Source organism: Mucilaginibacter sp. (genome assembly GCF_039207105.1).
GTDB lineage: Bacteria > Bacteroidota > Bacteroidia > Sphingobacteriales > Sphingobacteriaceae > Mucilaginibacter.
On record NZ_JBCECK010000030.1, the window covers coordinates 1 to 46,235 of the forward strand.

Below are 46,235 nucleotides of genomic sequence, written 5' to 3' on the forward strand. Positions count from 1 at the left end.
GCATAATGTATTGTCTTATTCCGGAGCTTCAGGTGGTACCATAGGCTTTGCATTGCTTTGTAATGCCCGTTATCAGAACCGTAAAAGCGTTGCTGCCGATACCGTTTTTTACCCGGTTAATTCTCTTGCTGTATACCGTAATGATTACCTTACCACCGTCCTGGTGGCATTATTGGGCAGGGATATGCTGGCCTCAGCATTGGGTATAGCTCCCTGGGCTGACAGGGCTAAATTAATGGAAGAAGATTGGGAAAGGCATACGAAAACCCATAACATGAATATGGGGGTTACGATGAGCAAAATGTGGAAGGCAAGTAATTACGAAGTGCCGCTGCTATTTGCCAACACCTTTGATATAGATAGTGGCAAAAAAGGAATAGTAGCACCGGTATTGTTGGATAGTCTTGATTTTCCGTCGACAGTGTTTGTGGAACAGGAAATTGAAGATCCGGGAGATTTGCGCCTGAGTACCGCTACTTTTTTGAGTTCCAGGTTTCCCTACGTAAGCCCAACAGCTAAATTAAACGGAAAACACCACTTTACCGATGGCGGTACGTGGGACAATTCTGGCGCCGAAACTTCATTACAGGTATTAACCGTATTTGAGCGGGTACGCGCTAAGCTGATCAAACAAGATTCTATATTTAATCATATTCAGCCACAGTTTCTTTCGCTGCCTAATGCGGCATTAAGTACGGAGCCTGCCGGTAAACCAGAAAATTTATTTGAACCACTGGCCCCCCCAATGGGCATATTAAATAGCCGGGTTGGGTATATGAAAAAATCAGACGACTGGAATTACTCTTTTTCACGCATAAAGCATTATGGATATTACCTTTTCAGGCCAACCGCAGAGCAGATACCTAACGTTAACATATGGCCTGTATTACCACTCGGCTGGCAAATTTCAGATTATGCCATGACCCGTATGCGTGTAAGCGTACTCAGAGATAGTGCCATCATTAATAAAGTAATGAACGGATTTGGCATACCTCAAAAAGAGATAAAACTATATAGTCAGAAATAATATGATTCAATTTTATCTTTAAATACTCCTTAATAGCTGTTTAAGCAGTGAATAAAAATAGCTCTTCAAAAAAATCGTGAAATATGATGCAATAAATTGAAAAACCATATGTCTTTTATTGCGATCTGTCCGTTATTAGTTACATTTTGATATAATTACAATTAATTAACTCATATAAAACCTATACTTAACAACTATGTTAAAAGAAGAAAGGCAAAATTTTATCATGAAGCAGATAAATCTGCATAACAAGGTGTTATCATCAGACCTATGCGTTAAGTTGAACGTATCTGAAGATACCATTAGGCGTGATCTGCACGAATTGGCGAGTAATTCAAAAATTAAAAAAGTGTACGGTGGGGCTATGTCGAAGTCTTTTTCGCATACCACCGGAATTAAGGAAACCTATGCCCAGGAAGCAAAAAGGCAAATTGCCAAAAAAGCTTTAACGCTTATTAATGACGGGATGACCGTGCTTTTAGGCGGGGGAACCACCATTATGGAGATGGCCCGTTTAATACCCAGGGGCAGGCGTTGCACTTTTTTTACGGTAAGCCCTGTGGTAGCTATGGAATTGATTGAGTATTCAGATTGCGAGGTGATACTGCTGGGTGGTAGCTTGCTGCACGATTCATACATTGTTACCGGTTCTATGGTGATCAACCAGCTTAACGATATAAAAGTTGATCTGTGCTTTTTAGGTACCAACACAATTTCTTTAGAAGATGGTATTACCGATTCGGTTTGGGAGGTTGTGCAGGTTAAAAAAGCCATGATCAAATCGGCCAATAAAACAGCTATTGTAAGTATAGCCGAAAAACTGAACAGTGAAGGAAAGATGAAAGTATGCAACGTAAACGCTGTAGATTATTTAATAACAGATATTGATCCGGCGGAAAAGATGTTATCCTCTTATGTTGACGTTATCAATGTACTTTAAGTTTACATTGATGAACGGGTGTTTCATCAGATTAAACACGTTAACAACAATGTTACAATAGTTATTTTTTTGAAAATATAGCCGACAGTGGCTTTTTTTATGAATAGAAATGCGGTTTTATGCGTTATTAAATAAAATAACGCATAAAGTTGGCATTTTAATTTGGTTATTAATTATATTTGGGTGCGAACATTAAGAAATTGTTGCGTGTTTGTGCGTTATTGTGTGGATTTGTTATTCTTAACCCCCAAATATTGATTATGCGTTTATTCACAATACTCCTCGTGTTCATGCTTTCGGCAGGAATTTCATTTGCACAAACAGATTCATTGACCTTTAAAAGGGTAGAATGGGAAACCAAACGCTTAGCTCCGGGAGTACATTTAAGGCAAGCCTGGTTCAGGGGTAAATCGCTATTTAAATCTAATCAATTCATATCTGTTCTGGAAATTAAGCCCAGACGTAAAAATAAGATCAGCATAGCTTATGAAGCTAAAGTAAAAAGGATAACCAGCGATTTTGGCACCCGTAACGAGGCGCTTGCAGCCATTAACGGAACATTCTTCGATGTTAAAAATGGTGGTTCTGTTGATTTTATAAAAGCTAACGGGCGGGTGATCAATCAAAACCGGCTCGAAAAAAATAATACCCGGGCAAGGCACCAGCAAGCGGCATTAGTGATAAAAGATGGTATCCTACGCATAGATGAGTGGGATGGCAGCCCCGAATGGGAGCAAAAGTTAGATGGTCAGGATGTAATGCTAACTGGCCCACTGCTGTGGCATAATGATAAGCAATCCACACTTGATTCAAATAGTTTTAATGTAACCCGGCATCCAAGATCGGCAATGGCTATAACCGATAATAACAGGGTATTAATGATTGCTGTGGATGGCCGGGATGCTAATTCGGCGGGCATGAGTTTGTTTGAACTCCGCAAAATCCTGCACTGGTTACATTGCCGGGATGGGGTAAATCTGGATGGGGGCGGCTCAACAACCTTATGGGCGAAAGGTGAGGGGGTGATAAATTACCCATCTGATAATGGGAAATGGGATCATAAGGGACAGCGCAAAGTAGCAAACGTAGTACTGGTTAAGAGAAGCTAAGTTATACTCACTTTATCATAATGAAAACAGCGATACCTGCTTTATTGATGTTGATGATCACCGGATGGGGAAAAATTCAACATCAGTATTATCGTACACCTGAATTATCTCCAATATCAAAAAAGGAACTAATCACCGGGGCCGATCAAACTGAAAAATATCTGCCTTATTTAAACGGGAAAAAAATTGGTATGGTTGTTAACCCCTCATCGCAAATTGGTGATAAGCCGAGTGTTGACAGTCTGAAATCATTAGGGGTAAATATCGTGAAGATATTTGGCCCCGAGCATGGTTTCAGGGGAGATGCCAGTAACGGCGCTCATGTTGATGATAGCGTTGATCCCAAAACCGGTATACAGGTGGTTTCTTTATATGGAAAGACCGGCAAACCAAGTCCAAAAGATCTTGCTGATGTTGACCTGATGGTATATGATCTGCAGGATGTTGGCGCAAGATATTATACCTACCTGGCAACATTGCACCGTGTTATGGAAGCCTGCGCTGAAAATGATAAGGAATTACTGATTTTAGATAGGCCAAACCCGAACGGTTATATGGTTGATGGCCCTGTACTGGATATGAAACTTAAATCGGGTATAGGTTTTCACCCTGTACCTATAGCCCACGGAATGACGGTAGGCGAGTACGCCCAAATGATCAATGGCGAAGGTTGGCTTGCCGGAGGGATAAAGTGCAAGCTTAAAATTATTACGGTAGCTAATTATAAGCACAGCATGCCTTACACGCTGCCTGTGCACCCATCGCCAAATTTAAATACGCAGCAATCTATTTTATTATATCCTTCATTATGCCTGTTTGAGGGTACTATTATAAGCCAGGGGCGCGGAACTTATTTTCCATTTACTGTATTAGGTAACCCTGATTTAAAGGATAAATATGAGTTTTCATTTACACCGCTAGGTATAAAAGGGATGAGCGAAACGCCGCTGTTTGAAAATGTCGCTTGCTACGGTCTTGATCTCAGAAATTACGATACCCGGAAACTTATCAAAAGTAAACGAATTAACCTCAGCTGGCTTATTGAAATGTACAAAGCCTATCCTTACAAAGAGCGTTTTTTTGATTTTAAACAAAGTAAGCAAATCGGAAATTTCGATAAGCTGGCCGGAACCACGGATCTGAAAGAGCAGATCATAGCGGGCAAAACCGAAAAGGAAATACGAGCCAGCTGGGAGCCTAAACTTAGCCAATTTAAAAAAATGCGCAAGCAATACCTGCTCTATCCCTGATCATATCAGCAAACTACTAAACTATTCATATCTCATCACAAGGTTCAAAACAGAACACTTAATCAACAATTCATGGAAAAAAAGCTACTCAGACTGCTCCTGGTCATGCTGTTTTTGTCTGTACAGGCTATAGCCCAGCAAAAAACAATTACAGGAAAAGTAACTTCTGCAGATGATGGAAATGCGCTGCCCGGAGTTTCAATTAAAATTAAAGGTACCCCTGATGGTACGGTTACCGACATTAATGGTTTGTACTCCATCAAAGCTAAAGACGGGCAGGTGCTGGTGTTCAGCTTTGTAAGCTTTGCAACACAGGAAATCCCTGTTAAAAACAATGGCACTATTAACGTTAAGCTTGGAGCCGATACCAAATCACTAAATGAGGTGGTTGTGGTTGGTTACGGTACACAAAAACGTGCAAATTTAACTGGCGCGGTGGCTACCGTTGATACAAAAGTTTTACAGTCGCGCCCAATTACCGATGTGGCCCGCGGCCTTCAAGGGGCTGTTCCCGGTATAACTATTACTACCGCCACAGGTGATCTGGGTACCGATCCTAAAATAAGATTACGTGGTTTAACGGGCTCACTTAATACAGGACCTAATGGTGCCGCACCTTTGATACTGGTAGATAACGTGGAGATTCCCAGCTTACAATTAATCAATCCTGATGATATAGAATCCATATCTGTATTAAAAGACGCTGCATCATCTTCTATATATGGTACAAGGGCGGCCTTTGGTGTAATATTAATTACAACTAAATCGGGTAAACGTAATGGTGCAAACCGCATCACTTACTCTAACAACTTTGCCTGGGCATCTCCAACAAGTCAGATAAAATTGGCTTCAGCGGCAGATAACTCAGAGGCATCATTATCTGCATTGCAGCGTTTTGATCCTAACACAACCAGTTTTGGCATCATTGGTTATTCTGTTGATGCCGCAGCCATACAAAAGATGCGTGACTGGGAAAAGCAGTATGGTAATCAAAACTTAGGCCCTGAAATGGTGAAAGGCCGCGATTTTGACATCATAGGGGGTAAATTATATTTTTATCGCTCATGGGATGCAGGCAAAATGTATTTGAAAGACTGGACACCGCAACAAAGCCATAATATAGGCATCAGCGGCGGCAGCGAAAAAATAAATTACAACATAGGATTAGGTTATCTCAACCAAGACGGTGTATTAAAAGTAAATCCAGATAAGTTTGATCGGTATAATTTCTCATTAGGGGTAGGCGCAAGCCCAACTAAATGGTTGGATGCACGTGCTAAAATTATATTCTCTAATACGGTAAAATCAACTCCTTTTGTGTTTTCTGATGCGCAATACGGCCCTTATTATTATTTGTATCGCTGGCCGGCCAACTACCCGTATGGTACTTACAACGGTTTGCCATTCCGCAGTGCAGTAACTGAGGTTCAACAGGCAAAAACAGATCAGGATAAAAATAATTTGTCAAGAATTTCAATAGGTGGTACCATAAAAATAATCCCGGGTTTAACCCTTGATGCTGATTATACTTATTCAGGTACTAATGAGCACTTGCATCAGACCGGTGGTAATACGATGGCTTATGATTTTTGGTCATTTAACGGAACCGCATTAAACTATACAGGTTATCAAAGTGCTTCATTTAATAAAGCAAGATATTACTCTTACTGGGCAACAGTAAATACTGGTAAATTATTTGCCACCTATAATAAAAACATAGGAGACCATGCACTTAAATTTATTTTAGGCGGTGATATAGAGCTTAATCAATACACGAGCCAGTCAACAGAGCGAAGAAATTTGCTTGACCCGGATTTTGGCGAGATAAAATTAGCAACAGGAGATCAGTTTGCTGATGGAACCGATGGACACTATTCTACATTAGGCTATTTTGGTCGTATCAATTATGCCTATAAAGATAAGTATCTGTTAGAGTTGAATGGCCGCGTAGATGGTTCATCACGTTTTCCAGCTAATAATTTATATGGTTTCTTTCCGTCAGCTTCTGCCGGTTATGTTTTAACGAAAGATTCATATATGGATTGGAGTAAAAAATTTCTATCTTTTCTGAAAGTAAGGGTGTCATACGGTTCTATCGGTAACCAGGCCGTAACAAGCAGTACTGATCTGGGACAGAGCAAATTTCTTATAGAATACCCTCCTTATAATACAGGATGGTTATTACCAAGCGGTAATACAGTTTCTATATCAACCCCTGGTTCTCTTTCGCCAATACTTACCTGGGAAACAGTAAAAACTGCCGATCTTGGTTTAGACGCCCGTTTCCTGAATGATGAGTTGGGGTTATCATTTGATGTTTTTAACAGGACTACCAGTAACATGATCACCAATGGTGCAACCCTGCCAAGCTCATTTGGTACAGACCCGCCATTGCGTAACTATGGTGAGTTAAAAGGAAAAGGCTGGGAAATAGCTATTGATTATAATCATACGTTTAGTGGAGGTTTTCATTTTAGCGCAACAGCAACGCTATCTGATGCCCAGGAAACCATTTCTAAGTATGCCAATGCCACCCAGAGTTTACCTGACCCAATAGCTGCTATGAATACCAAATATTATCAGGGTATGAAACTGGGTGAAATATGGGGTTATGAAACTGACCGTTTATTTACGGCAAGTGACTTTGCAGGTAAAGACGCAGCGGGGCATTATGTATATGCCAAAGGAGTTCCTTCACAAAGTCAAATGGAGAGCGGCTCGTTTTACTTTGGCCCCGGTGATGTTAAGTATAAAGACCTGAATGGGGACGGTATTGTTTATCAGGGTGCCAATACCGTTGATGATCATGGGGATAAAAAGATCATTGGTAACTCAACTCCGCGTTATCAATACGGGTTAAGATTAGGTGCGGACTGGAAAGGGTTTGATTTAAATGTGTTTTTCCAGGGAGTAGGCAAACGCGACCTGTGGGCAAGCGGGCCGGTATTTATCCCTGGTTTCAGAGGAGCCGAAGGCTGGTATGCTAACCAGATGGATTACTGGACAGAAACCAATCCTAATGCCTTTTATCCAAGGCCGACCAATTATGGTGCTGTTGCCGATAAATGGGATTTTCAGCCTCAAACAAGGTATTTATTGAATATGGCTTACCTGCGATTAAAAAATGTGAACCTGGGTTATTCATTCTCTAAAGGAGTTACCCGTAGGCTTGGCATCGAAAGATTGCGGGTTTTCTTCAGCGGTGAGAATATATTAACATTTGATCATTTAGGAGGCATTGAGATTGATCCGGAAACTGATTTTTCTCAAACACAGATTGATAAAGACCGTGCTGGTTTCGGACGTGTTTATCCTTACAGAAAAACATATTCTGCAGGGTTACAGGTAACATTTTAATTCTATTAAATAAGATATTATGAAAACGCTAAAATATTTAATTTTCGGTTTTATCCTCATAGTATGCGGATGTAAAAAGGCCGATGAGTTTTTAACCAAGTTACCGCTTGATAAACTAACAGACGATACATACTGGACAAGTGAAGGAAACGTGCGCACATTTGCTTTTGGATTTTACCCGACTTATTTTCCGGGTTATGCCTCAGGTTTTGACCTGAGCTGGGGCGGATATTTTTCAGGAGAAAGTTTAAATGATGATTTTGCGCCTTTAACCCCAACAACGTTTGTCAAAAACGTGCCTGCAACGGATGGAGGAGCCACTGCTTGGTCATTTGCCAATATCCGCAGGGCTAATCTTTTTATTGATCGGATCAAAAAAGTACCGATGTCTGATGAAGCCATTAAGCATTGGACAGGGGTTGCCCGCTTTTTCCGCGCATTGGAATTTGCCGGTAAAGTGAAAAAATACGGCGATTTTCCTTGGTATGGTAAAGTTTTGGAAGAAACTGATGTAAAAGAACTTTACCGTCCGCGTGATCCGCGCACAATGGTAATGGATAGTGTTTTAGCCGATTTTAATTACGCTGCGGCCAACGTTCGTACTGCTGATGCTGGTACTGGTCCGCAAGGGCTTGTTGTGAACAGATATGTGGTACTGGCGTTTATGTCAAGGGTGTTTTTGTTTGAAGGTAATTGGGAAAAGTACCAGGCCAATAATGCTGCAAAAGCCACAGAGTATTTGACAGCAGCAAAAAACGCGGCCAATGAGGTGATCACCAAAGGTGGTTATTCGGTAGGGCCAGATTACCGCAAACTGTTTAACTCACTTGACCTGACCGGTAATCCCGAGATAATTTTATACAGGAAATATCAAACAGGCCTGCTTACGCATAGTTTAAATAGCTATGTGAACAAAGAGGTACAAACCGGCGCTTCAAAAAACGCTATAGAATCGTACCTATGTAAAGATGGTTTGCCTATAGGTGTATCACCACTTTATAAAGGCGATAAAACCATTACGAATGTGATGACCGATCGTGACCCTCGTATTGCTGCTACTTTTGTACCAGCGATCAGGTTAAATGGTGTAGTTTCCAATTATTCATCATCTGGTTATGCGGTGCTGAAGTTTTTTAATGAAGATATTAAAGACCTTACCAATGGTAACAGTAGCTTAAATGATACTCAGGCGCCTGTAATACGTTACGGCGAAATACTGATAAACTACGCTGAAGCATGTGCAGAGTTAGGTACGTTAACCCAGAATGATTTGGATATATCCATCAATAAATTAAGGAGCCGTACCGGCATCAAAATGCCTGCCTTACAGGTTATGGGAGGTCTGCCTGCCGTAAACGGTAACGTTTATGACGACCCTAAGCGCGATCCTACAGTAACGTCACTGTTATGGGAAATACGCCGTGAACGCCGTACCGAGCTTATGATGGAAGGCTTCAGGAATGATGACCTCAGAAAATGGAAAAAGTATCAATACCTGGATACGCAAGGCAATCCTGATATTAACTTAGGTGCCTGGATAAACAGGGCCGATTATCCTAAAACGCTATCCGTAGCTACACAAAATAACGCAGCCGAGGGTTACGTTGTTCCGGCTACTAAAGCCGAAACGCAGCGTATATTTAATGACCCCAAGGTTTATTTAGCACCACTGCCTTTAGATCAGATCAAATTGTATAAAGATCAGGGGGTAGATCTGAAACAAAACCCCGGCTGGTAATAAAGAAATAATATTAAAATTAAACCCTTCCTGTATTTTCGGAAGGGTTTTTAAATTATACTAAAGCTTAATTATATGAAGTGTAAAAGGTTAAGTACACTATTGTTGCTGGTTCTGCTAACTACAAGCATCACCCGGGCGCAAAGTTTCAAATTCGCTTTTGTTTCTGATACTCATGTTAATATCGGAAACCCTACTGCAGCGGAAGACCTGCGCAGAACTGTAAAGGATATCAATAATAATCCCGACCTGAAGTTCGTGGTAATTACAGGTGATATAACCGAATTTGGGGCCGATGAGGAGTTGAAACTGGCCAAGCAAATTCTGGATAGTTTAAACAAAAAGTGGTATATCATTCCGGGTAATCACGATTCAAACTGGTCAGAAAGCGGGAGCAATTCCTTCCGCAAGGTTTTTGGTTCAGAAACCTTTGCCTTTAACTATGGTGGGTATCAATTTGCAGGTACCAGCTGCGGGCCAAATATGCGCATGGGGCCTGGTCAGGTGCCACGTGAGAATATTGTTTGGCTCGATTCTGTGCTGAACCATACAAAGCCCGAAACTCCTCTGATCTATCTGAATCATTACCCGCAGGATTCATCCCAAAATAATTGGTACACAGTTATCAACAAACTGAAAACTAAAAATATCCAGATGATATTATGTGGTCATGGGCACAGTAATCACGTGTTAAATTTTGAAGGTATACCAAGTATTATGGGCCGGTCTAACCTAAGAGCTAAAGATAGTATCGGTGGGTATAACATCGTGACCATTCAAAACGGGAAGGCCACGTTTGAAGAGCGTACACCCGTTATTGAAAAATCAAGAAAATGGGCCGAGGCAGAACTTTTTGACCATCACTTCGGTAAAGATACAGCTCATTATTATCGCCCTTCATACGCGATGAATAAGGAGGGCAAAGTAAAGGTTTTATGGGATTACCAGGATCAAAGTGATATTGGCGCGGGAATGGCTGTTGCCAATAACAAAGTCATACTGACCGATACTAAGGGATTAATTTATGCCCTTGACCGTAAAACAGGAAAGCGGATCTGGGCATACGCTACCGCGGGGAAGATGTATTCTACACCATGCGTATCAGGTAATTATGTAGTAGCGGGTTCGTCGGATAAATACATTTATTGTATTTCAGCAGTTACAGGTAAGCTAATCTGGAAAAGCGCCGCAGAAAAAGCGGTTGTGGCATCCCCTGTAATTGAAAACAAAACTGTTTACATTGGAGCATCTGACGGACATTTCCGTGCATTTGATTTAGTCACCGGCAAGTTGGTGTGGGATTTTGATCAGGTAAAAGGATTTGTGGTAGACAAGCCTTTAATATATCAGGGTAAAATATATTTTGGATGCTGGGCCAATGATTTTTACGCGTTGGATATGGCCACCGGTAAATTGGTATGGAAATGGAATAATGGCATGTCTAATCGTATGTTTTCGCCCGCTGCATGTTATCCTGTAGCTGCCAATAACAGGATATTTATAGTTGCTCCGGATCAGTATATGACCTCTTTGGATGCCTCAAGCGGGAAAGTATTATGGCGCGAAAAGGTACGTGGCACCAGGTTCCGTGAGTCGATGGGATTATCAACAGATAGTTCATTGGTTTACGTGAAAATTATGGATGGTAAGTTGTTAGGTATCTCAACACAGGCTGATTCAATGCAAATTGCCTGGAAATCGTCTTTACAACTGCCTTATGAACTTTGCCCTTCTGCCATAGTTGAACATAAAGGGGTAATTTATGTTCCAACCCATTCGGGTATCGCGTACGCTGTTGATCGTAAAAGCGGCGATGTGTTATGGAAATACAAGGTGTCAAATTGTTTAGTAAACCCTATATTACCTACCGATCAGGCAATTTATATAAGCACAATGGATGGTAAAGTAAGTAGTCTGCAAAGCATAAAGACCAAATAAAATAAGGTTGCTTTTTACTAAACAGGGCTGCATGGTATTACCATGCAGCCCTGTTTGTTTTTAACCAACGCAATAAAACATAATAACATTTGAGTTGCTATGCTATATATGTGCTTTGGTAAAAATTTATATTTTTACCAATAAGCATGTTTGCAATACTTGCTGTTCATATATAAACCCTAACAATTACGAAAGAGCACCTGTAATGATCAATAAAAAACTATCTATAAAGGATATTGCCAAACTTACCAATACATCAATTACAACGGTATCTTTTGTTTTAAATGGCAAAGGGCGTATTAGCAAAGAGATCTCAAAAAAAATACTGGATGTAGCCGCTAAAAATGGTTACGAACCCAATCGGATGGCCGTGGGGCTGCGCACAGGGGTTTCTAAAGTAATAGGCTTAGTGGTTGAAACTATTGGCGGGGTGTTTTTTGGGGAAATGGCCAAGGTAATAGAAGAAGAAGCAGAGAAGGAAGGTTACCGGATAATTTATTGCAGTACCAACAATAATATTCAAAAAGGGAAAGATGTAATTAAAATGCTTTCGCAACAATTGGTTGATGGATATATAGTTACTCCAATGAAAGGGTTAGAGAAAGATATCCAGAACCTGATCGCGAATGAAAAACCGGTAGTGTTAATTGATGGCTATTTTCCGGGGCTTGATATTCCGTACGTATTGGTTGATAATTATAACAGTGCGTTCAATGCTGTTGACCATCTTTTACATGCCGGGTATAAAAACGTTGGCCTTGTAACAGCCGATCTTGACCTGGTTCAATTGCAGGATAGAGCTCAAGGGTATAAGGACGCTTTAAAGGCTCATCATATTAAGGAAGATAAAAAACTGGTATTCAAACTACCTTTTCAGGCAGGTAAAGAGGAGTCAATAAAAGCGATAAAAGCATTTATAGAACAGCATAAGCAAATGGATGCGCTGTTTTTTACTACCAATTATCTCGGTACAATGGGTTTGGAGTGTATTCAGGAATTACAATTAAGCATCCCAAATGATTTGGCTGTAGTTAGTTTTGACGATAATGAAGTGTTTAGTTTATACCCGCCGGGCATTACTACCGTGCGTCAGCCTACTTATGAGATAGCAAAATCGGCAATTGACTTGTTATTATCCCAAATGAATGGCGATAAGGATGATATATCAAAAGTTAAATTGCGAATACCCTCTCAATTGATACAGCGCGGATCAACCATACTTAAAAATTAGAAGGATTTTTTGCTTGAAGGATCAATAAATAAGCGATAATTTATTTAAGTTTGATAAAACGTTTTACTTAATGATAAATAAGTAAAATTACACTACAATCTAACGCTTACATAATCAATGAAAAAAGTATTTCTCTTAGGTGCGCTTATCGCACTTGTTTTTGCGCAAAAAAGCAAAGCCCAATCTACCGAAGTTTTTAATAAAAAAGGGTACAAGCTAACCTTTGAAAATCAGGATGCTACATTTAGTCCCGAACTGAAAACTAAATTGATTGAAACCTTTTATGAGGTTTATCCTAAACTGGCAAAAACTTACAATAAAAAAACTGCCAAAAGTGTAACTTTTGTTATTGATACCGCTTATGATGGTGTAGCCGCTACAGATAATGGCCGGGTTGTTTTCAGCTCAAAATACATGACTAAACATCCGCATGATATTGATGTGGTTACTCACGAAGTAATGCATATAGTGCAGGATTATGGCCACAATAACAATGGCCCGGGTTGGTTAACCGAAGGGATTGCAGATTATGCCCGCTTTAAATTTGGTGTGGATAATGAAGGCGCTAAATGGACATTACCTGCTTTTAAACCTACCCAAAAATACGAGAACAGCTACCGCATTACCGCCCGTTTCCTGGTTTGGATTGAAAAAGGGATAAAACCAGATTTGGTAAAAGATTTGGATAAACAGTTACGCGAGCATACTTTTACTGATGATAGCTGGAAAAAAGAAACCGGCAAAACATTAGATGAACTTTGGACAGCTTATGCTGCTAACCCATCTATCTAAGTACGCCAATTCAATAAGACTCTATATGATGAAACTTACAGGTGGTAAAAGTATCTGGATAGCACTGCTTTGTGTGCTTCCTTTTATATCAAATGCACAAAGCAATAAACCGGTAAAGCCCCTTGCGCAATTGCAGCAGGAGTTTGTTGATCTGCGTTTTGGTATGTTCATCCATTTTAATATACCAACCTATATGGATCAGGACTGGGCAGATCCGGAAGCATCGCCGTCTATTTTTAATCCAACCAAACTTAATTGCGATCAGTGGGCTAAGGCAGCCAAATCGGCGCATATGAGCTATGGTTGCATTACCACCAAACATCATAGCGGTTTTTGTATCTGGGATACCAAAACAACAGATTATAACGTGATGAACAGTCCTTTAAAAAGGGACGTAGTAAAGGAATATGCCGATGCATTCAGGGCTAATGGTTTAAAGGTGTTTTTATACTATTCTATATTGGATACGCATCACCGTTTGCGCCCTAATGCTATAACGCACAAGCATATTGACATGATCAAGGCGCAAATTACCGAACTGCTTACCAAGTATGGCGATATCGGCGCATTGATTATCGATGGCTGGGATGCACCCTGGTCGAGAATATCTTATGATGATGTACCTTTTGAGGAGATATACCGCCTGGTAAAATCACTACAACCCAACTGCCTGGTGATGGATCTTAATGGTGCTAAATATCCGGCGGAGGGTATGTATTACACCGATATAAAAACCTACGAGCAGGGTGCTGGTCAGCATATATCCAAAGAAAACAATAACATGCCGGCACTTTCCTGCTATCCTTTGCAAAAGCATTGGTTCTGGAATTTGTCTGACCCGAAAGATGAAGTGAAAGACCCTGTAAAGCTGGTGAATGATAACATAATCCCTTTTAACAATGTTGATTGCAATTTTATCCTCAACGTAGCACCTAACCGCGATGGTTTAATTGATGACAACGCTTTGGCTGCCCTTAAAAAAATAGGGGAGATGTGGAAAAATGAAGGTCCGGTTGCTAAATTACCAAAGCTGGATGCACCTATCATTTCATCAAATCTGGCTAAAAATCAGTTCTCTAATTCAAGCTGGAGCGATGATTCTGAAATTATGGATTTCGCTAATGACGATAACTTCAAAACATCATGGGTATCAAATCCAACGGTGAAAAATCCGTGGTATGAGATCACATTTGATAAAGATCAAGGATTTAATACGATTGCTATTGCCGAAACGAAACCGAACATCACCAAGCTTTGCCTGCAATATTGCGAAAACGGCGTTTGGAAACCCATATTTTCTGGCGAGAACAAAAACAAGATCAAGATATTCCGTTTTGATCGGGTTTGGGGCAGTAAAGTACGAGTATTGGTAGATGCTGCTGATCATCAGGTTTCTATTGCCGAGGTTGGTGTTTATAATGAAAGAAGATAACTATTTAAGACTATCGCAAGACAAAGATTTTCCATTCCCTGGTTAAGGGAAACTAATTACATAAAATGAAACATTTATTTACTGCATTTTTATTAGGCACTGCCGCGATGGCCGGTGCGCAAACACACCCGGCAGAAAAACTGGTACAATACGTTAACCCCATTATTGGTACGCAGCGTATGGGCCACACGTATCCGGGTGCTACTGTACCATTTGGTATGGTGCAGCTAAGTCCGGAAACAGATACAGCAGGGTATGAACTCAATGGTCGTTATAACCCTGATGTTTATAAGTATTGCGCCGGTTATCAGTATGACGATAAAACCATAGTTGGTTTTAGCCACACCCATTTTAGCGGTACAGGCCATTCTGATCTGGGCGACTTTCTGATCATGCCAACAGTGGGTGCTTTAAAGTTAAATCCGGGCACAGCCGATAAACCTGGCAGTGGTTACCGCTCGGCATTTTCGCATCAGAATGAGGTCACCCAAGCCAACTACTACAAAGTAAAGCTGGATGAAAGCAACATCATTGCCGAAATGACCACTACTACACGCGTGGGCTTTCACCAGTACACTTTCCCTAAGTCAGATCAATCGCATATTATATTGGATCTGATGGCTGGGATTTATAACTATCCGGATAAAAATGTTTGGACCTATGTAAGGGTATTAAATGATTCAACCGTGATAGGTTACCGCCAAACCAATGGCTGGGCACGTACACGTTCCCTTTATTTTGCCATGAGTTTCTCTAAACCATTTTTGCAGCATGGCTACAAAAAATATGATAAAGGCGAAGTGTATAAAGGTTTCTGGGGCAAATTCAATCAAACCAAAAACTTCCCAGAAATAGCCGGTAAACAGATCAGGACCTATTTCGACTTTAAAACAGAAGAGGGAGAAAAGATCAAGATCAAATTTGCTATTTCGCCGGTAAGTATGGATGGCGCATTAAATAACATGCGTACCGAAATACCTGGCTGGGACTTTGACAAGGTGAAGAACGATGGTCAGCAGCAATGGGAAAACGAACTGCACAAAATAGTGATACAAGGCAGCAAGGAAACAAAAGAGAACTTTTATACTTCCATGTACCATGCCATGATCAACCCAACCATTTATATGGATGCCGATGGCCAGTATAAGGGGCTTGATCAGAATGTACACAAAGCTGATGGCTTTACTAATTATACCACCTTTTCTATGTGGGATACTTACCGTGCTCTGCACCCGCTGTTCAATATTATTGATCCTAAGCGTAATGCCGATATGGTACAATCCATGATGGTTCATTTTGATCAGAGCCCTGAGAAAATGCTTCCTATATGGTCAAACTCGGGTAACGAGAATTGGTGCATGAGCGGTTACCATAGTGTAGTGGTACTGGCAGATGCCGTTGTAAAAGGCAATGCCCCGTTTGATGCTAATAAAGCTTTGGAAGCCTGTGTAGCCACCGCCCGCCACCGCGATTATGAAGGTATTGGTTCTTATATTGATTTGGGTTATATACCTGATGAAAAAAGTGGTGTATCTGTATCATCGACATTAGAATATGCTTTTGACGATTGGGCTATAGCACAAATGGCTAAAAAACTAAACCGTAACGATATTTATGAGGAGTTCATTAAACGCTCTCAAAGCTATAAAAACGTATATGATGCCAAAGCCGGTTTTATGCGCCCTAAGCTAGCCAACGGAACATTCCGTCAGAAGTTTGACCCATTAAGCACCATTAACGAAGGCTTTATTGAAGGTAACTCCTGGAACTACACCCTGTTTGCTCCACAGGATCCAGAGGGTCTTATCAAGTTGATGGGCGGTAACAAGCGTTTTGTAGGTTATCTTGATTCATTATTCACCATGAACCTGCCGGATAAGTATTTTGCCGAAACTGAGGATATAACCCGCGATGGTATCATCGGTAACTATGTACACGGGAACGAGCCATCGCACCACGTGGCTTACTTGTATAACTGGACAGACAAACCGTGGAAAACCCAAGAACGCATTCGCATGATATTACCACGCATGTACAAACCCACACCAGACGGTTTAGGCGGCAATGATGATACCGGACAAATGAGTGCCTGGTACATATTCAGCTCTTTAGGTTTTTACCCGGTTGCTCCAGGCTCTGACCAATACTCAACCGGCAGCCCGGCTGTTAACGGAGCGGTGATCAACCTGGATAACGGAAAAACGTTTACGATTAACGTTAAAAATCAAGGCCCTAAAAACGTTTATGTACAAAAGATGGTGCTGAACGGAAAAACACTTGATGGGTTAACCATAAGCCATGCCGATATTATGAATGGCGGCGAGATCACTTTTTACATGGGATCAAAACATAAATAGATTTATTGGAAAAGTAAAAGCAAAGGGCCCGGATCATTACAATCCGGGCCCTTTTAATTATAATTAACAATCCATGCGTCATTGCTTGGTACCTTAATGACACGTGGATGTAATGAACAAATAAGAGAAGATTTACGAAGTTTTCAAAACTTCGTAAATCTGTATAATCTCCTGACTTAGAATTTAGAGTTTAGGATTTAGAATTTATCTATTGCTCAACCCTAACACTGATTACTCCTTTAGCAGGAATAGTAAAATGTTCATTTAAGCTCTTAAGCTTATCCTCCATCAGGTTACTTTCCCAGATCTTAATAACAGCACCATTGGTTGGGGTAAGACTTACTTCTGTATCGGTATTACCTGCGTTCACCAGTTGTGCGATAACACCTTTCCCGTCATCGGCGGGTTTTATGGCTTCTACATAAACCTGGTTACTGTTGATCTTGAAGAACAGGCCTTTTTCAGCTTCACTGGTGGCAGCAGCTGCAATTAAAGGTTGATGGTCGTTGAGGCCGGTTTGATTGGCTTTAAAGCTATCATAGCCGCCATCATGAGCCTGTATAAAATAATGGAAGGTAGCAGGTCCTTCCTGGTCAGCCCTGAAGTTGGTATGCCACAGGTTATTCATCACCCACGAATAAATATTTGATGATTGCGGAGTGAATGAAAGCCATTGCGGAGCATGATGAAGACCACCCAGTAAATTAGCTGTAGTGATATTACCGATTTCAAATAAAGGTGCGTCAGGGCTTGTCCAGGTGATGCCATATGATGCATTCGAAACATCAACCCAGCGCTGCATCGTAAACCAATTGTGGTTAGCATAAGGCAGCTGGTCGGCCTCGGCGCGGGCACTACCCCAGGGAATGCTGTAACGCACCTGTGCTTCCGGAACGTTGAAAGGGAAAGCAAAATGCACACTTTCTTTACGCCTGATAGCAGTTTTATCAATAGTGTTGATCAGTTCAACTTTATCTATGCCGTTAACCAATCTTACCTCGCGTGTAAGGCCTTTTGTACCCGGAGCATCTGATTTGATCAGTAAACTTACAACTAAGGGGCCTTTTTCCTTAATGTTGATGTTCGCGTCTGCACTGCTAACCAGATTTTTGAGCGAATCACCGGGCATATATAGGTATTGGTTGAGCCCGGCCGAATCTGCTGTTACATAATTACGTGTAGGTGATGCGGTTTTGGTTAACTTAACGATGTTTCCTGTTTTGGTATCAACAGTCAGATTATAAATGCCATTAGTTAACGTATTTGCTGTTGCCTTTGCTGATGTTTTACCAGAGAATGCTTTACCTGTATTAATGCTATAGGTGCTTTTACCTAAGGCTGGTACGGCATCGGCTACAAAAATAAGCTCACCGGTAGTTAGGCGTTGAGATGCTATTTTTTTTCCGGAAGCGTCTTTAACCAGATCGCCGACTTTACTTAACGCTGCAGATACATAAACCACATCAGTACGAGGCCAGGCAGTAGTATTATAAATATCAATAGCATTGGTTTTGGCAGATGCGGGTTTTAAAGCCGCTGCCATTAAGGAATCAACCTGTTTTTCTGCTTGTAGTACATAACCTTGTTTTACAGCCCATTCGCTTTTTACCTTTTCATCATCGGGTTTGCTCACACTGTTGTATGCTCCCCAGGTATGTTCATTGTATAGTAGCAAATTTTTCCAGGTATCATCAAAATCAGTTACAGGGTAGGTCGGTTTGTTACGAATAGCCCAAATAGCTCCGGTTTGTTTCAACCTGTCAGATGTGCTGCGGCTTAAGGCGGTTTCTTTTGCTGCCGATGATACGCCATCTGTCCAGTATTCGGTGTAATCGCCGTTAAAGGATGGGATATCGTTTTTGTATTTGCTTTCCAGATCCGTAAAGAATTGTTTTACCGAGGTGATAATGAGCTTTGGCGAATCATAATGTTCGTTCCAGGCCTTAACAGCATCAGGTAACTCCGGATCAATGGGAGCGTTATCACTCATGGCCCAGGTCAGGATAGACATGCTGTAAGGAAAGTTGTTTTGTTCCAGATCGCCCAGGTATTGAAACAAGTACGGGTTCAGGAAGTTCTCTGTTGGTTTACCGGTATAATAAGGTTTAGGTTCATCAATAGTGAAAAAGTTGGGGATCTTGCTGCCCTTAAGCTTGTAAGCGATAGAGTAGGGCTGGCACTGCCAGAATAATAATTTTTGCTTGCCCGATGGCGACAACCAATAAAAAGGTTTGTCCTGCCATTTGGCAAGATTGCCAATACGGTCAGACGCGTTTGGCCCCGACAAAAAATATTTAATACCGGTTTGTTCGGTCTGGGCTGCAAGTCCCCATGAGGCTCCCGGAACATCGCCCTGAAACATGGTATGTATCTCAATACCCTGCTCCTTAGCCAGTTTTTGCGATTTGGCGAACATCTGCATCAGCTGGCGCGAATCGGTCATGCTGGTATTGATGTTGCCATAAGCGCCGTCAAGGTTTATCCAACCCTTTTTAACAGCATTCCAAAAACGTGCTTTCTTTTCCGGGCTGGCCAGCTTAAGGTAATTATCAACTACCCATATGGCTTCGGTGGTCCATTTATAACGCGCTTCAGCAGGGTAATTTTGTGTTTTTTCTGCCAGGTCAATAGACTCATCAATATTGTCCATGTGCAGTTTCAACACTTTAGCCTGGGTGTTAGTATAGCCAATATCAACATGTGAGTGCGGCAGCAAATATACACTCCAATTATTACGGGCAGGTTCAACAATACAACGGGCTACATAGATTTGCTTATTAGCAGTTAAAGTTATGGTAGCTTGTGTAGCAATTTTTATGGGAGGGCCGGCTAGAGCTACTTCAAAAACATCCAGGCCATCGGCACTGGCGGGGATAGTTATATTTTCGGTTTGGTTATTAAAGGTAACTACAGCAGTAGCTGCATTGTAGCTTTTACCGTTTTTAAACAACAGCCTGGCTATACGTCTGCTTTCGCCATTGTATTTCATATATGCCACCGTGGGTTGGAGGGTAATTGAGGTAAAGGTCTGTTTTACCTTTTGAGCATATGCGCTTATAGCGGACATGCCGATAAAAAATAGAATAGCAGCAAAGCGGAGAGCCTGCCTGTTGTACAACTTTTTCATTCTTTACGATTTAAATAAGTTAGGGCTGCAGATTTTATATGTTAGTATGTACAAACATATGTTTTTAAGGTGTATTATTCAAGTATAGGTATTTAAATTATCGGGTATTATAATAGCTTTAAAATAGCAGTTCATTTTTCTTAATAATTAAGGCTATAAATGTGCTGATTTTTAACGTATAGGCACTTTTATTAATAAAAATGTTATAATGACAATTATTGAAACCATTATAAACCAGCATTGTAGTTAATTAAGAGTTAATTATCTACCTAAAACTAAACATTATGATAGTCTTATTGATCGCATTATTAGGGAGTTCGGCTTTTGGTTATTTCATCGCGGATAATACCAGTGAAGACGAATGTTAAGCTATTCCTGTTTAGGGAAGTTTGTTAAAGTGAGAGAGGAGGAGTTAATCTGTTTAGATTAACTCCTTTTAATCGCATTAATTATTAGTAAAACAAAGCCCATTATAATTTATAACGGGCTTTGTATCGAAGGGAATTTTTTAGTTAAATAACGTTGCTGGGTCAATCTCTTTTTTACCAACAGCTCCGGGAGCGCTGATAAAAACACGTAATGGCGTTTGCCTTATACGGTACTGGCCAGGTATAGGTGCCGGTACGTTATATATGTATTTAACTTTAATTTTATGAAAGCCTTTAGCCAATGGTAAAGCGGGTTCGGCCTCAGTTATTTTTTCGCCATCAATTTGTACTTCGGTATCGGTGTATGATGCCTGCGAAAAATTGTAAGCCCCATCTGCCGGAATGCTGATGTATCCATTGAAGACCATTCCGAAGTTAGGGTTATCTTTTTTCAATGCTTCCGCACTAAGCTTATCGGCCACTACTGAGTCTTTTACAGCTATGGCAGCATAGTCAAGCTGATCTGGTGTTGTAAATTTGCTCTTGATCAATTTGCAGGTCAGTCCGACTTTGTTGGCTGAATAATCTGTTGACGGCATGAGTCCTTTATTAACCATCAGGATGCGGGTAGCTATACTACGGCGACCGGTAGGGGTGATCACCCGGGTTTTAAATTCCCGTTTTTCATTTGGCGGAACAATAATGGTAACCGGCGATGAATACTCCCAATCGGTATCCAGCGGATCGCGACCATTATAGGTGATATAAATTTTAGCTCCGGGAACTACAGATTTTGGAGCAAAAGTGAATTTGCTGCCAAAAACCATTGTATCAATAACGGTGAGAGCAGTAGGCACTCGATAGTTGTAATGAAGATTTTCCAGTCTGGCAAAATGTTTGGCCAACCTTACTTCAGAAAAATTGGTATAGTCCTTATTTTCGGGCTTACTCCAGGCCACTTCCGATAAAGCAAACAGGCGCGGCATGATCTGGTATTGTAGTTTGGCAACGGTGGGTACATACTCCGTCCATAAGTTACCCTGGGTGCCTATTACATATTTTTGCTCTTCGGGTGTCAGTTCTTTTGAAACCGGATCGTAGTTATAGGTTTCGTCTAAGGCCGCATACCTGCCAAATGACACCGGTTCCTGTGGCGAGCCGCTTTGATAGTGGTCAAAGTAATTACCGGTTGTTTGCGGCGTCATGATCACGTTATGTTTTTGACGTGCGGCTGCAATACCACCTTCTTCACCTGTCCAGCTCATTACGGTTGCATTTGGCGCCAGGCCACCTTCCAGTATCTCGTCCCAGCCAATAATGCTGCGGCCTTTGGAGTTCAGAAATTTTTCTATGGTTTGAATGAAATAGCTTTGCAATTCATGCTCATCCTTCAGGCCTTTTTCCTTGATTAAATTCTGACAAAATACCGATGCTTTCCAGGGCTCTTTATTGGCTTCATCGCCACCAATATGAATGTATTTACTCGGGAAAAGCTCCATTACCTCGGTCAGTACATTCTCCAGAAAAGTAAATGTTTCGGGAGTAGGGCAATAGATATTATTTACCTCCCTTGCCGGTACCTTGCTGTCAGCAGGAAGTTCGCACTTTAATTCCGGGTAAGCCCTTAATGCGGCTTCAGAGTGGGCCGGCATTTCAATTTCGGGAACCACGTTAATATAGCGGGCAGCGGCAAATTTCACTACATCCCTGATCTCATCCTGGGTATAATAACCGCCGTAAGATAGGGAGTCGGGCCAGTCGCGGTTGGTACCATACATGGTTTGCATCCGGTAACCACCAACCTGGGTTAGCTTAGGATATTTTTTGATCTCGATGCGCCAGCCCTGCCCATCAACCAGGTGCCAGTGAAAATTGTTGAGTTTATAAGCGGCCATCAGCTCAATAACTTTTTTAACCTGTGGTACGGTAAAAAAATGGCGGGATACATCCAGCATCATACCACGGTAACCAAAGCGTGGGCTATCTTCAATGGTGATGCAAGGCAGTTTTTCCGTACCTGAAGTTTCAACCGGGAATAGCTGCATCAGACTTTGAATACCATAAAACAAGCCGGCATCTTTACCTACAAGGGTTATTCTGCGTGGTGTTATGGTTAGTTTATATCCTTCTTTAGGTAAGGTAGCAGCTCCTTTGGATGTAATTATTAAAGTAGTGCCTTTGCTTGATTTTATTTTTGGATTATATTTTGATAGTTTGTTGTTGAAATGGCGGTTATTTAAAAGAAAATCTTTCAGAAACAGAACGTTTCTGTCTTTAACATTATCTGCCTTGATCTGTGTTAGCTGACTAAATACAAAGGTACCCTGGCCTGTTGTTATAGAGGCAGGAGCGGGGATAATACCATAATGTGGATCATCAACGGTGGTTTGTGCTTTTGAGCCAAAGGTAAATAATAGCAGGGCGCATAAAGTAGTTAACAGGGTTTTGGTTTGCAGAGAATAATGTTTATTCATGATCAAGGATAAATGGATAAGTAAACCGGATTGCTTTACGCTAAAATACTTTATAATAATTTAACGTACAGGATATTGGTTTATGTAACAAATAATTGACAAAGAGGTAGGGTTATTGGAGAGTGAACAGGTTATTAAAATGGTGGAAATGTTAATCTAAATTTAAAATGTATTGTTATGATATTGAACAATTTATCAATAACTTTAATATAAGCAATAACCATAAAATTCCCAGTTATGAACACGCAGGATGTAGCCAATAAATTGATACAGCTTTGCCGGGAAGGCAAAAATGTTGATGCAGTAGATGAGCTTTATGCCAATGATATTGTAAGCTATGAACCAAAAGGCTCGGATATGGAAATAACGGAAGGTAAAGCCGCTGTAATAAATAAAAACAAGCTTTGGTTTGATATGGTAGAGGAAATACATGGTGTTACCATATCAGAACCTATTGTGAGCGGTAATTTTTTTGCCTGTGCTATGGATATTGACGTTACTTACAAAGGAATGGGCCGCGACACGATGAATGAGATCTGCGTTTATGAAGTTGAAGACGGCAAAATAATTTCTGAAAGATTTCATTACAGCATGCAGCAAGCATAGCATTAAGATACTCCAATTGTAAACTTCAGATCCCCGCAACGCCTGTTGCCGGGGATTTTTATTTTATTATGTATTGCTAAATTTATAGCATTGAAATTTAACTGAACAATTTGAACAGAACTAATGCGAATATTGATAGTTAATTATTATAGATCATTCAGATTTCGTTAACTATCAAAATTTCGGTTCGTCAAAATTTGAAATTTATGCCCCGCTCTCAGCGGGGCTTTTTTTATAAATTATTTTGTACCCCATTGTTTATTGGGTTTTGGACCAAGCCATAAAGCCAGTTCACCACCTTTTGCAAAATCGGTATGCCTGAACCAGAAGTGAGTGAGCGGTTTTCCGTTTAAGGTAGCTTTCTGAATGTACATGTTTTGGGCTGAATTGTTGTAAGTTTTGATCTTAAAATGTTTACCTGAGTAATACCTGGAATCAAGCTTAATAGTTACCTCATCAAAAACAGGACTGGTAATATCATAAACCGGGTCTTTACTTACATTACCCTGTAAATTAAACAAACCAATCATCATCAAAGAACTTACGCCACCCATTTGTCCCTGATCTTCATCGGAGCCACCATAGCCTAAATCGGGTGATACACCACCATAGGCCTGTTCCTGAACCTTCCGTACCCAGTATTGTGTAAGCCAGGGTTGGCCCGCGTAGTTAAATACATGCGCATCTGAACAGCCTGGCTGGTTGGCATAACTGATATATCCTTTACCATAATCGAAAACAAAATCGCTTTCACGTGATTGCTCAAAGGCATAGTTAAGCTTATCGCAAAGTACATTGTTCCCGCCCATTAATTTAGCTAAACCTGCAATGTCCTGCGAAACACCCCAGGTAGCCTGCCATGCGTTGGCTTCAATCCAGCCTTCGCCGCTCAAGGCATCGGTATGTATAAATTGTCCTTCCTTGTTTTTGGGGAATAGCAGCTTTTGTTTAGGTTCAAATAAGTTTTTCCAGCCCGAAGCACGTTTCATGAAAAAATTATAATCGGCCGTTCGGTTTAGTTTGGCTGCCATTTGCGCTGCGGCATAATCCTGAAAGGCGGCCTCAATGGTGATACCGGCATTATTTGGCCAATAACCCTTTTCGGTATAAAATTCAATCTCCTCCTTACTACCCAGTACACCGCCCGGCAGCTGGTTACGTTTAATAACATCAAAAGCATTACCTGCATCAATTTTTGTAAGTAAACCTTTCTGAAATGTACTTACAATAAGGTTGGTGGCCGGGCAACTTGTCATAATAAACGTATCACCTCCACCAACAGGGCCGCGGGGGAGTAGTCCGCCATCATTGGCAAATTGTACCATCGAGGCCGACATATCGTCCTGAACTTCGGGCCACGCCATACCCCATAATACATTCAGATTCCATTGGGTAAGCCAAAACGCATCCGAATTATACATGCCAAATTTGGGTTTACCATCGGCGTTTTTAGGAAGTGTTCTTACCTTAAATGAGCCATCTGTTGCCTTGGCTTTAGCAGGCCCGGTGCGGTCGGCATAATCTCCGGATATATCATTATTCAAGTGGCGGCCCAGCAATACATGCCACAGGTTGGTATAAAACTTTTTGCGTTGATCAACGGTTCCGCCTTTTACATCTATTTTGCCCAGCCAGTTGTTCCAAACCTGGAGGGATTCATTTTTTACTCCGTTAAAATCCCAACCGTTGCATTCCTGCTTCAGGTTATTGCGGGCATTTTCAATGCTGGTGTAGGAGATGGCTATCTTCATTTGTAGCTGCTCGCCTGCTTTAACATCATATTGAGGAGCTATGCCTGCATTATCGCCTTTGATCTCTTTAATATCGTTGAATAGTTTTTTGTCATCCCAGGCATTTAATGTTTTAAAGGGCTTATCAAATTCTACCACAAAAAATACTTTTACATCTTTAGGGCCGCCCCATAATCGCCCAACATCACTAAATGAGCCCTCGTAACCATTATTGCCGGTTTGCTTAACCTCGGCATGGGTCATGGTAGTGCCGCCAATGTAACCGCCCAAGTTGGTAATTATCTGGGCTTGCATATTTTGGGTATAAGTAAAGCGGTAAAAACTTACCCTATCAGTAGCTGTTTGCTCAACCCAGGTACGATGGTCACGCAGGAAATTACGCTGGTAACCGGGTTGCACAATTTCATCGTCATGACTATATAGCGATTGCCAGGCGGTTTCGCCTCCTGTTGGATCGATACTGGCAGGAGCCGGCATAATTTCCAATCCGGAAAGACTCCAGTCGTGAATTTGACCGTAACCCAGTATATGATCTTCATTATATACATAACCACCGCCCCATTGGTTTTTATTGCGGGTATGCGGGGCAGCACTGATCATACCGAAGGGGCGGCAGCCGGTTATAAAAAAGAAATATCTACCGCGGTTCGTTTCAATATAGGGGTCTACCCATGATACATAATCGTTATATTGTTCAGGAGCATTGAATACCTCGATTTCCGAAAAGCCAAGATCTTTACCGTCACCGTCGGTTGTTACAAATTTTACCCAGCTTATTTTCTTCGGTTTAAAAGTGACAGCTTTGGCTGCACCATTATTCGGTATCTGATCAACCCAGATCACTGATCCATCGCTGAATACTAACTTACCGCTGGCGGTATACTCTTTCAGACTTGGCCTGTCATACAATACCACACGATTAACAATTTTAGGGTCTTTCCAGTTGAGCTGTATCCAGGGAAATTTTACATAACCCCAGGATGCTGTTTCACCTTCGCAGGCCCATTCACCTTTATTTTCAATACCAATAACGCCGTCGGTAATGTTAGCCGGATTATACTCCTTACTCAAAGTTGATGAAGCAGTTACCGTGGCTTGTGGCGCGATATTGTAAGATTCAGATTTGGCGCTAAAAAAGCAAATAGCCAGCAAAGCGGTAAGTAGTGCGGGTTTGAAATTCATAATTGGGGCAGTATCGGTTAATAATGAATGGCTGCAAATAAAAATAAAGTTTATTTGTAGATATGTACAAACATATGGAATTGTTTAAAAAATTAAAATGATTAATAAAGATAATTATGACAAAGGATTAACGGGCAGTATTTACCATTAATAAGTTTTTACCATAATTTAGGCGAAAAAATACTAATGAAAAAATTGATTCTTTTATTCGTTTTAATAACTGGCATAAGCACACTAACATATGCGCAAAATGCGTCACCTGTATTTAATGCAAATAAAGACGCTGTAACTTACCTCGGGCATAAGATTTCTATCAATTCGGAGTTGAAATTGCTATATGGCGCCAAGCCTGATAAAGGTTTTGTATTTGCTTATTCAAACCTGATAAACAACCAATTGTCTGCAGGGTATGCTAATGAGATAGTAGTTGTTAAAGAGCTAAAAGAAATGAATGGTAAATTGTACGCCAGCGGCACATTTAAAACAGTTACCGGAATACTAAACAGTAAAACCTGTTTAATTGATATACAAGGCGCTATTGACTGGAAAGAAATACAGGTTGAGTTATAGGTTTCAGCTCCTTTTTCGATGCTTTTTAACATATTTACATCTATAAAATTCAAGAATAATTTATGCAACATTGGTTAGTAAAATCAGAACCATTTAAATACAGTTGGGAAAAGTTTAATCAGGATGGCCGTACCTTTTGGGATGGTGTACGTAATTACCAGGCCCGCAACAACCTAAGAGAAATGAAAGAGGGCGACCTGGTGTTATTTTACCACAGCAATGAAGGTAAAGAAGTTGTAGGTATAGCCAAAGTAGTAAAAGAAGCCTACCAGGATCCGACTACGCAAGACCCGAACTGGGTGGTGGTTGATCTTTCACCGATTGAAACATTGAAAAAGCCGGTAACCCTTGAGGTGATCAAAGCCGATGAGCAATTGAAAGATGTAGGCCTGGTTAAACAAGGTCGTTTATCGGTAATGGGTTTAAAACGGGAAGAGTTTGACCGCATATTAGAACTGGGCAGTTAATGAAACTATCTGAAAGTTTAAGATCGGGCCTGTCTTTTATAAAGGCAGGCTTAATTGTATCAGTGGTTTTTATATCGGGCGAGGTTAAGGCGCAGGATGCTTTTAAAGGGCTGGAAAATTTATTTACTGTTCCAGATGGCTATGTGGTCAATCATACTTCAAAAGCTCCGGTTATTGATGGCGATATTGATGAAAACATATGGCAGCAAGCCAGGTGGACTAACGATTTTGTTGATATAGAAGGTGACTTAAGGCCTAAACCCACATTGCAAACCAATGTTAAAATGCTTTGGGATGATAGTTGCCTGTATGTGGCGGCCCGCTTGCATGACCCGCAGGTTTGGGCAAAGCTCAAAAATCACGACGATATAGTTTATAGGGATAATGATTTTGAGGTATTTATTGATCCGGCAAATACCGCGCACAGCTATTACGAAATAGAGGTTAATGCCTTAAATACCATTTTTGACCTCTATTTAAACAAGCCATACCGTAACCAGGGGCAGGCTATAATAGGTTGGGATGCACCGGGATTGCGTTCGGCCGTTAAAATTCAGGGGACATTGAATAACAGTACCGATACGGACAAAGGATGGACGGTTGAAATGGCTATCCCTTTTAAAGCTATCAATCCCGGATTTAAAGCTGCCATTCCTGAACATGGAACTGTATGGCGTATTAATTTTTCAAGGGTTGAATATGATACGAAGGTTGAGAACGGTCAAAATATAAAGCTGAAGGATGAGACTACCGGCCGTGATTTGCCCGAACATAATTGGGTATGGAGTGCCCAGGGAGTTATCAACATGCATTATCCTGAACGATGGGGTTACTTGTTGTTTAACAATCAACCTAATGGCGATGAAAGGTACGAAATGCCCTATGCAGAGTTACAGAAAAAGTATTTATGGCTGGTATATTACCGGCAAAAAGAGTGGTTCAAGCAAAATCATGAATACGCGCAAACACTAAAAGAATTAGGTATAGAAAGTGGTTATAACATTTTAAAAAAATTTAATAACTTACAGGTTGAAGCCTCAAAACACCAGTTTTTAGCTTCAATTAGCACTGATGAAAGCAATACATTAACCTATACCATCAATCAGGACGGGTTAGTGGAGACTGTAACAAAATAATCACTTAAAATGTAATGAATAAGCGCGAATTTTTAAAAGCCGGTTTGTTGGCAACCGTGGCTTCGCAAATACCTGTAAAAAGCCAGGCTTCGGCCATAATAGCGGGTAAAAAAAAGAAAGTGATCAAAAACTGGATCTGGATCAACCCTAATACGAAAGATACCGATGATGATCTGAAAGCCAACTACTCGGCCTATAAATCAGCTGGGATAACCGGAATATTTTTTGAAAATGATAGTGAGCGCCATTTTCGCGCGGCAAAAGCACACGGCATAGAAGCACACCGCTGGATATGGACTTTTAATCGTGCCGAAATGGTTACCCAGCACCCTGAATGGTACAGCAAAAGCCGTAATGGCGATTCATGTGCTGATAAACCACCTTATGTACAATATTACCGTTGGCTTTGCCCATCGCGCCCGGAGGTAGAAAAATACCTGACCACTACGGTTGATGAGATTTTAGCTAAAGATTATGTAGATGGCATCCACTTGGATTATGTGCGTTATTGTGATGTGATACTACCTGTAAACCTTTGGGATAAGTATAAAATTGAACAAACAAAGGAGTTGCCAGAATATGATTTTTGCTATTGTGAGGTATGCCGGGCCAAATTTAAAGAACAGTATGGGAAGGATATTAAAGCCATACAATACCCAGATGCCAGCCTTTCGTGGCGCCTATTCAGGTATGGTAATATTATCAGGGTGGTAAACAGTATTTCTGCAGTGGCGCATCAGCATAAAAAGCCAATTACGGCAGCCGTGTTTCCCACGCCTGAAGTGGCGCGCCGGAATGTGCGGCAAGACTGGACAAACTTTAAGCTCGATGGTGTTTGCCCGATGATATATCATGGTTTTTATAAAGAAAACGTAAGCTGGATAGGTGATGCCGTAGCGGAAGGCATTCATTTTTTGGATGGTAAATTTCCCTTGTATGCAGGTCTCTATCTGTCAGATTTTAATAATGATGAAGAAGTTCGTTCAGGTATACAGTATGCCTTGAAGAATGGCGCTTCCGGCGTGTCTTTTTTTGGAAAGGTAACACCAACTATTCTGGATATTTTAAAACAGGAGACAGGTGATCTGAAAGCCTGATAACAGTCATTTAAGTAACAGATAGTATATTACAAAGCCGTTTTGATTGTCAAGGCGGCTTTGTACTTTTACAGGCATAACAATATTGCCAAAACACTACCATTTTATGAATTACAGAGATTTTAAAGGAACCGCTATTGCCGAAGTTGGATTAGGCACCTGGCAGCTCGGCAGTGCCGACTGGGGGAATGTGAATGAAGATGAGGCTATAGAGATATTAAAAGCCTATACCAGCGCGGGCGGAAATTTTTTAGATACTGCCGACGTATACGGTATGGGCGTAAGTGAAACCGTAATAGGCAAGTTTCTAAAAACGGTTGAGCATCCGGTTTATGTAGCTACCAAGCTGGGCCGCAGGGGTGATGCTCCTAACGGCTGGCCGCAAAACTTTACTTATGATGTTATGAAACGTCATATTGAGGATTCGCTTAAACATCTGGATGTTTCTAAACTATTTTTAGAACAGTTGCATTGCATACCAACCGAAGAAATGCGTTCAGGTAAAGTATTTGATCATTTACGTAGCTTGCAACAACAAGGCCTGATCAGTCATTTTGGCGCCAGTGTTGAAACATCAGAAGAAGCGCTTATTTGTTTGGAGCAGGAGGAATTGGCTTCATTGCAAATCATCTTCAACTTGTTCAGGCAGCACGTTGCGGAGGAAGTATTTGCTAAAGCGGCAGAAAAAGGTGTAGCCATCATAGTAAGGGTACCATTGGCCAGTGGTTTATTGGCGGGTAAGTTTAATGCGCAAACCCAATTTGCCCCAAATGATCATCGTAACTACAATGCTAACGGCGAGGCCTTTAATAGCGGCGAAACATTTTCTGGTATTGAATTTACGGAAGGGATAAAGCTGTCAGAAAAAATTAAGGCATTGCTGCCTGATGGCCCTATGCCCCAATGGGCCCTCAGATGGATATTGGATTATCCGGAAGTTACTACGGTAATACCCGGCGCATCAAAAGTAGCCCAGGTTAACAGTAATGTGGAGGCTACAAAATTACCACACCTATCTATAGAAACGCATCAGCAATTAAAAGAGCTGTACGATGCGGAGATCTATGATAAGATAAGAGGAAGTTTTTAATGACGTGTGTTATATAACCTTGTCATGCTGAGCGTAGCGAAGTATCTGTTATTGAACTATTCATGTCTTATAATAGATGCTTCGCTACGCTCAGCATGACAAATTTTTGTTGCTCAGATATTATCCTCTCAACTTATCGAGCAGGTCGCTCAGTATAGCGGCATCATCTTCGCTCAGGTTGCCCTGGAGTATCTCTTTTGCTCTGAATTCCTCGTCCATTTTTGCTAAAATAGCTAAGCCCTGATCGTTGATGCGTATGTCAACGGCCCGCCTGTCTTTGTTATTGGTACAGCGCGAAACCAGTTCTTTTTGTATCAGGCGGTCAACAATACGAGATGCATCTGACATTTTATCAACCATACGTTCCTTCAGCAGGTTTATGGTGGCCGGTTTTGGGTATTGACCTCTTAATATCCGCAGAATGTTAAATTGCTGTTGTGTAATGTTGTATTTATCAAAGTATGCTTTAAAGTAATTACTTAACCAACCGGCGGTGTATGATATGTTAACCGCTACTTTATGATAGTTATCCTCAAAGTTTGTGATTTGTATTTCGTCGTCTATCCGCATATATGTAACAATCAATAAGATGCAAATATGTTTAATTATTTTCAATTAGCGGTATACGTATTGTACACACCGGTTGCATTAATTTCACACTAATCACTATTATCCGTCGTCGGCCCGGTTGGTTTTTCGTTAGTTTTGCCGTAATTCCAGGGGCAATGCAGGCATTTATTTTTGCAGCAATAACCACGTTTCAGGTGATATTCTTTGGTGAAAACAAAGTTACCATCCTCATTAATATAATAATCGACCCCTTCCCGCAGCATTTTAATTTAGCAATTTTACAAAAACGTCATTATTAAAATGATTTTTTAAATGTTTACCATCACCGTGTAAAGTCCATATTTGTTTAGGTTGGGTACGGGCAATGGTTTCTAAAATATCATTCCAGTCTACATGGTCTGATATAAACAAAGTATCCTTGTGATTAACCTGTAGGTTTTTCCAGCCCGAAGCAAACAAGCGAGTAACGCCGGTGGCCCTAATGTAACTATCAAAGGTAAATGGCGGAACGATGTACACAAACTCATCCTGCACTTTCATGAGCTTACGGCCATATATCTGATGGGGCCCCAGAGCAAAGCCCATTTTTTGATAAATAGCATTAATAGGCATAATGCGGTGATGTACCAATATCTTTTTTTGCGGAGCGTATGTGCTGATGAGGTTAATAAGCCGCTGGCTTTTACCCAGGCCGTAGGCACCTAACAGTATATTGGTTTTTATAGCATTCAGCTTTTTTATTTCCTCAATAGGGTCGGGGTGTATAACAGCAGGGTCGGCAAAAGTACTTTCGGTGATCAGTACATCGGTGGTAACCCACTCAATGGGTTCGCAGGTATCATCGGCTTGCAGTTTATAGTCGCCGGTATACAGGTAACGGGTATCATTGTACTCCATTAATATTTGTGCCGAGCCCAGCATATGGCCGGCGGGTATCATGGTTATTTTTACCTGGCCAATGTTAAAAGGCTGATTATACTCTGTAATGTGAAATGCTTTAGCCGCAGTACGGTCATACCGAAGCTGCATGATACTGGCAGTTGCCCGTGTGCAATATACATCGTGATTGCCACTTACGGCATGATCTGCATGGCCATGCGTAATAATAGCCGTTTTAACCGGTAATTGGGGGTCAAGATAAAAATCACCGTATTTACAATACAGCCCTTTTTCATCTATCAGAACAAAATCGTCAAGTATCATTAATTTTTTGCGAGCGATAAGTATGATCTGTGCAGCTCAAGCACTTGCGGAATTACCAGTTGCCAATCATCATTTATAATGATGTCATTAGCCATTTGGCGTTTTTTATCTTCTGTAAACTGGCGGGCTTCCCGCTTTTCAACTTCTTCACGCGAAACACCGTCGCGCTGCATTACGCGGGCTATACGGTTCTCTAAAGGCGCGGATACCAGTAAGGTACGGTCGCACATTTTGTAGGAGTCGCTTTCAAACATCAAGGCTGCCTCTTTAATAATGTAAGGAGCGTGTTTAATGTGGAGTAACCAATTGTCAAAAGCCCGGAAAGTTGCCGGATGTACTTTAGCGTTCAATTTCCGGAGTTCTGCCTCGTTATTGAAAACAATGCCCGCTATGTGTTTCCGGTTCAGGGAGCCATCGTCAAAATAAGATTCGGCCCCGAAGGTTTGTTTAATAGCATTGATCAGGATCTGATCTGTAACCATAACTTTTTTTGCTTCATCGTCGGCATAAAAAACGGGTATACCTAAAAGTTCAAATACTTTGGCTACGGTAGTTTTGCCGCTACCTATGTTACCCGTTAAGCCTATTTTAAGCATTATTTTTTGTAGTTAGTATTTGTAGCAAGGATGTTTAGTGTTAAACGATAAGAGCTTTGTTCTTTTATCCAAAAATCTTTGCTCTGGCTATGCATTATTTTTTTATAATAAAATCAATATTTGCCGGACTTACCTTTACTATTTTACAATATGGCGGAACCCTGGTTAATTTAACCGGTAATGATTTGTAACCATGATCGCGCCAAAGGTCCAGATCGGCAGTAGCTTCAAATAGATCTTCGGTCATGTCCGGATACCTGTTCAGAGCGGTAGTGAAGGTTACTTTTACTTTTTGCGGAAACACCTTAACATTATCGTAGTTATGGTTATTAATCAGTTTAACCGGCAAATCAAGCGTTTTCTCGGTAAATTCATCAACCGGGATAATAACCTGTACTGTTTTGGGGTATACGTTTAAATTACCTTCTTTAACCGATTGCAGGTTTATCCTGGTATTAATAGTTTCGGTAACATCCTTCAACTGCAACGAATCGGTTTTCCATACGCTTATTTCCTTTAACCTTTCAGTAGGGCCGCTTACCGTAATATGTGCCGGCTTAATAATTATATTACCAGAAACCGCGAATTGTTTTTTGTATTTCAGGTTTAACATCAACTGCACCGGTACCTTCTTCACCAACCTGTTTGAGAAGTCAAAATATAACGTATCCGGATCGATTGATATTATTTGTTGGGTAATTTCTTTCTTGATGTTGATTTGCTTTAGCTGAGAGCTAAGCACCACATAATTGCGGTTTTCAAGCGTGGCCAGGTCAATGGTGATGGGTTTCCGCTCTTTGTTCATATTTGCAAACAGCATTTGCCAGCCTGTGCCTTGTACTGTAGCCTTAACGGTATCGGGCTGTAAGGAATGGAAAGCACGTTTCTGAGGGGCGTTTTTATAAGTTAGCACCTCCTGAACACCATAACTGTAAACATTAGATAGGGTAGTAAATATCCACGCCAAAACAGCAAGCGCCAAGCAGGTAAAAAATACCGATAGTCGCCTTCGTTCTGTTGCAGATAATTTTACTATTGCCATTTTTTAGATGAAAGATAAAGGATTAAAAGACAAAAGAGTTTTAAGATTAAAGGATAAAGGCGAAAGGACAAAGGTTTATACACCTCTTATCTTTCCGCCCTTTAATTTTCAGTTGAAGATAAAAACACTTGGTCTTTTATCTTTATTCTTTTCGTCTTTAATCAAACAAAAATTAGCTTTTTGCAGCTACCGGTGGGGTATTTAGCGCTTTTGAAGCATCTAAAGATATAGCCGATTTGTCAAAACGGATTTTACCGTTATCAACCTCAACCAAAAAAGTAGTTTCGTTTGAGTCGATAATGCGACCATGAATACCTGCCGTGGTTACTACCTTATCACCTTTTTTTAATTCCTCAACATATTTCTTTTGATCTTTTTGTTTTTTAACCTGAGGGCGGATCATAAAAAAGTAAAACACCACAATAATTAATACCATTGGTATTAACATGCCAAACTGGCTTGAACCACCTGCTGGTGCTTGTAATAAAATAGTTGCTATCATTTTAAATTAAATTGTTATTTCGTTAAAACTTCGCCAATTAAATGTACCATAGTTTGTGCCGGTACTGTGTTGGCGGTAATGGTTATTTGTTTATCCTGCAGGCCGCTTTTGCCAGCGCTGTTGAATACTACTTTAATTAAACCGCTTTCGCCGGGTTTAACAGGCGTTTTAGGCCATTCTGGAGTGGTGCAGCCGCAGGTTGCTACCGCATCGGTAATGATCAGTGGCGATTTTCCGTTGTTAGTGAATTTAAAATCGTAGCTTACTTTATCCCCTTGTTTAATTTTACCAAAATCATGGCTTTCTTTTTCAAATTTCATTAAAGGAGCAGTAGCCGCGTTGGCGGTGGTAGTAGCTGCAGTGGTTGGTTGCGCAGTGCTATCGCCGGTTGCGGCAGTTGATGATGTATTACCCTGGGTTTGGTTACAAGCCGAAAATAGCAGGCCTACAGCTACTATGCTTAAAAATAATTTTTTCATTGGTTCAATTATTATTCTATTAATCCTCTGCCTATTTTTTTGATTTTTTGCTCTGCTTTCAGATCAATTAAAATCTTGTCTAAGATACCGTTTATAAATGAATTACTTTTTGGTGTACTAAACTCTTTAGAGATTTCCAGGTACTCGTTGATGGTTACTTTAACCGGGATAGAAGTGAAGTTGATAAACTCGGTAATGGCCATTTTCATTAATAAAGTATCCATCATGGCAATACGCTCGGGTTCCCAGTTTTGGGTTTTGGCTGCTATCAGTTCCTGGTATGGTTTATCAAACCTGATACTTTGCGCAAACAGGTTAACCACAAACTCACGGTCTTCGGTCCAGTTGCCAGTAATTTCGGCAAGGTGGTTTTGTTTAGCATCTTCTGATGCAAAGTTTTTAAAGGTTTTAGCTATCAATGCCTGTAGTACGTCGCGGTCAACCGGCCAAAAAATAAACTTATCTTCAAAAACCTGTTCGGCCAATGATGATTTCAAAATTACTTTTTTGAAAATGAATTTAATGATGTCTTTGTCGGTTTGGATAGTATCATCTGTTTTTGCCAGGTATTCGGCATATTCAGGGGCATTTTTCAAGATAATGAACAACGATTTGGCAAGCTCGGGTTCAAAATGCCACTCTACTTTATACTTTTTTAAAGCAATTAAGTAGTCACGGTTATCATTAAGGGTAACAATAAACCGGTTGGTTAAAATTTTAAGATCAGCGTTAAGGTCCTCTTTTGTAGGCAGATGCTTATTAGCCCTTTCTTCGGCATCATTTGCCGCAAAATTGGCTACTTCCGAAATTAACGATAACATCCAGATATACATTTCATATACCTGATCTATGCCGTGAAGCATATTTTTCTCGTGTAGTTTGATGTCTTTGGTATCTGATTGATGGAATGCATACAATGCCTGTAATACCTTTACCCTTAGGTGCCTTCTATTTAACATGTGTAAGAACGATTTGATCTGCCTGTGCGCAGATGGTTAAACTATAATATTAATACGTTGATTTTACTTTTTTAATGTCCGCTATTCTTTTTTCGGCGATTTTATTTGCCGCGTTAATAGTTGATATGTTTTCTGATTTTGATAGTCTTAAAATGTTGCGCGTTGCCTCGTAAATATTTTCGGTAAGTTGCAGACTGCGTTTTTTGCTAAAGCTCATCAACTCCGAATAGCAGTTAATGATACCACCAGCGTTAATAACATAGTCGGGTGCAAACAATATACCTTTTTCAACCAGCATCTGGCCATGTGCTTCCTCATCCAATAACTGGTTATTGGCCGATCCGGCTATGATGCTGCATTTCAGTTTATCAATAGTTTGTGTATTTACGGTACCACCTAATGCGCAAGGAGCATAAATATCGGCATCAATATCAAAAATATTATTATTTGATACTGCCTGTGCACCATGTTTTTTAGCTATCTGGCCTACACGCTCCTCGTTAATATCGCTGATGTACACTTTTACATTTTCATCGCGAAGCAAACGCACCAAGTTTTCGCCCACATGACCAATGCCCTGCACTATAATTGATTTGCCGGTAAGGCTATCGCTACCAAATTGCTCTTTTACGCAAGCCTTAATGCCCATAAAAACACCAAGAGCGGTAATAGGGGATGGATCACCAGTACCGCCAATTGTTTCAGGAATGCCTGTAACATGTTGCGTCTCCATTCTGATGTATTCCATATCGCGCGGATTGGTGCCTACATCTTCAGCGGTAATAAATTCACCATTCTGATTTTTTATAAACCGCCCAAATTTACGCATCAGTGCCTCGGTTTTATCTTTGCGCGAGTCGCCGATGATTACCGAATATCCGCCACCCATGTTAAGCCCTGCTATAGCGCATTTATAGGTCATACTTTTTGACAGGCGCAACACATCATTCAAAGCATCAGCTTCGGTTTTGTATTGCCACATACGTGTACCACCAAAAGCGGGGCCGAGTGTGGTGTCATGAATGGCTATAATAGCTTTTAAATTTGTATCAGGATCACTGCAAAATACAACTTTTTTATGCCCGAAGGCGTCGAGCTGATTAAATATGGATTCTGGTTGTAGTTGAACGGGCATTAGTATACGGCAAGTAAAATGTTTTAAGGCCCGACAAAAGTATAGGTTTTTTTTATTCTGACCAAGTTTATTACGGTTGAAGTGTGTAATCAGCAAATCACCTAAGGTACAATTGAAACACCGTTAATCTAACTTAGTATTGCTGCTCCAGGATATAGCAACACCTGTTAATTTATTTATCTGTTCAACAGCATCTTGTACCTCGGTAATAGAAAGTCTTTTTTTGCCGTTGGCGATATAACTATAAACCCTGCCAGGTTTTTCAACGGTAATGTATCCAAGGTAGTCCGGATCATTATTAGCCACTAAGTGTAAATGGCTTTCTTTATTGATTTTTTGATTGGGGTTACCATTTTCTTTATCGATAAAAAAACTATAAGTAAGTGCAATATCTGTTTGACCATCAAAATGCGCAATATTATCGGCAATGGCCATAATATACCTTCCGGAGTTCAACATAAAAAAGAGAGGGCTCATGGTTGTAGGGTTGGTGATAATAATACCTATTTAATACGATATTGTTTCTATTATTTTATATAATAATTTTTATCAGGAATATAGGATTCTTACCGCTGTCAAACTTTCACCGCAAACACTTTCGTAACTTTTTAATACTTTTGATCTCCGGACTTTCAAACTTTCGGTTTCCGGACTTTCTGGCTTATGAAAGATCTCGCTTACCTTAACAAATTCTTTTATAAATACCGCTGGCGATTGATACCGGGTATTTTGTTTGTAATTATATCCAATATTTTTGCTGTGTTACCTGCCCAGGTAATTCGGGTAGCGTTTGATCTGGTAACTGAAAATATAGGAGCTTATCAGCTTTTTGCCGGCTTTAACAGGCAAAATATGATATATGACATTTTTGGCAGCAGCCTGATGTTGTTTGGGGCATTGGTACTGGTATTGGCTTTACTACGGGGGCTTTTTCTGTTTTTTATGCGGCAAACCATTATCCTGATGTCGCGGCATATAGAATACGACCTTAAGAATGAGATATACGAACACTACCAGTTGTTATCCCTTGCTTTTTATCGTCGCCATAACACCGGTGATTTAATGAACCGGGTAACTGAAGATGTAAGCCGGGTAAGGATGTACCTGGGGCCTGGCATTATGTATACCATTAATACCGTGGTATTATTTATGTTGGTCATATATGCCATGCTTACGGTAAATGTTAGGCTGGCCATACTTTCGGTACTGCCATTACCAATACTGGCAGGGATTATTTATTACGTCAATAATGTGATCAATTACCGGAGTGAGCAAATTCAGGAACGTCTCTCTGCCCTGTCAAGCTTTGTACAGGAAAACTTTTCGGGTATCAGAGTTATCAAATCATATGTAAGGGAAGGTTTTGTACGTAAAAACTTTGCAGCCGAAAGCGAGGATTATAAAACTCATTCAATGGCTTTGGTTAAAGTGCAGGCTTTGTTTTATCCTATCATGTTATTGCTGGTGGGGTTAAGCAATGTAATTACCATGTACATCGGTGGAGTTGAGGTAATGAAAGGCAATATTACCTCGGGCAATATTGCCGAATTTATTGTATACCTGAATATGCTTTCGTTCCCGGTTATATCATTGGGTTGGGTAACCTCACTTATTCAGCGGGCCGCGGCCTCGCAAAAGCGTATCAACGAATTTTTACAAGAAAAATCTGATATTGAATCGCCTAAAAATGCTTCTGCTCATATTGTTAAGGGAGCTATGGAATTTAATAATGTATCATTTACTTATCCGGATACAGGTATACAAGCATTAAAAAACATATCATTTTCAGTTGAACCAGGGCAAATGATTGCAATCATAGGCCGTACAGGTTCGGGGAAATCAACCATAGCTAATCTGGTTATGCGCATGTATGATACCACCGGTGGTAATATAGCTATAGATGGTGTTGATGTAAAACAGCTCGGGTTAGAGAACTATCGCTCGCAAATTGGCTTTGTGCCACAGGAGGTTTTCCTGTTTTCGGATACCATAGCCAATAATATAGCCTTTAGTGCCGATGTGTTGGATATGCCCGTTGTTGAACAGGCTGCAAAAGATGCCGCGGTATATAACAATATCATAGAACTGGAAAGCGGTTTTGAAACGCTGATCGGTGAACGCGGGGTAACTTTATCGGGCGGGCAAAAGCAACGTGTTTCCATAGCGCGCGCAATTTTTAAACATCCGCAGATATTGATATTTGACGATTGCCTTTCGGCAGTAGATACCCGTACCGAGGAGGAAATATTGAATAATCTGGGGCGGGTAATGCAAAATAAAACCAGTATTATTATAGCTCACCGTATATCGACCATAAAAAATGCCGATAAAATTCTGGTGATGGATAATGGCGAAATTGTGGAGCATGGCAACCACGAATACCTCATGCAGCTCAAAGGAACCTACTTTGAACTATACGAAAAACAATTGCTTGAAGAGGAAGAAAACGCGTGATTTTTTGGCAGAAAACTAAAAAAATGACGAAATTGTTTCAAAAAGTTCACGAAAATTGAATAAAGTATTGGCACTTTCAAATTTTGATTTATATTTATGCCAACCAAAACTAATTACAGGTATATTCATTATGGGAGATTTTGACAATAGAGAGCGCGAAGAGGTTTTTTCAAAGAAGGTGAGAGCCGGGAAGAGGACTTATTTTTTTGATGTAAAGGCAACCCGATCAAACGATTACTATGTTACTATAACAGAAAGTAAAAAACGGTTGGAGGATGGTGTTTTTATTAAGCACAAAATATTTTTGTATAAAGAAGATTTTGAAAAGTTTGCTGAAGGCTTAAAAGAAACTGTTGACTATATCAGGGCAAACCAGGAAGTTGTTGAAAAACGTTATGAGTATGGTGATAACTCTGAAGTTGCCAAAGCATCTGCGGATGAGGATTTCTCATTTGAGATATGAACAGAACAAATACTAAAGTAATATTATAAAGAAAAACCTGCTCATAAAGCAGGTTTTTTGTTTTTACAAGGAAGTTAACTATTTGTCAATTGCGAGGAGGAACGACGACAACGCAATCGCGAATGGTACATGGTTTATCTGTATTGTTGGCGATTGCCACACTGCGTTCGCAATGACAAAATTTAATTTATTCAAGTATTTTAATTTTATACTATCAAAGCCTATCTACAGCAACGTTCCCTGCATAACTATTACAGCAATGGTAAAGTAAATAATAAGGCCGGTAACATCTACCAATGTGGCTACAAATGGGGCTGATGAGGTAGCGGGGTCGGCGCCAAGCTTTTTGAGTATAAGTGGCAGCATGGAACCTGCTAATGATCCCCATAGTACAACACCTATAAGCGCGCAGCCTACCGTGAAACCAACCAATATCCAATGCGGCCCGTAAATGGGCGAAAACATAGTCCAGATGTAAATACGCATAAATCCTATCAATCCAAGGGTTAGGCCCAACATCAGGCCCGATAGCAGTTCACGGCGCATTACCCGCCACCAATCGGCTACGGTAACTTCGCCTAAGGCCATTGCCTGTATAATTAAGGTAGAGGCTTGCGAGCCGCTGTTGCCACCACTTGATATAATAAGCGGAATAAATAAAGCCAGTACAACCGCCTTTTCAATGGCTTTCTCAAAAAAGCCCATAGCCGTAGCTGTTAGCATTTCGCCAAGGAATAAAATGATGAGCCAACCTACACGTTTTTTTACCAGTGTGAACAGGTTTATATCAAGGTAGGGCTCATCCAGCGCTTCGGTACCACCAATTTTTTGGATATCCTCGGTATACTCTTCGTTGGCTATCCACAAAATATCATCAACGGTAACTATACCCAATAGTATATTCTCGCTGTCAACCACGGGCAAGGCCACTCGGTTATTCATCCTGAATACATTAATAGCTTCTTCCTGCGGGTCGCTGGCGCTTAAAGCTATCAGGCGGCCATCCATCAGATCGCTTACTTTGGTGTCGGGTTTAACTAATAGTATCTCCCGTATCCTGATATCGTCCAATAATAAACCATTCTCGTCAATTACATATATTACGTCAATGGTTTCGGAATTTTTACCATATCGCCTAATGTGCGACAGCACGCGGGTAACATCCCAGGTTCTTTTTACCGCAATGTAATCGGGCGTCATTAAGCGGCCAACGCTGTCTTCTTCATAGCCCAGCAGTGACAAGGCTTCCTTACGGTCTTCTGCTGATAAGTGCTGGATCAGCTTCTGAACAGCGTCGCCATGCATCTCGCTAAAAAGTGCCGTACGGTCATCAGGAGGTAACTCATTAATAAGGTCTGCAACTTTTTGTCCCGAAAGTTTTTTGATAATGCGCTCCTGCGTAGGGGAGTCAAGTATTCGGAAAACGTTAACCGCGCGGTTTAACGAGAGTGTTTCAATAAAGAGGGGGCCATGTTCGGGCAGTTCACCTATGAGCTCTTCAACGTCAGAAATATTAAGGCTGTTCAAATATTCCTGTAATTGGGCATTATTCTGCTGTTCCAGTAACAATTCTATTTGTTCAACCATTTCGTTCATAAAAGCTCCTCCTTGTTTTTACATCTTATTATTAATCTGTTTTGCTTTGTTTTAGCGTTGGCAAAAGTCGCTTATTTTTTCAAATTATAAGGCAAAATTTTCTGTTATCTTTGCGCAAATTTTAAATCATCATCTAATCAATAGTTGATAGTTTATTTTCCGTTGTTTAAGGCTCATTATTAAGGTTTTATAGCTTTTGTTTTGCTGTTGTTAAACAAGGTTTAACGATTTATGGTTTAGAGTTTAGTATTTAGAAATTTAGAGTTTTACAAAAAATGGGTTTACAATGTGGAATAGTAGGTTTACCAAACGTGGGTAAATCAACACTTTTTAATTGCTTATCAAATGCTAAGGCGCAGGCGGCCAACTTTCCGTTTTGCACTATTGAGCCAAACGTGGGCGTAATTACGGTGCCGGATGAGCGTTTAACGAAGCTTACCGAAATAGTACAACCAAAAAGTATAGTACCAAACACTATTGAAATTGTTGATATAGCCGGCCTGGTTAAAGGCGCCAGCAAAGGCGAAGGTTTGGGTAACCAGTTTTTGGGCAACATACGTGCTACAAACGCTATTATTCACGTATTGCGTTGTTTTGACAACGATAACGTGATTCACGTTGACGGATCTGTTGACCCGATCCGCGACAAGGAGATCATTGATACTGAGCTGCAGTTGAAAGACCTGGAATCGATAGAAAAAAAGATACAGAAGGTTGAAAAAATGGCCAAAACCGGTGGCGATAAAGAGGCTAAAAAAACCTTTGATGTTTTAACCGTATACAGAGAGCATATGCTTTCGGGCAAATCGGCCCGTACAGCCCCGGTTGCTGAGGAAGATAAAGAATATGTGGCCGACCTGTGGTTACTTACCGCAAAACCGGTGTTGTACGTTTGTAATGTTGACGAAGGTTCGGTAAGTACAGGTAACGCTTATGTAGAAAAGGTAAAGGCCGCGGTAAAAGAGGAAAACGCTGAAGTATTGGTTATTTCAGCACAAATAGAATCTGAAATTGCCCAGATGGACACTTATGAAGAGCGCCAGATGTTTTTGGAGGATCTTGGTCTTGCAGAATCAGGTGTAAATAAATTGATCAAAGCGGCTTATCGCCTGCTTAATCTGGCTACCTATTTTACTGCAGGTGTACAGGAGGTGCGTGCCTGGACTATCACCCAGGGCTTTAGCGCTCCGCAGGCTGCAGGTGTTATCCATACCGATTTTGAAAAAGGGTTTATTCGTGCCGAAGTAATTAAATACGAAGATTTTGTGAAGTTTAATGGCTCCGAAGCTGTAATAAAAGAAAACGGTAAGCTGGCTATCGAAGGAAAAACTTATATTGTGCAGGATGGCGACATTATGCATTTCAGGTTTAATGTTTAGTATTTACCCATACCGGTTAACCTAATATTAAAGCCTTTATGAAAAAACAATTTTTATTCAAAGCATTGATGTGCTTATTCATAGCATTCATTGTTAACATGCAAAAACCTTTGGCGCAAAGCTCAAAACTGATTGCCGAAGTAACGCAGGCTAACGAGCAGTTGCGCAAGGCTATGGTTGATGCCGATACCGTTACACTTGAAAAATTAGCTTCAAGCGAGTTAAATTATGGCCACTCAAGTGGTAAGGTGCAAAATAAAAAAGAGTTTATCGGTGATATTGCCACAGGCGCATCAGACTTTGTTTCTATCGACCTCACTGAGCAAAGTATTAAATTAGTTGGTAATACAGCTACCGTGCGTCATATACTTTCGGCTGCTACTAATGATAAGGGTAAAGGCCCCGGAACGGTAAAATTGGGCATATTGCTGGTTTGGATAAAAAACAAAGGGCAATGGCAATTGCTGGCCCGTCAGGCTGTAAAAGTGCCGTAACAAATAATAAGCTAAACAAAATAAAAGAGGGCTTGCCGATAATCGGTAAGCCCTCTTTTATTTTATTACGTCAGGTATTAAACCTTTGTTTTCTTCCATTTGCCCATTTTAAACAAGATGTATGCTCCAATAGTTAACCCGATCTCGGCTACGGGGATAGAAATAAAAACGCCTTTGGGCCCCATAGCAAAATACTTAGCCAGCAAATAGGCAAAAGGGATCTGGAATACCCAAAACGTAAACAGGTTAATTTTAGTAGGTGTCCAGGTATCGCCGGCACCGTTAAACGCGCTGGTAAATACCATGCCCATGCCATAAATAATAAAGCCTACACTTAAGATATTTAAAGATAGCGTAGCTACCTCTTTAACAGCCTCATCCTCTGTAAAAAAAGAGGCGAATAAATGCCCGCAAGTTAAAAATAATATGCTCACGACAGCTAAAAAGGCTGCCGCGTATCTTATAGTCTGAAACACAGATTGTTCGGCCCTGTCTATATGTCCGGCTCCCAGGTTTTGGCCTACCAGGGTAGCCGCCGCATTACTTAAACCCCAAACAGGTAACAGGAAAAACATCATAAGCCTCAATGAGGTTTGGTAACCTGCCGAACCTGCGTCGCCGCCTGTAGTGGCAACCAGCTCGGCCAGGAAAATCCAGCTGCAGCTGGCAATTACAAATTGCAAAACTCCTGGTGCTGCAATCTTTATAATGGCTTTAATTTGCTGCCAGTCTGGTATTAAATACCTTAAACGGATCTTTAAAATGTTTTTATCATTAAAAAGGTTATAAACCTGGTAGCTCACACCCAGGCTGCGGCCAATGGTTGTGGCTATAGCGGCACCAGTTAAGCCAAAGGCGGGTATTGGCCCCAACCCACGGATAAAGATAGGGCAGAGGATAATATTGGCCATATTAGCGATCCATAAACTGCGCATAGCAATAGCAGCATTACCTGCGCCTCTGAAAATGCCATTGATCAAAAACAGCATTACGATTACAATGCTGCCGCTCATCATAATGCGTACAAAATTGGTCCCATGATCGGCAGTTTCTGAAGATGCACCCATGAGCAGCAGAATATCGCGCGCATGTAAAAAGCCGGTAATGCTAATAGCCAGATTAATCACCAAAGCAATTACAATAGTTTGCATTCCGGCCTTTGCCGCTGCTTCTGGATCTTTTTCACCAATGCGGCGGGCCACAACAGCGGTTGCTGCCATGCTTAAACCAATAGCCAGCGAGTAAATTACGGTAAGCACAGATTCTGTTAATCCTACAGTTTGAATGGCAAGGCTGCTGTTTTTTAAATGTCCAACAAAATATAAGTCGACTAGAGCAAAAACTGATTCCATAGCCATTTCCAGCATCATAGGAATGGCTAACAAAACAATGGCTTTTTTTATGCTGATGGCTGTAAGATCAACTTCGCGCCCCTTGATGGCTTGTTTCAAAACCGAGAAAAAGGATGATACTCTATTTGATTTGGTAATTGTTTGTTGCATGGATAATAATTTTGGCCTATCAGGAATTAGCTATCAGGTTTGCACCATAAAAATAGCGAAACCATTGGTTTACAAAAAGACGGTATGGAGTTAGATACTATTATGGGTAAAATGTTACAGGCAAAAAATGTTGTTGTAACACCATTCAACAAAAAGGATAAATAGCAATAAAATGATTTAATCAAGAAATCTGCTTTTTAACTATGTAAAAAGCAGGTAAATACCTATATTTTTAAGAACTTTTATATAAATAATATGGAAAAAAATCGTTAAATTAACAACACCAATTAGTTTATGATTTGTCTTTATAGTGATGGAGACGCTGACCACATATATGTTCCAGTTAACTTTGGCCTTTATGGTAATCCAGGTCTGCATACCTCTTTTGATCATTTTTAGAGACCGGCACAAACCCAAAACTTGCAGCAATTGCACCGACCTAAACCAGGTGAAGTTTGATGAAAACGAACATCAGCATTTTCTGCAGGAAATAGATTCTATTTTAAATATTAATCACATATCGCATTGTGATGAGTAGGGGTATAGGAAAGCCCTACTTGTTATGTTTTTTTAGATAATAAAGTCATTAATCCGAGTTTTGCCAGTAAGGTTATATTTAAATTGCTGATTACCAGATGTTCATTGGTGTTCACGGCTGTTCATGGCGTGTGAACGTGAACACTTTAGGGAGGTAGTAATTATAGCAGAGAGCAGGTTCGATTTATGCTTAAAAAAAACGTTCGCAAGTGTTTCAGTACTTGCGAACGTTTTGTGCTCCCGACGAGATTCGAACTCATATCGATGGTACCGGAAACCATAATT

Annotated in this window: 37 protein-coding genes; 22 read left to right on the forward strand and 15 right to left on the reverse strand. The window is 40.6% G+C overall.

Translation table 11 applies throughout. The features are described 5' to 3' along the window. The 11 genes from AAGC65_RS08720 to AAGC65_RS08770 form a co-directional block, all read left to right on the forward strand. Positions 1–1,027: hypothetical protein (locus AAGC65_RS08720; protein WP_343112052.1), on the forward strand; the 1,027-nt coding region annotated here is incomplete at its 5' end. 196 nt (positions 1,028–1,223) lie between these two features. Continuing rightward, complete coding sequence (locus AAGC65_RS08725) at positions 1,224–1,967, forward strand: DeoR/GlpR family DNA-binding transcription regulator (RefSeq protein WP_343112053.1); 744 nt, start codon at positions 1,224–1,226, stop codon at positions 1,965–1,967. Between the two features lie 260 nt (positions 1,968–2,227). After that, positions 2,228–3,076, forward strand: a complete 849-nt coding sequence (locus AAGC65_RS08730; protein WP_343112054.1) for a phosphodiester glycosidase family protein — start codon at positions 2,228–2,230, stop codon at positions 3,074–3,076. Positions 3,077–3,096: 20 nt separating this feature from the next. Next, on the forward strand, positions 3,097–4,326 hold the full coding sequence (locus AAGC65_RS08735; RefSeq protein WP_343112055.1) for a DUF1343 domain-containing protein: 1,230 nt from the start codon (positions 3,097–3,099) through the stop codon (positions 4,324–4,326). A 72-nt stretch (positions 4,327–4,398) separates the two neighbouring features. Continuing rightward, positions 4,399–7,683 (forward strand): TonB-dependent receptor, encoded by a 3,285-nt coding sequence (locus AAGC65_RS08740; protein WP_343112056.1) that lies wholly within the window; start codon positions 4,399–4,401, stop codon positions 7,681–7,683. Between the two features lie 19 nt (positions 7,684–7,702). Next, positions 7,703–9,421 (forward strand): RagB/SusD family nutrient uptake outer membrane protein, encoded by a 1,719-nt coding sequence (locus tag AAGC65_RS08745; RefSeq protein WP_343112057.1) that lies wholly within the window; start codon positions 7,703–7,705, stop codon positions 9,419–9,421. Positions 9,422–9,496: 75 nt separating this feature from the next. Further along, positions 9,497–11,359, forward strand: coding sequence for a PQQ-binding-like beta-propeller repeat protein (locus AAGC65_RS08750; RefSeq protein ID WP_343112058.1), 1,863 nt, complete (start codon positions 9,497–9,499; stop codon positions 11,357–11,359). A gap of 205 nt (positions 11,360–11,564) precedes the next feature. After that, complete coding sequence (locus tag AAGC65_RS08755; RefSeq protein WP_343112059.1) at positions 11,565–12,590, forward strand: LacI family DNA-binding transcriptional regulator; 1,026 nt, start codon at positions 11,565–11,567, stop codon at positions 12,588–12,590. Between the two features lie 117 nt (positions 12,591–12,707). Then, a complete protein-coding gene (locus AAGC65_RS08760; protein ID WP_343112060.1) occupies positions 12,708–13,382 on the forward strand; it encodes a basic secretory protein-like protein in 675 nt (224 codons plus the stop codon). 25 nt (positions 13,383–13,407) lie between these two features. Continuing rightward, entirely contained in the window at positions 13,408–14,814 is a 1,407-nt protein-coding gene (locus AAGC65_RS08765; protein WP_343112061.1) for an alpha-L-fucosidase, read from the forward strand. Between the two features lie 65 nt (positions 14,815–14,879). Beyond that, complete coding sequence (locus AAGC65_RS08770) at positions 14,880–17,171, forward strand: GH92 family glycosyl hydrolase (protein WP_343112062.1); 2,292 nt, start codon at positions 14,880–14,882, stop codon at positions 17,169–17,171. A gap of 208 nt (positions 17,172–17,379) precedes the next feature. Here AAGC65_RS08770 and AAGC65_RS08775 read toward each other — a convergent pair whose 3' ends face one another. Continuing rightward, a complete protein-coding gene (locus tag AAGC65_RS08775; protein ID WP_343112063.1) occupies positions 17,380–20,298 on the reverse strand; it encodes a glycoside hydrolase family 38 C-terminal domain-containing protein in 2,919 nt (972 codons plus the stop codon). A gap of 508 nt (positions 20,299–20,806) precedes the next feature. Then, positions 20,807–23,140, reverse strand: coding sequence for a family 20 glycosylhydrolase (locus AAGC65_RS08780; protein ID WP_343112064.1), 2,334 nt, complete (start codon positions 23,138–23,140; stop codon positions 20,807–20,809). Between the two features lie 237 nt (positions 23,141–23,377). On the opposite strand from AAGC65_RS08780, the gene AAGC65_RS08785 reads away from it, so the two are divergent. Then, positions 23,378–23,746, forward strand: a complete 369-nt coding sequence (locus AAGC65_RS08785; protein WP_343112065.1) for a nuclear transport factor 2 family protein — start codon at positions 23,378–23,380, stop codon at positions 23,744–23,746. A gap of 239 nt (positions 23,747–23,985) precedes the next feature. Here the strand turns inward: AAGC65_RS08785 and AAGC65_RS08790 are convergent, their stop codons facing one another. Further along, positions 23,986–26,679, reverse strand: coding sequence for a GH92 family glycosyl hydrolase (locus tag AAGC65_RS08790; RefSeq protein ID WP_343112066.1), 2,694 nt, complete (start codon positions 26,677–26,679; stop codon positions 23,986–23,988). A 186-nt stretch (positions 26,680–26,865) separates the two neighbouring features. Here AAGC65_RS08790 and AAGC65_RS08795 point away from each other — a divergent pair, with 186 nt between their 5' ends. The 5 genes from AAGC65_RS08795 (at position 26,866) to AAGC65_RS08815 (ending at position 31,039) form a co-directional block, all read left to right on the forward strand. Then, entirely contained in the window at positions 26,866–27,249 is a 384-nt protein-coding gene (locus tag AAGC65_RS08795) for a hypothetical protein (protein ID WP_343112067.1), read from the forward strand. A gap of 62 nt (positions 27,250–27,311) precedes the next feature. Beyond that, entirely contained in the window at positions 27,312–27,716 is a 405-nt protein-coding gene (locus AAGC65_RS08800) for an EVE domain-containing protein (RefSeq protein WP_343112068.1), read from the forward strand. Then, entirely contained in the window at positions 27,716–28,852 is a 1,137-nt protein-coding gene (locus AAGC65_RS08805) for a carbohydrate-binding family 9-like protein (RefSeq protein ID WP_343112069.1), read from the forward strand. Before AAGC65_RS08800 ends, AAGC65_RS08805 begins: the two co-directional genes overlap by 1 nt. Positions 28,853–28,866: 14 nt before the next feature. Next, positions 28,867–29,949, forward strand: coding sequence for a family 10 glycosylhydrolase (locus AAGC65_RS08810; RefSeq protein WP_343112070.1), 1,083 nt, complete (start codon positions 28,867–28,869; stop codon positions 29,947–29,949). A 106-nt stretch (positions 29,950–30,055) separates the two neighbouring features. Continuing rightward, positions 30,056–31,039 carry an aldo/keto reductase gene (locus AAGC65_RS08815; protein WP_343112071.1) on the forward strand — a complete coding sequence of 328 codons (984 nt, stop codon included), beginning with the start codon at positions 30,056–30,058 and terminating at the stop codon, positions 31,037–31,039. Between the two features lie 120 nt (positions 31,040–31,159). Here AAGC65_RS08815 and AAGC65_RS08820 read toward each other — a convergent pair whose 3' ends face one another. The 10 genes from AAGC65_RS08820 to AAGC65_RS08865 form a co-directional block, all read right to left on the reverse strand. Beyond that, positions 31,160–31,609: a MarR family transcriptional regulator gene (locus AAGC65_RS08820; RefSeq protein WP_343112072.1), complete on the reverse strand. Its 450-nt coding sequence runs from the start codon at positions 31,607–31,609 to the stop codon at positions 31,160–31,162. A gap of 89 nt (positions 31,610–31,698) precedes the next feature. Beyond that, entirely contained in the window at positions 31,699–31,872 is a 174-nt protein-coding gene (locus AAGC65_RS08825; RefSeq protein ID WP_343112073.1) for a DUF5522 domain-containing protein, read from the reverse strand. Position 31,873: 1 nt separating this feature from the next. Continuing rightward, positions 31,874–32,812, reverse strand: coding sequence for an MBL fold metallo-hydrolase (locus tag AAGC65_RS08830; RefSeq protein WP_343112074.1), 939 nt, complete (start codon positions 32,810–32,812; stop codon positions 31,874–31,876). Further along, on the reverse strand, positions 32,812–33,408 hold the full coding sequence (coaE, locus tag AAGC65_RS08835; RefSeq protein ID WP_343112075.1) for a dephospho-CoA kinase: 597 nt from the start codon (positions 33,406–33,408) through the stop codon (positions 32,812–32,814). The genes AAGC65_RS08830 and coaE overlap by 1 nt, the downstream gene beginning before the upstream one ends. Positions 33,409–33,502: 94 nt before the next feature. Beyond that, positions 33,503–34,450: a YbbR-like domain-containing protein gene (locus AAGC65_RS08840; protein WP_343112076.1), complete on the reverse strand. Its 948-nt coding sequence runs from the start codon at positions 34,448–34,450 to the stop codon at positions 33,503–33,505. A gap of 172 nt (positions 34,451–34,622) precedes the next feature. Beyond that, positions 34,623–34,952, reverse strand: coding sequence for a preprotein translocase subunit YajC (gene yajC / locus AAGC65_RS08845; protein ID WP_343112077.1), 330 nt, complete (start codon positions 34,950–34,952; stop codon positions 34,623–34,625). Positions 34,953–34,966: 14 nt separating this feature from the next. Next, a complete protein-coding gene (locus tag AAGC65_RS08850; protein ID WP_343112078.1) occupies positions 34,967–35,431 on the reverse strand; it encodes a DUF1573 domain-containing protein in 465 nt (154 codons plus the stop codon). An 11-nt stretch (positions 35,432–35,442) separates the two neighbouring features. Continuing rightward, a complete protein-coding gene (locus AAGC65_RS08855; protein WP_343112079.1) occupies positions 35,443–36,390 on the reverse strand; it encodes a transcription antitermination protein NusB in 948 nt (315 codons plus the stop codon). A 49-nt stretch (positions 36,391–36,439) separates the two neighbouring features. Next, a complete protein-coding gene (locus AAGC65_RS08860; RefSeq protein WP_343112080.1) occupies positions 36,440–37,525 on the reverse strand; it encodes a Glu/Leu/Phe/Val dehydrogenase in 1,086 nt (361 codons plus the stop codon). A gap of 123 nt (positions 37,526–37,648) precedes the next feature. Continuing rightward, a complete protein-coding gene (locus AAGC65_RS08865; RefSeq protein ID WP_343112081.1) occupies positions 37,649–38,002 on the reverse strand; it encodes a hypothetical protein in 354 nt (117 codons plus the stop codon). A 186-nt stretch (positions 38,003–38,188) separates the two neighbouring features. On the opposite strand from AAGC65_RS08865, the gene AAGC65_RS08870 reads away from it, so the two are divergent. Together AAGC65_RS08870 and AAGC65_RS08875 are read left to right on the forward strand one after the other, a co-directional pair. Further along, entirely contained in the window at positions 38,189–39,979 is a 1,791-nt protein-coding gene (locus AAGC65_RS08870) for an ABC transporter ATP-binding protein (protein ID WP_343112082.1), read from the forward strand. A 130-nt stretch (positions 39,980–40,109) separates the two neighbouring features. Beyond that, the gene (locus AAGC65_RS08875; RefSeq protein ID WP_343112083.1) at positions 40,110–40,442 is read left to right on the forward strand and encodes a DUF3276 family protein; all 333 of its coding nucleotides are present in this window, start codon (positions 40,110–40,112) and stop codon (positions 40,440–40,442) included. A gap of 225 nt (positions 40,443–40,667) precedes the next feature. Here the strand turns inward: AAGC65_RS08875 and mgtE are convergent, their stop codons facing one another. Then, on the reverse strand, positions 40,668–42,038 hold the full coding sequence (gene mgtE, locus AAGC65_RS08880; protein WP_343112084.1) for a magnesium transporter: 1,371 nt from the start codon (positions 42,036–42,038) through the stop codon (positions 40,668–40,670). Positions 42,039–42,313: 275 nt separating this feature from the next. On the opposite strand from mgtE, the gene ychF reads away from it, so the two are divergent. Further along, positions 42,314–43,417: a redox-regulated ATPase YchF gene (gene ychF / locus AAGC65_RS08885; RefSeq protein ID WP_343112085.1), complete on the forward strand. Its 1,104-nt coding sequence runs from the start codon at positions 42,314–42,316 to the stop codon at positions 43,415–43,417. Between the two features lie 38 nt (positions 43,418–43,455). Beyond that, positions 43,456–43,911 (forward strand): nuclear transport factor 2 family protein, encoded by a 456-nt coding sequence (locus AAGC65_RS08890; protein ID WP_343112086.1) that lies wholly within the window; start codon positions 43,456–43,458, stop codon positions 43,909–43,911. A 77-nt stretch (positions 43,912–43,988) separates the two neighbouring features. Here the strand turns inward: AAGC65_RS08890 and AAGC65_RS08895 are convergent, their stop codons facing one another. Next, the gene (locus AAGC65_RS08895; RefSeq protein WP_343112087.1) at positions 43,989–45,413 is read right to left on the reverse strand and encodes an MATE family efflux transporter; all 1,425 of its coding nucleotides are present in this window, start codon (positions 45,411–45,413) and stop codon (positions 43,989–43,991) included. Positions 45,414–45,452: 39 nt separating this feature from the next. On the opposite strand from AAGC65_RS08895, the gene AAGC65_RS08900 reads away from it, so the two are divergent. After that, a complete protein-coding gene (locus AAGC65_RS08900) occupies positions 45,453–45,578 on the forward strand; it encodes a hypothetical protein (protein ID WP_343112088.1) in 126 nt (41 codons plus the stop codon). The last annotated feature ends 657 nt before the right edge of the window (positions 45,579–46,235 follow it).

Excerpts from the sequence above, each read along its gene's own strand:
- AAGC65_RS08840 (WP_343112076.1), bottom strand. The coding sequence starts at position 34,450 with ATGGCAATAGTAAAATTATCTGCAACAGAACGAAGGCGACTATCGGTA.
- AAGC65_RS08765 (WP_343112061.1), top strand. The coding sequence starts at position 13,408 with ATGATGAAACTTACAGGTGGTAAAAGTATCTGGATAGCACTGCTTTGT.
- ychF (WP_343112085.1), top strand. The coding sequence starts at position 42,314 with ATGGGTTTACAATGTGGAATAGTAGGTTTACCAAACGTGGGTAAATCA.
- AAGC65_RS08730 (WP_343112054.1), top strand. The coding sequence starts at position 2,228 with ATGCGTTTATTCACAATACTCCTCGTGTTCATGCTTTCGGCAGGAATT.
- AAGC65_RS08820 (WP_343112072.1), bottom strand. The coding sequence starts at position 31,609 with ATGCGGATAGACGACGAAATACAAATCACAAACTTTGAGGATAACTAT.
- AAGC65_RS08725 (WP_343112053.1), top strand. The coding sequence starts at position 1,224 with ATGTTAAAAGAAGAAAGGCAAAATTTTATCATGAAGCAGATAAATCTG.
- mgtE (WP_343112084.1), bottom strand. The coding sequence starts at position 42,038 with ATGAACGAAATGGTTGAACAAATAGAATTGTTACTGGAACAGCAGAAT.
- AAGC65_RS08795 (WP_343112067.1), top strand. The coding sequence starts at position 26,866 with ATGAAAAAATTGATTCTTTTATTCGTTTTAATAACTGGCATAAGCACA.
- AAGC65_RS08740 (WP_343112056.1), top strand. The coding sequence starts at position 4,399 with ATGGAAAAAAAGCTACTCAGACTGCTCCTGGTCATGCTGTTTTTGTCT.
- AAGC65_RS08860 (WP_343112080.1), bottom strand. The coding sequence starts at position 37,525 with ATGCCCGTTCAACTACAACCAGAATCCATATTTAATCAGCTCGACGCC.
- AAGC65_RS08780 (WP_343112064.1), bottom strand. The coding sequence starts at position 23,140 with ATGAATAAACATTATTCTCTGCAAACCAAAACCCTGTTAACTACTTTA.
- AAGC65_RS08755 (WP_343112059.1), top strand. The coding sequence starts at position 11,565 with ATGATCAATAAAAAACTATCTATAAAGGATATTGCCAAACTTACCAAT.
- AAGC65_RS08805 (WP_343112069.1), top strand. The coding sequence starts at position 27,716 with ATGAAACTATCTGAAAGTTTAAGATCGGGCCTGTCTTTTATAAAGGCA.
- AAGC65_RS08895 (WP_343112087.1), bottom strand. The coding sequence starts at position 45,413 with ATGCAACAAACAATTACCAAATCAAATAGAGTATCATCCTTTTTCTCG.
- AAGC65_RS08790 (WP_343112066.1), bottom strand. The coding sequence starts at position 26,679 with ATGAATTTCAAACCCGCACTACTTACCGCTTTGCTGGCTATTTGCTTT.
- AAGC65_RS08855 (WP_343112079.1), bottom strand. The coding sequence starts at position 36,390 with ATGTTAAATAGAAGGCACCTAAGGGTAAAGGTATTACAGGCATTGTAT.
- AAGC65_RS08810 (WP_343112070.1), top strand. The coding sequence starts at position 28,867 with ATGAATAAGCGCGAATTTTTAAAAGCCGGTTTGTTGGCAACCGTGGCT.
- AAGC65_RS08745 (WP_343112057.1), top strand. The coding sequence starts at position 7,703 with ATGAAAACGCTAAAATATTTAATTTTCGGTTTTATCCTCATAGTATGC.
- AAGC65_RS08850 (WP_343112078.1), bottom strand. The coding sequence starts at position 35,431 with ATGAAAAAATTATTTTTAAGCATAGTAGCTGTAGGCCTGCTATTTTCG.
- AAGC65_RS08770 (WP_343112062.1), top strand. The coding sequence starts at position 14,880 with ATGAAACATTTATTTACTGCATTTTTATTAGGCACTGCCGCGATGGCC.
- yajC (WP_343112077.1), bottom strand. The coding sequence starts at position 34,952 with ATGATAGCAACTATTTTATTACAAGCACCAGCAGGTGGTTCAAGCCAG.
- AAGC65_RS08830 (WP_343112074.1), bottom strand. The coding sequence starts at position 32,812 with ATGATACTTGACGATTTTGTTCTGATAGATGAAAAAGGGCTGTATTGT.
- AAGC65_RS08735 (WP_343112055.1), top strand. The coding sequence starts at position 3,097 with ATGAAAACAGCGATACCTGCTTTATTGATGTTGATGATCACCGGATGG.
- AAGC65_RS08865 (WP_343112081.1), bottom strand. The coding sequence starts at position 38,002 with ATGAGCCCTCTCTTTTTTATGTTGAACTCCGGAAGGTATATTATGGCC.
- coaE (WP_343112075.1), bottom strand. The coding sequence starts at position 33,408 with ATGCTTAAAATAGGCTTAACGGGTAACATAGGTAGCGGCAAAACTACC.
- AAGC65_RS08890 (WP_343112086.1), top strand. The coding sequence starts at position 43,456 with ATGAAAAAACAATTTTTATTCAAAGCATTGATGTGCTTATTCATAGCA.
- AAGC65_RS08800 (WP_343112068.1), top strand. The coding sequence starts at position 27,312 with ATGCAACATTGGTTAGTAAAATCAGAACCATTTAAATACAGTTGGGAA.
- AAGC65_RS08815 (WP_343112071.1), top strand. The coding sequence starts at position 30,056 with ATGAATTACAGAGATTTTAAAGGAACCGCTATTGCCGAAGTTGGATTA.
- AAGC65_RS08760 (WP_343112060.1), top strand. The coding sequence starts at position 12,708 with ATGAAAAAAGTATTTCTCTTAGGTGCGCTTATCGCACTTGTTTTTGCG.
- AAGC65_RS08775 (WP_343112063.1), bottom strand. The coding sequence starts at position 20,298 with ATGAAAAAGTTGTACAACAGGCAGGCTCTCCGCTTTGCTGCTATTCTA.
- AAGC65_RS08750 (WP_343112058.1), top strand. The coding sequence starts at position 9,497 with ATGAAGTGTAAAAGGTTAAGTACACTATTGTTGCTGGTTCTGCTAACT.
- AAGC65_RS08825 (WP_343112073.1), bottom strand. The coding sequence starts at position 31,872 with ATGCTGCGGGAAGGGGTCGATTATTATATTAATGAGGATGGTAACTTT.
- AAGC65_RS08870 (WP_343112082.1), top strand. The coding sequence starts at position 38,189 with ATGAAAGATCTCGCTTACCTTAACAAATTCTTTTATAAATACCGCTGG.
- AAGC65_RS08785 (WP_343112065.1), top strand. The coding sequence starts at position 23,378 with ATGAACACGCAGGATGTAGCCAATAAATTGATACAGCTTTGCCGGGAA.
- AAGC65_RS08875 (WP_343112083.1), top strand. The coding sequence starts at position 40,110 with ATGGGAGATTTTGACAATAGAGAGCGCGAAGAGGTTTTTTCAAAGAAG.